This is a genomic window from Vibrio sp. D417a (assembly GCF_030248595.1).
Taxonomy (GTDB): Bacteria; Pseudomonadota; Gammaproteobacteria; order Enterobacterales; family Vibrionaceae; genus Vibrio; species Vibrio alginolyticus.
Genome location: NZ_JAHGAM010000005.1, coordinates 402197 through 451855, shown reverse-complemented (window position 1 = coordinate 451855; position 49659 = coordinate 402197). Strand labels below are relative to the sequence as shown.

Genomic DNA, 49659 nt, shown 5'->3' with positions numbered 1-49659 from the left:
CAGCAACAGCAACAGCAACAGCAACAGCAACAGCAACAGCAACAGCAACAGCAACAGCAACAGCAACAGCAACAGCAACAGCAACAGCAACAGCAACAGCAACAGCAACAGCAACAGCAACAGCAACAGCAACAGCAACAGCAACAGCAACAGCAACAAAAGTCTCAAAACGAAGGGAAAGAAGCGCAAGGACAACAGTCACAAAATCAGCAAGAATCTGAAAATAAAAAAGAAAAACAAAAAACGGAACAACATCAACCGCAACGAGATGACAAGCAAGTGAAGGATCAAGGTGAACCAATACAGGCTAAAGCGCATCCCGAAAAAATGCATCAGGATGATCCTGAGTTCCGTCGACTAGAAGCAGTAGAAAGTGCTCGCGACCCAAGCTTTTTGATCCGTGCGCAAATGCAACTTCAAGCGCAACAAAAACAACCTCCACAACAATCTCAAAAGGAGTGGTAAGCCTGTGATGAACAAAGGCGTAAAACTGGTCTTTATTTTTGTGGCCAGCCTAATATCCAGTTTCTCGGTGATGGCACAGACACTTCAAGCTAGTGTGAATAAAACACAAGTAGCCAAGAATGAAGTGATTAACCTCAGAATCATTTCAGATACTGAGCTCAGCTCAGACTCAATCGACTTCAATGTTCTAGAGAAAGACTTCTTCTTGGGTCAACCTCGTTATGGCCGCTCTAGCAATAACATTAACGGAAGAAAATCAGTGCGTACCGAGTGGAGTATCTCAATTGCACCAATGAAAGAAGGTGTTCTGACTATTCCAAGTTTTTCCGCTGATGGTATGAAAACGGAGCCGATCAAACTACGTGTCAACGCGAGCCAAACAGACCCCAATCTTGATGATCTATTTAGCTTCAATATTACGGTCGACAACAGTACGCTCTACCCTCAGCAATCTGCAACATTACGTATACAGCTTCTAATCAAAGCGGACACTCGACGCCTAGATAACCCGCAAATAGTACCTCCGCAAATTGAAGGCATGAAGCTTGAGGCACTGGGTGGCTTACAGCAAAGACAGAAGATCTTAAATGGGTTAGAAGTAGCGGTCATAGAGCAGTCGTTTCGCTTAACGGCCAATCAACCAGGCACTTATACCTTGATAGGTCCTAAACTGACCGGTTCTTATATTTATGGCGACAGCTTGACGGGCTCAACCAAAATAATGCCTATCAATACCAAAGCGGAACGCATGCCAATAACGGTCAAACCGATTCCGAGCGAATTTAAAGGTGAATGGCTTCCTGCTTCAGCGTTAGAAATGACACAGAGCTGGCAAGACGATCAAGGTAATCTACTGTCGATTAACGCGATCAACACAGTAAAGCAAGGTTCTTCACTCACTCGAACCATTCAAGTTAAGGCTCGCGGTACACAAGCCGAATATCTGCCACGAGTCAATATTAGTTACCCGAGTTCACTGCGCGTGTATCCAGAACAACCTAAGTTCGATAGCGCGAGAGATGGCACCGTTACCATGACGGTGAAACAAGTCATTATTCCTACAGAGGCCGGGAAATATACCTTACCAGGATACGACTTGAACTGGTGGGACAGTCAAAATGATGAAGCGAAGAAAACAACGTTACCAGAGCTAACATTAGACGTAGAGAAAAATGACACTGGGCTAATCACGTTGCCGGAATCGCCTCTTTCAGCGCCTTTAGTGTCAGCCCCTAGTCCTGAATCAAGCGGCGGTGTAAACAGTCTCTGGCGAACGTTAACCTTTGTTTTCTCAGGGCTTTGGATAATGACATTAGGAATCGCAATTTGGGCATGGAAAAAGCGCCCAATAACAGCGAGTGGAACGGTTTCAAATACTGAACAACCACTTTGCATCGACGCGCTAAAAAAAGTCATCGAAGAGGGCGATGCTGCGAAAATTGAACGCTCTGTAAATGAGTATTTAACCACTCATCAAGACAGGTTAAACCCTGGTGACGTACAAGTAATTAAGCAAGAGCTTAATGCCATGAATCAAGCGCGTTTTAGTGCTAACCAACAACCTTGGAGCCCTGATTCGCTGTTAGCGAAAATTCAAAACCTTGGCAAAGCAAACGTAACGAAAACCGACCACCAACTCGAAAAGCTATAAATAACTAGATAACAATGGCAGCTCTCATGAGCTGCCAATTCTCTTATCCGGCCAAATTTTGCTTTAGCGGTTTTATCTAGAGCACCAACCGCCGCTTCTTCCCTATCAAGTTGCTCTTATGAACATCACTTACTCAACAAAACTTGGGGCTCGTATTCGTATCGCCTTACACAATTTCGCCCATGATTCTTCGCTTGATAGAGTGCCTTATCCGACAACTGATATAAATGGTCGAAATTAAAGTCTTTGCCTTTCGCTTTATAACAGGAGTAACCGACTGAAACGGTAAGTAACTCTCCTTCTGGGTTGTGTCGATGCTTTATCCCCTCGCCCTCGATGCACTGACGAATGCACTCTGCTCTCAGTCGAACCTCCTCTTGCTCAGAACCAATCATGAGCAATGCAAACTCCTCACCTCCGATACGGCAAAAAACTTCATCTTCACCTTTGGTATGATGATCCAAGATATAGCCAATTCGCATCAATGCGATATCGCCTTCGAGATGACCATAGTGATTATTGAATAAGCCAAAATGGTCAATATCAATCAGGATCAGGCCAAACGACATGTCGTCTTCACACTCTAGGGCACAATATTTTTGCATCACATGTTCTAACATGCGGCGATTACCAAGACGCGTCAAAGGATCGAGCTTAGAAAGTACCTCAAGCTGTCGATTGGCTTCCTCCAACTCTTTTGTTCGGTTCTGAACCTCCAGCTCTAAGTTTTCGTTTAATTCGCGAATCGCCTCTTGAGCTTGAGTACGTTGCAATACTTCAGCTAAGCTGGACGCGAACATACGAATCACTTCACGTAACTGAGAAGTTAACGGCGCACGTGTCAGCAAATTATCAACAGCGATAAAGGCGATAGGACCACTGCTATTTGAAGTCAATACCGTCATCGCAGCCCAACCAAAGCCAACAATATTACAGTCATGATAAATAGGCACTGATTCTTCAAATGCGACTTCGTTTGGCATTGAGCGAGCCAGATTTATAAGAGAGAAATCTTGGGTTTCGCCAAAGAAGTAAGATTCATCCACCACGTTACCTTGAATATCGGTACCCCACGTTCCTTGCATGTAAGAGCAATTTTCATCAGTTAAAAACACCGCCATTCGATCAATACCAAGATTTTTAATGGCGAAAGTGACGGCCGATTTGCATACTCCACTGACAGTAGTGCAACGTGATAACTCAACCATGCTTGAATGCAGCATGCGTACGTTTTGTTCTTGGCGCTTACGAATGTAAATTTGAGAGAAGAGTGAACCAAACGAGTCCAACATCTGTTTTTGATATGCCGTTATCGGCTTACGATGAATAAAGTTATCTAGCGCGAACCACCCAAACGGTTCATTGCCATCGCGTAAAATCAACATCGCATTCCAGCCCTGCCCGATGACCTTGCCTGCTGTGTATATTGGCGCGTCTTCTACAATAACTAAGTTGCTCTCGAGGCTAGATAACGCGGTGATATACTCCTCGCTAAGTTGGTGTAAATCATATTGTGTGTGAAATTCATCAATCGTAATTCCTGACTCATCCGTACCGTATGTACCACTGAAGCTACGCTTTTTCATATCGAGAAGCATCAGTGTAGAGCGATCAAACCCAAGTCGTTCACGTAACGCTTCGACGGCTTTGTAGTACAAGTCCTTTAAAGAATCAGGATTAGAGATTTCGAGTGCAACTTGCTGAACTAACTTCATATTTTCGATAAAGCGCTCGCGTTGGCTAATCTCATCAACATATTGCGCTTCACGAATATCTCTGTGCCTGATCTCTTTCGAGGCATTTTTTTCAGCACGAATACATTGCCAACGCGCCGCTGCGAGTTGCATTGCGTCGTAACTTTCTTCATAGATATTATGTGCTGTGCGAGCATGAACAGATTGAATCAGTAGGTAGGTACGTTTGATAGGCGTGTTGTCGAGCATCATGATGTAACTATCACCCCCTAAATCTCGGGTGTGATTCCAATTACAAGTGTTGATCGCCAGAGGTATGATGCTTTCAGAGGTGTCAAACTGACTTGCCCACTCCCAGAATGTCTCAGGATAGTTTTGGGTTGGGTAAAGCTCTCCGCGAGAGAAGCTCATCGAATGACGAGGGTTAATTGAAGGATCTTCAAAAATAGCGAGGGCTTGAGGGGAGAACAGACTCTCTAAATGATCAAAGATTGCCTCCGCTAGCAACCGATGGTCCCTCGTTGAAGACACTTTTCTTGTAAAACTTCTTAAACTCACCCTACCAACCTAATCTACTTTTTTATCCTCGATAAAAAACTACTTAGGCCATGATATGCAATCAATACGTTCAAATTTGAGCTGTTAAGTCATTCGCAAAATTATCAGACTTAGTGTTACATTCGAGAACTCTTCAGCACTTTTAAAGCCATGTTTCACATAAGTTACATGCTTTATAAACTGAGGAGGAAAGTTGTACTTATTTACAAGATTTTTGTGTTGGTAGATGTTTTAAGCCTACGACTTAAAAAGAAAAAGGCCCCTCATTAAGAGGGGCAAAGTTACCATCGCTTATAGTTATTTAGTTATGCTTGAAATACGGTGGATTAACCGAAATCACCATTTACGTAGCCTTGAGTACGGTCGTCTTGAGGGTTGCTAAAGATCACTTGCGTATCGTTGTGCTCAACCAGTTCACCCATTAGGAAAAACGCAGTGCGGTCAGAGATACGACGCGCCTGTTGCATTGAGTGAGTCACGATAACGATGGTGTAGTTCTTCTTTAGCTCTTCCATCAGTTCTTCGATTTTGTGTGTCGCAATTGGGTCAAGTGCCGACGTTGGCTCATCCATCAGAATCACATCCGGCTCCATCGCGATTGTACGTGCAATACATAAACGTTGCTGCTGACCACCAGAAAGACCGAATGCGTGTGATTTAAGGCGATCTTTCACCTCATCCCAAAGTGCAGCACCGCGCAGCGAACGCTCTACCACTTCATCAATTGTCTTTTTGTCTTTGATACCTTGAGCACGTAAGCCGTAAGCCACGTTCTCGTAAATGCTCATCGGGAATGGGTTTGGCTTTTGGAATACCATGCCGACTTTGATGCGAAGGTCAGCAACATCAATGTTGCCGTAAATGTCTTCGCCGTCCATCGCCAATTTACCTGTAATTTTCACGCCTTCGATTAGATCATTCATTCGGTTCAAACAGCGTAGAAGCGTTGATTTTCCGCAACCTGACGGGCCGATAAGTGCCGTCACTTGGCGAACTGGAATTGGTAAGTTGATCGATTTCAGTGCTTGGTTGTCACCGTAGAATAGGTCTAGGTTTTCAATATCAAATTTGTTCATTGTCTTAATCTCTTAATTCTTGAATTCGTGTCTTTTAACGTGCGTTCTTAATTTGTGTTGTTAGTAAGTTGCGGTGTTAAAACGTCTAGCAATCAGTTTCGTTACCATGTTGATCAAGAGAACAACTACGATAAGCACTGTTGCCGTACCGTAAGCCTGATTCCATTCTTCAACGGTAAACAGTTCGGTAGTCAGTTTGTATAGGTGAACGGTTAGCGTACGACCTGAATCCAATAAAGAATCCGGAATACGTGCAACCATACCTGCAGTCAGGAATACTGGAGCAGACTCACCAATGACACGACCAATACTTAGAATGACCGAGGTTAAGATACCTGGCATTGCGCTCGGAAGAATCAAACGCCAGATAGTGTAAATCTTAGAAGCACCGAGGCCATAAGAGCCTTCACGGTACGTTTGTGGTACTGCCATCAACGCTTCTTCCGTTGTACGGATGATAACTGGCAGGATTAGGATACTTAGCGTCAATGCACCCGACAGAATCGAGAAGCCAAGGCCAAGAATCGCCACGAAGAAAGTCATACCAAACAGGCCGAAAATGATCGACGGGATACCCGCCAATGACTCGGTACAGAATCGGATGATTTTCACCAAACGACTGCCCACTTTCGCGTATTCGGTCAAGTAGATTGCCGTCATGATACCGAGTGGCGCTGCCACTGCGATAGAAGCGATAACCATGTAAATGGTCGCCACAATCATTGGGAAGATACCGTGCTCTTCACCTGTGCGCGTATAGTTATCAGTAATGAAGTTCCAATCTACGTGTTGTAGACCGTTTGATAGGATGTACCAGATAATCCAGAACAAGAAACCTACCGTTAGTGCTGCCGAGATCCAGACAAATGCGTTAAAGACATTATCTTTGAACTGGCGTGCTTTTTTTAGTTTTGCGCGATCCATAATAGTCACCTTTAACGAGCGATTACTTCGCTTTTTCTCGGTTTAGGTACAGTAGTACAGCGTTCAACGACATGATGAAGACCAGAAGTACTACACCTGTAGCGTAAAGTGCGTTCGCGTGAACACCACTTGCGTAAGACATTTCAATAGCGATGTTTGCAGTTAGTGTACGAGCCGAATCAAGGATGCCTTCTGGCATTGCCGGCGCATTACCCATAACCATGATAATCGCCATGGTCTCACCCAACGCACGACCGATACCCAGTATCACACCTGTCATGATGCCTGAGCGAGCCGCTGGAACGAGCAACTTAAAGATGGTGTAGATTTTCGATGCGCCCAGTGCCAAAGAACCTTCTTTATAAGTACGAGGGACAGCGCGGATAGACGTTTCAGATACCGTAATTACTGTTGGTAGAATCATCACACCAAGAACAATAATACCGGCCAAGATAGTGTTACCTGCAGGTACATCAAATACCTTCTGAATCAATGGAACGATAATAACCAGACCGAAGAAACCGTAGACCACTGAAGGAATACCGGCTAGCAGCTCAACCGCTGGACGGATAATGTCTGCTAATCGCTTTGGTGCGATTTCAGCGATAAAAATGGCGGTCAGAACACCAATTGGAACCCCAACAATGACAGCACCAGCCGTCGATACGATAGATGCCACAATCATGGTGGCGACACCGTAAAGCGCAGGTGGTAACCAGTTTTGTCCTAAGACAATGCCCGATACGCCTGCTTCTTGGAATGCCGGAATACTCTCTCGAACGATGAAGTATGCAATAACGGCTAATGAAACAATGCCGATTACGGCACTCGTTAGGAACAAGCCGTGGAAGATGCGCTCTTTCCAGTCTACACGACGCTTCTCGCGTAGGCCTGACTTGCTGATAGCTCTAGCGTCAGTATTCATAAGCTTTTCACTATTTGTTGCGATGGTCATTTAAAAATCTCACGGTTCTGGGCAATGCCGTTGAACACAATGGATAGAAAAGGCTCAGCCCGAAACGTTGGGCTGAGCAAACTTTAGAGTCCCGATGGGATTAGTTAACTGAGATGTAACCTTTTTGGTCAACTAGCGCTTGCGCTTCGTCAGTTAGCATCCAGTCTAGGAATTTTTGCGTTTCTGTTGATGGCTTGCCTTCTTTGTAAAGAACAAGGAATGGACGCGCTACTTTGTAAGAACCGTTTTTAACGTTAGCTACCGTTGCATCAACGCCGTCGATTGCTAGTGCATTAACAGTGTTGTCTACAGTACCAAGAGAAATGTAGCCGATTGCGTATGGGTTAGATGCAACCATTGTTTTCAGTGCGCCGTTACCGTTTGCAACTTGAGCACGTTGAGAGATAGCTGATACCTTCTTACCAGAAATCTTCATTTTTAGAGACATGATGTCTTCAAATGCGCCACGAGTACCAGAAGCTGTGTCACGAGTAATGGCTACGATTGGCTTGTCTGCACCACCGACTTCTTTCCAGTTTGATACTTCGCCTTTGTAGATTGCAGTCACTTGCTCGGCTGTTAGACCTGGCAGTTTGTTTTGTGGGTTAACAACCACTGCGATACCATCACGAGCAACCACTTCTTCGATTAGTGTTGATTCTTTTTCAGAGTCTTTTAGATTACGAGAAGACATACCAAGGTCTGCTGAACCATTTTTCGCTGCTTTTACACCAGCTGAAGAACCAGGACCTTGAACTTCGATAAATACGTTAGGGTTCTTCTTCATGTACGTTTCAGAGAAAACTTCCATCAGTGGAGTTACGCTGCTAGAACCCACTGCAGAGATAGTTTCTTTAGCAGAAACAGGAGTCACTGCCATTGCGCCTAGAAGTGCGATTGCACCGATTACTGTCTTTTTCATCACAATTTCCTTAAGTGGCTTTATTGCCGTTGTGTTTCACTTGAACGGTGCTCACTTTAGAATTTGAATATGACAGTTGTGTTTCACTTAGTTGAACCCTCTATGACACGTTGTCATTTCTAACTATTAATTCCGCGACTTATCCCTCTCTCAATTTGAACGTAACGTTTTTATAAGTTGCCTCATGTTCAAGATGATAACCCCATCGATTTTGGTACATTTCATAACAATTAGATATGAGTAACTCATTGATTTGGCGAATGTAACAATTAAAATCGAAATGCTTATTTATAAAAAAGATAATAATCAAACCGATAGAGGGTCAATCTCATGCGTCAATTTCTTAGTACGCTTTCTATTAAACTTCAGGTTTTTCTGCCTGTTCTATTCACAGTTATATTACTCATCATTGGACTGAGTGTCGGAATCGGTAAACTCGATCAAGCATTCAATAAGGTTTCGGCTTCCACCCATAAGCTAATCATTCACAAAGAGGAACTTAGCGGCATCGTAGACAACACTTACGCCATGCGCATCAAAGCCATTTATAGTCTATTTAGAGCCGAAGATGTTCAGTCTCTCAACCAAGAGCTTTCTGAGCGACAAAACAAAAACCGCGATTTTCTTAACTCCATCGACAATCTCCCTGGCGTTCAAAATGAAGTCAATGCTATGCGTAAGGCCATGAATCACTATGTTGATTTCACTCGCGTTACCATGACACCTCTGCTCACCACTAAACACTCTTCTGATTACACCACCTCTGATTTCAATCAAAAGTACGAATCTGCAATGGCTGAGTATCGATTAGCTGGCGAAGCGATGATCAACGCCATCGACAAACTATCTAAACAATTGAATCAAATCGTCACCGATGAAGTCGAAACGAATGGCGAACAACATTCAACCACGCTAACTTACAGCGCCGTCTCGCTTGCGGTGATCTTGAGTGCCGCTTCACTTATTAGTTGGGTACTCGCCAGCTACATCGTTGCGCCGATTCGTAACCTTCAAGTAACGATGCAGGAAGTCGCGAAGGGAAACCTACTAGTTAAGGCCGAAGCCATCGGGAAAAACGAAGTGTCTCAGCTGGCTCGAGATGTAAACCAGACCATAGAAAAACTGCGTGAAACTGTAAGCGCATTGGTTCGCATTAGTGAAGATGTGGCATCAGCATCAACCGAGTTAGCAACTGTTATGACTCAAAGCAGCGTCAACTCGGATCAAGAAAAGCAAGAAGTTGAGCAAGTAGCCTCGGCGATCAATCAGCTAGAGTCGACCGCAGCTGAAGTATCGACCAATGCACAAGAAGCCGATAGTGCATCAAATCAAGCACGTACGTTAACCTCACAAAGTATAAGCATGTTTGGGGAAAGCACTCGCGCAAGTGAAAAGATGGCGGAACAACTTAACGAAGCCGCTGCCGTCGTGACTTCGCTAAAAGATCAATCAGAACACATTGGTCGCGTGATCGAAGTGATTGAAGGTATTTCTGAGCAAACGAATCTACTTGCACTGAATGCAGCGATTGAAGCTGCACGAGCGGGCGAAAGTGGCAGAGGCTTTGCGGTAGTGGCCGATGAAGTACGTATGCTGGCAGCTCGAACTCAGGAGTCCACCAAAGAGATCCAAACCATTATAGAAGAGCTACAGCAACAATCTGGTCACGCAAATGAAAGTATGCATTTCAGCTTAGCCATGTTGTCAGACAACCAAGCTCTTACACAAGAAGTTAGCCAATCACTTGCTAATATCAGTAATGCTATCGCCGATCTGAACTCAATCAACACTCAAGTTGCGACCGCATCAGAAGAGCAGAAGCAGGTCACGGCTGATATCAACAACAACTTAACGAACATCTATGAACTAGTGAGCCAGAACGTCACTGGTATCACTCAATCCGCCGCGGCAGCGCAAGAGTTGTCTGGTTTAGCAGAAAACCAAAAACATCAGCTTAAGCAGTTCCAAGTTTAAATACTCTGCTCAACACGATAAGTTCCAAAGGTTAGAAAAGAAAAAGCTCCGCACTGGCGGAGCCTATCATAAAGGCAAAGCTATCAACCCTTATTAACGTAATAATTATTATTCATCTGTCACTAACAAGAGAGAACTTTTGAAACTTGAGTTTAACGGATCTCTATTGAAAACCTCACCATTAGTCGTATCAAAAGTTGCAACATGCTTACCGTCGCCATTAGGTGTGTTGCTCCAGACATAACGCCCTAGAACATCATCTCCATCTGTCAGACTATAGCCGCTAGCAAACCCTGTACTATTTATGGCTGGGCTGTGGCAAGCTCGCTCAGTTAGAGATACCAGCTCTTTGATATTTGCTAGTCGCCAATTTTTTTTGTCTGCAAAATTGTGAAGAGGATGGTTGCCGTCCTTATTACGAATTTGTTTGGCTGTGGAGAGAGCGAGTTGCCATGACATTGTAGATCGCGTCCCCTGGCATTCTTGATTTCCTACATTCCATGTCATACCAACTGGACAGCGCATCCATGTAAGACCTGTTTTTAAGTCAGTTACGGTACCGTTATCAGAATATGTATAACGCGTGTTAGGTGCCGTTTTAGCAAAGTCAGTAGAACACTCTTGTGCAGCCATTGCAGTTTGAGAAGCCAAAGCAAGAGATAGTACAGTTATTAATTTCTTCATCTTATTGGCCCTTTACTGCTACTAGACGGATTGGGAATTGGTATGAGTCATCGGCGTCTGCACTTGTGTTGCTTGAGCGAATATCGACGAGTGAAATAGTGCCTCTATCTACGCCCCGAGAGATAATTGCAGGAAAATAAACCTCAGCATCAACGAGCTGTGATGATGTATTCACAAACGTAAAGTCGCTATGCCAAAACGCACCATACTCTAAATAAGGACTGCCTATCGTTTGCTGTGGGAAGTATTTAACATTGAAACCATACACGTTGTGTGGCGCATATTCCTCGTTCGGAGCGAACCGCGTTTGTTCACCAAAATCTAATAAGTCATATGTTTCACGGTAAGTAGGCAAGCGCCAACCATTGATTCCACATAACGATTGTTTGTTTATGTACTCAACATATTGGCTAGTGGTACAAACTTCATCACCAGCGTCTTTACAACCTGCAAGCTCTACATCTTTGCTAAATGGCTTAAATGTTTCAGACTCAAACGCAAATAGGCGATCTTTAAATTGAACCGAGCTCGCATCCGCACTCTTGTTTTCCCAAACAAGACCAGTACGCTCGTCCATAGTACAAGCCCACTCAGTCGCATCTGCAGCTAAAGCTGCACCTTGTGAATCTAGCTTAACGAACTTAAAGCCAGCGCCTGTCGACGTTTGCTTGTCCTCTTTGTCGAAGCCGTATTCCGCATCTTGACCAGGGTAAGACGCTTGAACCTCAGCAACGTCTGCTGCTCCTTCAGCAAAATAAAGAACGGCGCCCGTATCGTTACTACCAACCGTTTGTTCAGCAACCGCTACAATTTCTTCAGCAAATGCACTTACTTCCGCTTCAGACAGAAGATCAGAGGCCAATGATTTACCCTGGAAGCTAAGACTTTGAGCAAGCAGCGCTACGCCTTTGATCATTTGCTTTGGTTGCATCGCAGCTAATAGCACAACCGTGTTTTGCTCTAGCTTGTCTAGCTCGCTAGCTTCTGCGTTAGACATCACCGTACCAGAAAGAGAAACGCCGGCATCGGCGAGTTGCGCTTTCACAATCTCTTCAGCTTGAGCAACGGTTTTACCGTCAATTACAAGACCCGCGAGCAACGTTGTTACACCATTGACCGTGTTACCCGTTGCTAAATTTTGACCCGGAGCCGCAAGACGCAACGTTTGGTTTGAACCTTGATCAACTTGAGCAAGAATGGTGCTGGTTAGTACGTTTTTGTCGCTTGAAGTCAGGCTAAATTTACCGGCATTATCCGTTTTAGCACTCGGTTCAGTGGAATCACAAACGTAGTTTTGGTTTAAATCGATACATACTGGCGTATCAAGAAGTGTACCTGCAGAAACGATGGTGCCAGCTACATCATAGGTCGGTGCCGACGTGTCACCACCAGAACCTCCGCCACAGCCAGCAAGGGCTAGTGACATAGCAACGAAAGAATATTGAAACTTCATAGATTTTATCTTCTTTTGATTTTAATTAACGAGAGCGAATCACTCTCACCATTGAAAGCAGGAAAAGTCCTAACAAGGTCCAAGGCGAGCCACTGCCACCTGAACCACCGCCACTGCTTTCTTTAGTGGTATCAGCACTACACTGATACTGAGCAAAGTGACTCACACCCCACTCTTTCAACACCCCAGAGTTCCCTGACACGCGGTCAGACACTTCGAGACGCCAAGTACCCCAACTCGGTTGACCGACAAGTGCTTGTAACTCCTCGTCATACTGAGCGGTGAAGTAACCTTTAAATCCTTTGGTATTGCTTGATTGATGGCTAAGTAGCACGACCGATTTGCCTTGTGGAGACACAAGCGTCACTTGCAGATCTTGCAGTGAGTCATGTTCGATGTTCAGGTAAACCGCAAACGAATCATCAATCGTGCGTGACTTGTCCGATAGCGTCTGAGAGAACAGTCTGTCGCCCTGTTCCGGCAAAGCGGAGTTCACTGGTTGAGGCTGGATATCGAGCTCTGGCGTACCATTAACCAGCATCACCTTTTCACTCCACTGGTGAATCTTTAGGCCTTCAGAAAATTGATAATCCAATGAAATAGAGGAATCGAATTGCGTGCCACATGTTAGACCGCTTGGTAACGCCACCTTCATTGAGGTCGAGTCAGAAAGCGTTTCATCAAAGTCGAAAACAGATGCGTTGTTTAGCTGCCATTGCCCTTTGATGTTCGCTTCACGGCCAGTTTGGCTCAGGCTCAAACCAACGTCTTGACCTTGTGCGATGTATCGAGCGTCATAGCGAACACGAAGAGGCGCTTTAAGTAAGTTGTGTCTGTTGAAGCTGTCCGTCAGGAATTGGGCGTAGTCTTTATTTGGGAACAAGGTGTTTGCGGCAAACACGGTCGACTCCGCCAGATCATGCATTTTCACGCCACGACCAATGCCGTACATACCTTCAAGAACAATGGCGTCAAACTCGCGGAACACCCTATCGGTATCATCACCGTATCGTTCAACCGATGCTTTAAGCGCTTGAAACAGCGGCGTTGACCATAGCTCGTCACCTAGTTCACCGCCCACACTGACGTGCGCTGGGTACTCTGAGCTCTCGAAGTAACGTGCTCTTTGGTTCCATAAGCTACGAGTTGTTTTGCGTGTTCCGAACACACCGTCCCAGTTGAACACCGTATCTAACTCGAATTCTTGACCACGACGCGAAGCATCCAAATATTGAATGCGGTAGCTCGCGCTGCCCGCCCAGTAATCAGCAAAACCCTCTGCGATAGCACCAGTGTGACCGTACGCCCAATCCGGTACGATTTGGTAATGAATGCCATGCCCAAGCTCGTGTATCACGACATCAGCATCGACTGCATCCGGAGAAACACCACCGACACCCAGCATGAGTGCTTTCGGACCGTAATAGTAAGTAGAGTTATCTTTTGATAAACCGCGAGCGTCAAAACGAAGCGGTTCGTCAAACAAGTCGTAAGTCAGGCTTGTCAGATATTGGATCGAGCTATCAAGATGATAAAAAGCCATCAACTGTGGGAACGCATTGTCACCAAACTCGGTGCTTTGCATCTCATCAACACTGTCAAATGCTTGAACCCCTTCTGCGCTGAGAAAGTCCAACGTATCGAGTACAGGCGCTTCACCAGGTGTTGGGGCTGCAAATAAGCCCGTCGCATCCACTTGCTTCAATCTTGGGTTAGACAAATAGAACTTACCGCCGGACTGTAAAACCTCAATCGACTTGGTGACGTACTCGATCGGCTGAGGGTAATCGGATAGTGCTGACCACGTCGATTCTGGTGCCGCTTGCTGTTGCATGGTGCGAAGATCTGGGTTGAACAAAGAAACCTCAACATCAACCAGACTTCCAGAGCTCAAAGCAGGTGGCTCTTGTGCTTGCAGTTGGCGAGGTGATTCCAATTCCATTGCAACTGTTGGTTTGCCGTTACGAATGATCGTATCTTCAAGGCTCTTAAACACTCGCACAACGTGATGATTTTTATCGGTTGTTACTACGAGGGTGCGCTGTGCTTGATATTCACCGTTTACCCAAACATCAAAATTGTAATGCTCACCAAGCTGAGACTGGGTTTTGTAACGGAACTTAAACTCGCCCGCTTCCGAGTAGTGGCTGTCTAGATAAGTTTTCGCTTGCGCTTCATTCGTTACCACAGAGTCCGTTGCGGGATAATCCCACTCTGCAGCCTGTGCCGCAGGGGTACAAGCAATAAGCAGCGAAAACGCCAATGGTTTTAGCTTCATGATTTCGTCCTAGAATTCGTATTTTGCATTTAGCGTGAAGTAGCGCCCAGGCTCAGTTGAGTAACGCTTACTTTCCTCAGCGATACCCGCTACGTCTTGGTATCGGATGTATTCTTTGTCGAACAGGTTGATGATGTTTGCGCTAACACGAAGGTCTTTGGAAACGTGGTAAGTTGCGCCAATATCAAACGTATTCCACGCACTTGTCTGCGCGCACTCTGTCGCTAGACCAAGCGTGGTCTGGCATTTAGGAACGCGATCCATGGCCGCGGCCCAGTTCCAAGCCACGTAAGCATTGAAGTCTTGGTTGACGTATTTCAGTTGAGCGTTACCTTCGAATGGCGTAATGCTTCGAACGTATTCACCTTCCGCGTCTTTGCCATCTACGTAGCCAAACTTGGTGCTGATGTTCCATCGCTTAGTGATCGCGTAACCTGCAGAAAGCTCTGCACCATACGTCTCGACACCATCGAGGTTTTGGTATTGTTTAATGTAATTACCATTGCTTGAGTCAAAGCCCGTGGTCACAACGTCGATGAAGTTTTCAAACTTGTTGTAGAACAAAGACGCATAGACATACGCACGACCGTTATCGAACTTGTTACCGATTTCAAATGAGTCGGAAGTTTCAGCTTCTAGATCCATGTTTGGTGCAATGACAAACGGCGTGAGCGGCACAAAGTCGTGGCTTACGAAGCCATACGCTTTATCGTATTCCGGAGCACGGTAACCATGGTTATAAGATACATAAGCAATGTTGTTGGCAAATACCTCACGAGAAACCGACAAACTTGGAGATACCTCTGAGCTATCCATGTCTTTTAATGGGAAGCCGCCCACTTCACCCGCACCGTCTGGCGTGAGACGGTGCGCATCAAAGCGTAGGCCACCTGTGATGGTCCATTTATCCAGTTCCACCATGTCTCGAACATACAAGCCAATGTTATAAGCACGAGCAGGAGCGAAAGGTTGTTTGGTCGAAGGCGTTACCCCGTTCCAATCAATCTTGGAATCGCTATCTGTGCGCTCGTAATAGTCTGTAGAAAGCTCAACACCGTAAGCCAATTGGTGCTCAGCATTTGCTGCATAAATCGTATTGGTGAAATCGCCACGGAAGCCAATTGTTTCGTCAATGAAGGTTTTGTGTTCCAGCTCGCGACGCTTGGTGATCAAACCATTGTGATCCACTTGGCGCATTAAACGGTTGGTGTCTTCCACCACTTCGGTGTGACGCCAGTAAACTTTGGTATCCAACTCTTCGAACCAAGTTGGATTAATCGGAGTCACCTCTGCACCAATATAAGCGCTGTACTCTTCTGTGGTTTCATCCTCAGCAAAGTCTTCAATATGCCAAATTCCATCAGGTTGAATGGACGGCGAACCCTCCAAACGCTCTTGGTTCTGGGTGTAGAGTTCCGCTTTGGCTTTCAACATCACCTCTTCATTGAAAAAGTGGTTGATCGTATAAGCACCGCTGTAACCATCGAGGTCGCGATTATACAAATCTTCATCAAAGTTACGTGTCTCTTGTCCTTGCCAGTATGAAACGTTAAACAAACTCTCTGTATCACCGGAACGGAAAGCTAGATTACTCGTGCCTTTGTACTTGTTGCTGATATCGGTGTAAGTACCGGAAACATCGGTGTAGAAGTCTTTGTCTTTTAAGAAATCACCCGGCTGACTGGATTCTAAAATCACCACACCGCCAATCGCGCCAGAGCCATGCACCGAAGAACTTGCCCCTTTAATGATTTGCAGCGATTCAAAATTGGATAAATCAAAAGTATCTCGCCCAACTGCATCATTAATGTCATTCGCACCGAAGCCATCCGCAGAACGAATGCCATCACGAACGATCATAATGCGGTTACCCGTCATACCACGGATGGTAATGTTTTGCGGACGTCCTGCACCGCCCGTCACGCTTACACCAGGTTCGTTACGCAGCACGTCATATAGCTCGGTCTCGCCTCTTTCTTCGATTTGCTCGTTTGTGATAACCGCGACACTACCTGCCACTTTTGACAATGGCTGATCGATTTTATTGGCGGTTACCACCACCTCTTCCATTGAGAAAACCTTAGATTCGGCGTGCACTTGACTGGCAGCAAGTACCGAAAGTACTGCCGCTGACACTGGGGTAAGCTTCATTTACTGCTCCGCTTTAGATGTTTTAATGAGTGATAGTAGAAATGCGTATTCTTTTGCTTGTTGTTCTTGCGCTTGTCGCGGGTCCATTTGGTGGCCCGAATTAAAATTAGTTTGCAACAAGTACGGCCCGTTGCGCTCACTTAACGCTGAAACTTTAGCGAGATACTTTGCGCCTTCCCAATATGGCACGCGCAGATCGATTAAACCGACTTGAACCAACATGGGTGGGTAAGTGTCTTTATGGATATTGAGAATCGGATCGTACGCCTTCATTAACGCCAATTGTTCAGGTTTGGTTGGGTTACCCCATTCGCCATACTGCTGTGTGGTAAGCGGAAGTGAGGTATCCGACATACTTGCAACCACATCAACAAAAGGCACTTTAAGTACGACACCTGAAAACAATTTAGGATCTTGATTAACCGCTCCGGCCACCAACGTGCCACCAGCACTAGAACCGATGGCGAAAACCTCTCTATTGCCACGTTCGAATGTTTGCAGCGCCTTCGCGGCCGCGACAAAATCACCAATAGAATTGGCTTTTCGCACACCACGGCCTTGCTCGTGCCATTCATCGCCAAAGTACCCACCGCCACGGACATGGGCGATAGCGTAAATCACACCTTGGTCGAGTAAACTGATAACCTGAGGCATAAAGTACGGTTTCATCGTAAAACCATACGCGCCGTAACCGTAAATCATCACAGGAGATTGTGGGTGCAATTTGTCTTTGCGATACGCCAAAGAGACCGGGACAGAAACGCCGTCGTGCTTAATAAAAATACGTTGGGATACATAACGCTGACTATCAAAGTCTTGGTAAGCATCTTGAGAGTACAAGGATTTATTCAGCGTTTTTACATCGAACTCTTCCCACTGAGGAGGCGTAGTCATCGACATGCTTCGGATACGAATCTTGTTTGATTCAAAATCGCCCAACGTGCTTAGCCAAGCGACATTACCATCGTGTTCCAATGGCAGTATCACTTTTTCCTGACCTTGGTAAGAATACACCGTCAAAGTCGACACATTGTTTGGCTTGCTAAGTGCCACAACTCCTGCATCATAAAGGTAGAACTGTTCAAGCGGCTCACGAGGATTGGTGAAGCGTTGCCATGTTGCGCCAAGCGGTGCGAGTTCGACTTGGTAAAGGGCGAACTTTCCTTCAAGGTTGCTTTTCAGATAAATGTAACCTTTCGCCACATCCGCGTAATATTCCACACCCACTTCAGGCTTTCGCAATGAATCTGAGACAGTGCCCGTTTCTAGGTCGACAAGCTTCTGCTCTGTTGTTGACTCGTTGTTGCTTTGCAGCACAGCATAACGGCTATCTGCCGCACGATAGAAAGAAAGTAACCAATCTGACTTGGGTTCATTCCATAGGACTGTTTTTGCCAAAGATTCAGTGGAGATACGTAAGATCTGATGAGGTCGCTGAGTGCGCTTTTCCTTTGCAACGAGGAATGCCACTTTCCCGTTAGGTGACAACAATACGCCACTATCGACGTGCGTCGCCAGTTCCGTAGATTGGCCGGAGAGTAAATCAACAACCACGGCGCGATATTGTTCGCTGCCGTCGATATCTTCCGTGAAAAGTAATGTGTCACCATTCACTTGCCATTGACCAAGTTGGTAGTACTGATGCGCAGATTGTCGTTCATCGAAATCGAACACCACGTTTTCTGGTGCATGTTGACTCGCACGGGATAACAGTAAGTAACGACCATCGCGACGCGTTAGCGTCCACTCTCTTCCACTCATGATCGACCATGGCTTATCACCTTTGTCTGCCACCATGGTACCCCAGTGCGTGAGTAGGTTTTTTGTCAACGTCTGATAACTTTTTTGGTGCTGTTCAGTTTTGTGGTTTTGTTCTGTTAGGTAGGTAAGAACTCGCTCATCTTTACGAGCATCATCTCGAAGCCAGTTGAAATCATCAGCAGCAAAGCCAGAACTAGAGGTAATTATGAGCCCTAAAAAAACATGAGTAAATTTCATATAGAGAGCGAATTCATTTATAGGATTAATACAATGGCGCGTATTCTGCCCTTAAATAAAAATGAGATCAATTATCATTTTCATAATCATGTGAGGTTTTTATCTAGTGTGTGAGGAAAAACGTTTGCTTTGACCGAGGTAATAAAACTTAATAACTTCCTAAATTAGCGTTCTATGCTGTTTATAAACAACCAGACAAATATAAAAGCTGACAAACGAGTGAGTATGGAAAGACGCTATTTCACCTAGCGACAGACATAAAAAATCCGAGTGCGAACACTCGGATTTTTAAGAACTAAAATCAATGGGAAACTACAGCAGCTTTTACTCTTCAGAGCTCGGTGCCGCTGGTTTTTTCTTAGGGATGAAGACATCATCACCCACAGATACGTTTTTGTAGAAGCTCTTGTCACGCTTTGCTGGTTTTTTCGCCGATTTTTTCGCTTGAGGGCGAGCTTTCTTTGCTGTCGCTTTCTTATTGCGGAAATCTGGTTTAGGTGGCTTAAGGCCTTTAAACTTACCTTTCAAATCTTCGAACACTGAAAACTCAAGATCTTGTTGTAGGTATGCTTCTACACGTTTAAAGCTATCCCAGTCTTTTGGACCAACAAGAGAGATTGCATCCCCTTTGTTTCCAGCACGACCAGTACGACCAACTCGGTGTACGTATTCTTCGGTATGCTTTGGCATATCGAAGTTGATGACGTGTGTCACAGTTGCAATATCCAAACCGCGGGAAGCAACATCAGTCGTTACAAGGATCTTAAATACTGCGCGCTCAAACTGACTCATAATGGTGTTACGTTGAGTCTGGTTCAAGTTACCACTCAGTGCTACAGCCTTCAGTTTCTTTTCGTTTAGCTTTTCTGTTAGTCGCTCAGTATCATCACGCGTTGCCGTAAAGATAATAACTTGACGATATTCAGCCTCAGAAAGAACACGATCTAAAATTGCCTCTTTATGATCCAGATGATCACACAAGTAAAATTTTTGCGTAATATCTTTATGTTCTTCGTTAGAAACGCCGATAGCAATACGCTTTGGCGCATTGAGCATTTCAGCCGCGATTTCATTGACGTCTGCATGATCTAATGTCGCAGAGAACATCAACGTTTGACGACGACGATGCTTGGCTGCTTTATGAATGCGACGAAGCTCTGGTGCAAAGCCCAAATCCAACATACGGTCTGCTTCGTCAAGAATCAGCGTTTCCAAACCATCCAGATAAAGCGAACGATGATCTAAGTGATCAGCCAAACGTCCTGGTGTCGCCACGATAAATTTCGGGTAACGACGCAGAGCTTTTACCTGATCGTTAAAGTTCTCACCACCCAAAATCAGTGCTGCTTCATAAGATAGGCCAGCTAGCATAGAACGAAGCTCACCATATACTTGTTTCGCTAGCTCACGAGTAGGAGCAAGGATAACCGCGCGAGGGTCTTTCGCAGAAAACGATTTTGTCTTTAAAGACTTATGAAGCATTGGCAATACAAACGCCAAAGTCTTGCCCGAACCCGTTTTCGAAGATGCCAATAGATCCTTGCCTGCAATCGCAACAGGAATCGCCTGCTGCTGAATGTCAGTCGCTTTTTTAAAATCGTAGTGTTTTAGGTTCTTCAACAATCGGTTGTCTAGGCCTAGATCTTTAAATTGCAAAGTATTCTCCAATAAATCAGTCAGCGTCTGAGCGCTCTGTAGTGTCGTTTCCGCTCTAACGCAGCAAAAAAATAAAGCTCGGTATAATACCGCAAATCATAGGAGTATAGATAGAGATCACACAAACTAATTCCCTGTGGTAACGGTAAAACATCATTTGTGGCTCAGTTCAGAGTAAAGCCTAGCCTTTTTGATATGCATCTGAACGTGAAGTTTAATGAAAGGCCTTTCAGATATGTCTTCTATTCTTCAACAAAACGACGTAAATAGCAGTTATTTGGGCCAATAAACTTTCATTTGTGTCAATATCGTCTAAATTATTGATATCAGGAACGTGGCAAATACACCTGCTATGAAAACTGTTGTGAGAGCGAGGGAGAAGATAGACTATTCACCTTTGTTAAGCTCAGGTAAAAGTTGACGTCAGGTACTCCATGAAATTCTTGGGTTTTTTTGACTTTTGCTACATCATGTACTGATAAAATGTAACCACATTTAACCTCGCTACTGTATAAAATAATAGTTGGTGGCGAGACTTTCACTATAAGCAAGGAGTTCTTATATGAACAAAACGTTGATCGCAGCTGCAGCAACTTCAGTACTTCTACTAGCCGGTTGTGCTTCTTCTGATGACGCAGCAACAGCAAATGCAGCAAAATTAGACGAACTAAGCAACCAAGTTAGCCAACTAAGCCAAGACGTACAAGCTCTTCAATCTGACGTTCAAAAATCAGGCGCAGCAGCAATGGCTGCTCAAGAAGAAGCTGAGCGTGCTAACGAGCGTATCGATAACATCGCTCAGTCTTACACTAAGTAAGATTTGATACCGCGTCTTAACGCCCGTTAAGGCGCGGTTATTTCGACAGGAACCCCATTCTGTGCAGCGATTGCTGCTTTAGCCTTCACGTTTTTCATACCGAATTCATCCAGCCACCACTTTAACTCTTTCGGCACTTTGAGTTCATCTTTCTCGCCATTACTACGAGTCAAAGGCTCATGTGCTTCTAAGAACACACTTCTGTCAGGTTCAAGTGTCATTTTGATAGGCTGATTAATGATGTTAACGTCTTCGCCGTTACGAACCTTGTCAAATAACCACTCAATGTCACTTGGGTCCATACGAATACAACCCGCGCTGACTCGCATACCAATCCCAAAGTCCTTGTTGGTACCATGAATTAGGTATTCGCCATTCCCGTAAGCTAAACGCAATGCAAACATACCAAGTGGATTATCAGGCCCCGCAGGAACAACGGCTGGTAGGTCAATGCCCTTTGCTTTGTACTCGGCACGAATAGAGGCTGGAGGAGTCCATGTAGGGTTCGGTCGTTTTTGGCTGATACGCGTTGTCATTACTGGGGTATCGCGCCCTATTCGGCCAATTCCGACAGGAAATACATGGACAATATCTTCTCCTTTCGGAAAGTAATACAAGCGCAGCTCGGCTAGATTAATAACGATACCTTTATAAGGTACGTCTGGGAGGATTAGCTGTGTCGGAATAGTAAGAACATGCCCCTCTTCTGGTAAGAAGGGATCCACGCCTTTGTTTGCGGCCATTAAACCTAGCATACCCACATCGTAGAGCTTAGCGATATTTGCCATGGTTTCGCCTTCTTGCACGACGTGGTTTTCAAGGCGACCAATTAAACGGCTTCCATCCTCTGGTAATTCGTACATCTTAGCGAATGATAGACCACTCACTAAAGATAACGACACAGATAGCAGGGTACGTTTTGCGAAACTCATTGATCGCTTTTTGCTAAGCATTTCACTCTATTCCTTGGCACTTTTAAAGAGCTGTAAGGTTATCTCTCTTTCTGTCTTGTGATCAACCATCGGCTTGTGATATTCCAGTAAAGAAAAGCCCTCCCAAGTCCAAGGTTTATGGATGTATTTGTTCGGTACACTTTTGATTTCTGGTACCCAGTGGCGCACAAATTCACCATTAGCATCGAACTTTTCGCCTTGGCTTATCGGGTTAAAAATACGAAAGTATGGCTGCCCGTCACAGCCCGTAGAGGCAGACCATTGCCAGCCACCATTGTTCGCTGCAAAATCGCCGTCCACCAGCTTACTCATGAAGTACGCTTCTCCCCATCGCCAATCAATATGTAAGTCCTTGGTAAGAAAGCTCGCGACAATCATACGTAATCGATTGTGCATCCAACCTGTTTGATTGAGCTGACGCATTGCTGCATCAACGATTGGGTATCCTGTTGTTCCTGTCTTCCATCGCTCAAAGGCTTTCTCATCATAGGACCACTGGATTTTATCCTCCCAATCGATAAATCCTTTGCCTTTGACGAGTTTTGGTTCGAAAACCAATAGGTGCTGATAAAACTCACGCCAAATGATCTCACTTAACCAAGTTGCTTTCCCTTCTGTAAGGTCATTTTGTTGATTTTCAGCATACAAACGAGCAATACACTGCCTTGGTGATAGCGCGCCAATCGCAAGGTATGGAGACAGTTGGCTAGTGCCATCAATAGCTGGAAAGTCTCGCTCGCTTTGATACGCGTCACTGCGCTCCCGTGCAAATTCCCTAAGCTGCTTCAAAATATCATTAGTCGAAGCCAGCCAGTCTTCACTGGATTCTCGAGGATAGCTAAATGTGAAGCTTGAATTAAATCGAGCCGACTCTAATTGTTCGAGTACCTTTTTATTGAGTGGCGCTTGCTCGTGAGGTTTTACTACCGTCGGCATATGGAACTGCGTTAACCAAGCACGCTTGAATGGCGTAAACACCTTAAAATATTCGCCTTGCTTATTAAGAACCGTCGTTGGCGCGTGCACACATTTGTCATGAAACAGTTCAAATTCGATATCGTGAGAAGCTAACGCTTCACTTACTTGTGTATCGAGCTCTCGTTCGTTCACCTCATAGTGAATGTTTGCCATGACAGACGTGGCTTCAAGTGTTTCCGCCCACCCACTAATCACATCTGTACAATCGGAAAACGACGGTACCTCTTTGTACAAAAAGGGAATATTAAGGCTTTCAAGCTCCTCGTTAAGACAAGCTAAGCGACGAGCAATGAGGTCTGCCTGCATCGGCGCCATGTGATGCTCCCGCCACTGCTCTGGCGTCGCGATAAAGCAAGCGACGACAGGCTGACCTGAATCCAATGCCGCTTTGAGTGCCGTGTGGTCTAACGTACGTAAGTCACGTCGAAACCATACTAAAATCATGGTAGCTCCTATCTTTTGTCTACTAAGTTAGGTGTAATTTCTCTATCACTTCAGAGCACCCCATCCGATCACCTAACTGTGCGTGAAGCATTTTGATGGACGCTACTTGTTTAGCAGCTAGCGCTTTGTTGGAGAAAAGGTAGATAAACGAACCATTTTCAACGACCTCGTGATCTAGTAGACCAGAAACATCATCAACCTTATCGATCAAAGTCGTGTGATACCCTTGTTCGCAAAGCTTCGCTGCTTGAATCCAACTCTCAGACTCTCTGTTTTGTTCAAAGCTAATGAGCAGACACTTTCCTTTGGAAGCGGCTTTGTTTTCAGAATCGATAACAAGGGCAAGTCGAGTGATCAAACAAGTCTGAAATAACCCTACTTGTAAAGATCGCAGCGATCCTTTCACCATGTCTAGCGCATCAAATACTGGGCTAATAAACTGATCAATAACGAGTTTTAGTGGGTACTCTTTAAGAACAGAGGCAAGTAAACTCTCTGCTTTTCCTCGATTCAGGGTAGACAGCGCAAGCAGCATGTTTTCAACTTCTTCGAGTGTGCGAACCTCGTTTTTGACTTCGACATCGGCGCTTTTTCCTAGCAGCCCCTTCACTTTACCAATCGAAATCCCCTTCGCGAGCCAGCTCTGGACTTCGCGAATCGTATCGAGATCTTGCTGGCGATAAAGTCTGTGTCCTTTTTCAGTTCGCTGAGGTTGGATCAAGTTGTATCTTCGTTGCCAAGCTCTCAGCGTAACTGGTTTTACACCCGTGATTTCTGCGACATCTCGGATCGCGTATAGTTTTTCTTCTGAACTACAAACCATAGCGTAATCTCATCTCCTGCGGATACGGTTCTAAAAACTTCTGTTTTGATAAATACTCGTCTGGGTAAGTATTTAAGTAATGCTTAATCAACGTAAGTGGTGCTAGCAGAGGCAGCATTCCAATACGGTAGTCGTGAATCACTGTCGCTAACTCTTCTTTTTCTTCTTTAGTTAGTGAGCGTTTGAAGTACCCTTGTAAATGCATCAACACATTTGTGTTATTTTTGCGGCTAGCCCGATTCGTTAACGCCTTCATCAGTCCTAAACGATACTCTTGGTAAAAGTCTTCAATTTCATAATTAGCGACATCGGCAACTAAGCGGCCAAGGGATCGGTATGACTCTGGGTGGTGTGCCATTAACGTCAGTTTGTAGCGCGAATGAAAGTCGATGATTTTGCCACGAGTAGGCTCACCATCCATCGAGTCGTAAAAGTCATTTAGACAAAATACTCGAGTAATAAAATTTTCTTTCAATACAGGGTCGTTAAGTCTGCCATCCTCCTCAACAGGCAACCAAGGCATTTTTTGCATCAATGTTTGTGTATACAAGCCAACACCTTCTTTCGCAGCACTGTTCTTGCTGTAAACCTTGACTCGCTCCATGCCACAAGTTGGTGACTTGGCACAAACGATGTAACCACAAAGCTGCTCGCTTTGAAGTTCATCTACTTTATTGGCCGAGTAAGTGAGCATATTGTCGGTATGATCATTTTCTGGATTTTTGGTTTCAACCAATGCAACACGCTCTTCATTAGAAACAAGACGAATGGTTGGACGGGGTACTGGCATACCTACGCCGACTTCAGGGCATACCGAAACAAAGTCAAAATACGGGCTGAGCTCTTTAGTCACAAAGTTGCTCACCTTATGACCAGAGTCAAAACGCACTCGTTCACCCAAAACACACGAACTGATACCTACTTTGATTGAAGATTCCATGATGACGCATCCCTATACAAAAAATTTTGTTGTATAACTTATAGCAAGCCTTTCCAGATTGTACAAGAAAATAAGTTGTACAATTTAATCGTTTTACTTCACTCGAAAGTATTTCGATCAACCAGCTTTCAGAAAAAAGTTTGGCCCAAAAACAAAGAATTTGTGCGCGCAATCGACAAACTGCTCAAAAGCAAATCGATTGCTCTTTTGGTTTCAACAGATTTAGTTATCAATAGGAGTTGCAGTTTCTAAATGCGTGATTTTTGTGACTAAGCTCTCAAGGGGCTACTGTACGTCCCGATATTATTGCCTCAACGAAAACGAACAAGTTCAACAGAATTGGTAATAGCGTTCTATAATAGAGGCGTTTTATCAAAACAAAACTTTGGAGAGCACTTATGGCAACCCCACACATTAACGCACAACCAGGTGATTTCGCTGAAACAGTTCTAATGCCAGGCGACCCGTTGCGCGCTAAATACATCGCTGAAACGTTCCTAGAAGATGTGAAACAAGTTTGTGACGTTCGCAACATGTTCGGCTTTACTGGCACTTACAAAGGCAAAAAAGTTTCTGTAATGGGCCACGGCATGGGTATCCCGTCTTGCTGTATCTACGTACACGAGCTAATCGCTGAATACGGCGTGAAAAACGTTATCCGTGTGGGTAGCTGTGGTGCAGTACGTGACGACGTGAAACTAATGGACGTTGTTATCGGTATGGGTGCTTCTACAGACTCTAAAGTTAACCGTATCCGTTTCAACAACCACGATTTCGCAGCAATCGCTGATTACGGTCTTCTAGAAGAAGCAGTTAACCAAGCGCGCGCTCAGGAAGTGCCTGTAAAAGTAGGTAACGTATTCTCTGCTGACCTGTTCTACACACCAGAAGCAGACATCTTCGAGAAGATGGAAAAACTAGGCATCCTAGGTGTAGACATGGAAGCGGCTGGTATCTACGGCGTAGCAGCTGACCTAGGCGCGAAAGCACTGACTATCCTGACAGTTTCTGACCACATCATCCGTGGTGAAAAACTAAGCTCAGAAGAGCGTCAGAAGTCGTTCAACGACATGATGAAAGTTGCACTAGAAACTGCAATCAACATCTAAGAACAAATAGTAAGTAATAATTTGCAGCCAGAGTTATGCTGGCTGCCCGAATTATCCCGAGGGGGCGATTGTGTCTAACGGCGAACTGCCAAAAGACGCAGATGGGTTACAACTCAACTTTTGTAAAACATTGGCGTGTGACAACTTTGGATTGAGTGATGCAAAGCGTTACGTTCTGCAACATGCGAACCCTAAGCGTCCGGCGATGGTATGCCGTGAATGTGGAGCTTTCCCCCCCTTACTTAATAATCGCGATGTCGTGAACGAACTTCATCGCCTGCGGCACGTCCACAGTGACGGGTTGCCTGCTTGCCGTAATGATGATTGCGACAACTTTGGACTTTCTGTCCACACTCACAAACACCTCTATCACGCTTTCGGTTACAGTGGCGATCGCCAACGTTACCGCTGTAAAGTGTGTCAAAGTACCTTTGTCGACAAGTGGTCTGGTGCCAACAAGAAGCTTCAATTTCAAGAGAACTTGATGGGCTTGTTGTTTACGGGATATTCAGTACGAGAAATCTGCCGCAAGCTTAGTATTAACCCAAAAACCTTTTACGATCATGTTGACCATATAGCTAGCCGCTGCCGCCGTAAGCTGGCAACCATTGATGCGCGCTGGGTAAACCACGCAACGCATTATGAATTGGCCTCAAACTATATTGCATTGCAACCGAACAGCAATAATGGTGTGTATTGGATTGTTTCTGGCGAAGCGCATTCTGGCTATATTCTTTGCCAGCACGTCAATTATTCCACTGATGAAGAGCCAATCGCAACTCTCGATCATAATCCTTACGATGAGGTGTCTCGTTTTGTTTCCCAGGAGTACGTAGCGGAAGCAAGTGAACCGCTTGCGGAACCTTCTCATCACCTCAGAGAGCGAATTGACCAAAAATACCAAACAATTTTGGCTCGCGGTAACGTAGAAGACCCTCTTGGTAATCTATCTGTATTTCATTACCCTTCAAAAGGGGCATTAGTCCGTCCACCATACACCTCATATGCACACTATTTGCACGTACTTGATATGTGCTGCCCAAACAAACGTGTATCTCTATACATGCCTCAAGACCCCCTACTACGTTCAGCTGCACTGAGCGTTTGTTTACCTCGCATTAAAGAGAAAAGTGTCGACTTGATGTACGTAGAAGAGGACGCTAGTTGGGACATGAGTACTCCCTTTGGCAAAGTCGATATCGCCTATATGAGTTGGTGGCGCGATCGTTGGGCAATCTCTAGTCAAAACGAAAACCACAAAGGCATTTGCTACCTCGCTGGCGATCAAAATGAGCCTGAAAAATGGTTTAACGTTGCGACAACTCGTCATGTGAAGTTTTATCAAAACCGCTTTCAGATCCTTTTCGAAAGCTTCATTAACGAGCCACGTCGCAAATTACGACCTGCTGGTATTTTACCTCTTTTAGATATATTCAGAGCTTGGCATAATTTGTGCTATCAGGATAAACAAGGTCTTACCGCTGCACAAAGGTTAGAAGTCTCTGATGCACCTTTGACAATCAAACAGCTCCTATCGTAGCTATTCTATTGGTAATTTAGATGTAGTAATTAGGGGTTGTAACGGTATACATTACGGCCCCTGATCGTTTACCAAAACGTTATCCGCATCGCTTTGGTAAAGAAACATGCATCTAACCACTTAATATTAGGTGTGATTTCCAGTTCGATAGTCATGGATGTGAACGTTGGATAAAAACCAAATTCAGCTAGAAGATGATCTCACTAAGCTTAAAGGCCAAATAAAATCGGCCCCTAAACATACCTTTAATGTTGCGCAGCAATATCGTATCCGCGCGGAACAAATTTTATTTGTGGACGGAGAGATCAAAGCCTTACTCATCATGGCGCAATGCTGTTGGTGCCTAATGGATTACCGACAAGGCTTAAAACTCGTCAAAGACGCTTACAGCAAACAAACACAGCTTGAAACCGACGATCATCTCCCGGAAATTCTCCATCTTTTTGCACTCCAATATTGGGGCCAAGCAAAGTATTATTCCGCGCAACAATATTGGATTAATGCGCTCGAACAATCTGCTCTTGTTGATGATGTTGAAATTCAAATCGAATCTCTAATTGGGCTTGGTAATGTATGGCGCATCACTAATGAACACCAACTTGCCGCTTCAACTCATGAGTTAGCCGTTAAAGTGGCAAACAATGTTCGTATTGCTTGGTTAGAAGGCAAAGCGCGCATCCTATTAGCTTGGGACTATTACTTACTAAATAAGTTTGTCGAGATGCTTACGGTACTGGATGGAGCAACCGAAGTATTAAAAGATCATGATGACAGTACGTGGCAAGCCGAGATCTGGGACTTTAAAGGGTTAGCACTGCTTGGACTAGAACGCCTTGATGCGGCCGAAGAAGCCACCCAAAAAGCCCACCAGCTTGCCATTGAGCATGACCTCGTTTGGATGAAAGCACACTCTTTTATTAGCCGAGCAAGACTTGAGCTTTTGCGCCAAAATACAGACAGCGCTGCCAAGTTGCTACTTGCAGCAGAAGAGTCTGCACTCAGTTTCGACCACGGTGAGCTACTCAGCCAAATTTGCTTCCAACAATCACGAGTCGCTGAAGAACAAGGTGACTTTGAGTCTGCGTTTAACGCGTTCAAGAAATACCGTAAGCACGCACTCAAAATGCTCAAAGAACAAACTCATCGAATCAGCATGGATAAAGCAAGAGGCTCTAAACGCCAACTAGAGCAGCGAGCACGTAAGCTGATCAATCATATTCGCTCTCAGCACGAATACGACCCTGAAAAACAGTTCTCTAATGTCGTTTCTGAGACCTACTGGTGGGAACAGTTAGTTTTGTTTAAAACGGAGCTCAAACGCTCTAACCACGCCATCATTATGATTCAGCATTCAAACCCTGAAGTTCTCGATGTTTGTACCGAGCTCGTTCATGCATTGACAACCTCCAGCGACCTCATCTCGAGAATTTCCAGTAACAGGCTAGCAATGTTAATTGCAGAAAAAGGTCAAGCAGCAGAAGAGGTCTACCGCACTGTCCAAGCGATGTTAGACATCTATCCATGGAAGCGACGCGGAATCAAAGGCCCTAAACCGATACTGTATTTGCAAGATATCCTGACCTTCCCATTCACGTTAGAACAGCTCGAAGAAAGTTATATTGAGGTAATGAAGAATGGAACAACTGCTTAGCAAGGTGACTGACGCAGGTATCGATCCTTCTTCCGTTTCAGGTGAAGAAGCGATTACGCTATGGGAACACATAGGGTTACATATTGCGTCAACAAACCGAGAGAAAGCGCATTGCTATATCATTAGCGCCGAGTATCGAAGAGAGATCAAACAGCTCAACGACAGCATTAGTGAATTGAAACAAGCGCTTGAGTTGCTTGTTTTACCAGAGGATGTAGAAGATATTCTTTCTGTGAAAGCAAGCTTGAGTGAGCGTTTAGTTGAAGTAGGTGACTACAATGCGGCATTAACCGAGTATGTTGCTTCAACCAATATCGCCGTCGAGTACGGCTATATTGATGAGTACGTATTGGCCATTATTGGAATGGGTAATTTGTGCGATGCCTATGGGGATCACCAACGTGCATTACGTTATTATCAAAAAATAGATGCTATCGATCACGCTATTGGCAGTCGATCCCTACGCCTTCGTTACAAGCTGTACATGCTTGCCTGTTATATCAGCTTGAACCGTACCGCAGACGCCAAAGAGCTATTGAGTGAATGTGAAGAACTGAGCATTCTCGTCAGTGATAAAAACCTCGCCGCACAAATTCACCTCTACCGAGCCAAATTACATCGTCTGCAAGAAGACTACCCCAATGCGTTGCTGGCTATTTCGAATGTTCAGTATACAACGGGTAGTGCCACGACATACTGGTTATCCACGATGGTCAAAATTGAGACTGCGTATTGTCTAAACGGTGTAGGGCACACTTCTTTAGCTAATTTAACGTTGGACTCCATCAGTAAAAGGATTCAAAAGCAGCTATCTCCTATCGTTACTCAGCATTTTTATAACGCGATGAGTCAAGTTTACGCCTCTCAAGGGTTGTATCAAGAAGCATTAAATTGTGAAAAAAAAGCGCATAGAATCGAATCTGATCTTGTAAAACATATTCCGATCGGTGAGTTAGGGTCTGCTCAACTACGCCGACTTTCACGCTTTGAGTTACAACTCAAACTCATTTTGTCAGAGCTAGAAAACAAAGAACTAAAAGAAACCACCAAGCAGCATAAAAATACTGTTGCTCAGCTACAGCAGGACGTCTTTACCGATCCACTTACGTCTTTACACAACCGACGCTGGTTAGAAGTTAAACTAAAAGATCTACTTCTGCACGATACTGCATTTGCATTGATGGTCATCGATATCGATCACTTCAAATCCATCAATGACGAACTAAGCCACTTGGTGGGCGACAAAGCGATCAAAAGTGTGTCACAGGAACTGGCGTCCTACTTCAGATTTAAAGGCGCATCGTGCGTACGATTTGGTGGTGAAGAGTTCCTCGTGATCCTTGAGAATACCCAACTGGAACACGCAGAAATGCATGCCGAGAATTATCGTGAACGGATTTATCAATATGGTTGGGACGATATTCTTGGTGAACGGGGGCTGACCGTATCCATAGGGATTACCTTGCATCGAGAAGGCGAGAATACTCAGCGAACTTTTTATCGTGCAGACAAAGCTCTTTATCGCGCCAAAGCCAATGGCAGAAACCAAGTCTGTACCGAACTTTAAACCATGCCCCCGGTTGATATCTGGGGCTTTAGTATACTTGTTACTTATCCTTCCTATATCACTTCACTGCTTGTTTAAATAAGTACTCAGCAACACCTTAACTGTCAATGAACATCAGTGGATACTTACATCGCATAAACATAATTCCTACATAAAAACCGCTTGATTCATCTGTAGTTAAGACAAATACTTAAATTGTTAATTTACGTAGATTTTCCATTTCGCAATACACAGGTAGGTAAGATGTTTCTAGACTATTTTGCACTTGGGTTACTCATCTTCGTTGCTTTAGTGATCTTTTACGGAATCATTGTCATCCATGATATTCCATATGAAATCGCCAAAGAGAGAGAGCACCCGCACCAAGACGCAATTCACTACGCTGGCTGGGTCAGCCTTTTCACTTTGCATGCGCTGTGGCCATTTTTATGGATCTGGGCAACATTATGGCGCAAGGAACGCGGCTGGGGTTTTAAACAACTAGAACAAGAAACACACGACATTCATCACCGCCTTGAAGAACTCATCGATGAAGTCAACGAACTCAAAAACGAAGTATCGATGTTGAAACAACAAAAGATTCAGCAAAAGCCTTTGCCTGAACAAAGTAAAGAGGACGAATAATGGACTTATTGCTGATTCTGACTTACGCAGCTCTTTGTATTGCCATTTTTAAAATTTTCAATATTCCTCTAAACAAATGGACCGTTCCAACCGCCGTACTTGGCGGCGTAGTGTTAGTGGGCACACTCGTGCTGCTTATGAACTACAACCACCCATTTACTCAATTGGGTAACCAAGTGTTCCCGACTACGCCTATCGTCTCTGGCGTGCGTGGCCGCGTGGTGGAAGTGCCAGTCCAGGCCAACCAACCGCTCAAAACGGGCGATATTCTTTTCAAAATCGATCCTGTGCCTTTTGAAGCAGAAGTTGCTCGCCTGGAAGCGAAAGTCAAAGAAGCAAGCCAAGGTGCGTTGGGCTTAGAGTCTGATCTAAGAGAGGCAGAAGCTGCTGTATTGAAAGCGCAAGCGGACAGAGATAAAGCACAAAGGGAATTTAGCCGATATCAAAGGGGCTTTGATCGTGGCGCGTTTACTGAACAAGATTTGGATACTCGACGCCAAGCGTATAAAGCGGCAGAAGCCATGTTAGACGTTGCGATTTTGCAACAAGAACAAGCGCAAATCGCTCTGGACTCTGAAATCGGAGGCGAAAATACCCAAGTCGCGCAACTTCTTGCCGAGCTACGTAAAGCAGAGTTTAACCTAGAGCAAACCGTCGTTCGTGCGCCAACCGATGGTTACGTTACGCAATTGGCTTTACGTCCTGGTGTTATGGCTGTGCCGTTGCCACTTGCCCCGGCAATGACCTTCGTACATACCGAAGACATTACGTACACCGCGGCATTCAGACAAAACTCATTACAACGCTTGAAGCCAGGCTTTGAAGCAGAATTTATGTTCCGCGCTATCCCGGGCAAAGTGTTCCGTGGCGAAGTCATTGACGTGATTCCAGCCATTGGTGAAAGCCAAATTCAAGCGCGAGGCGCTCTGCTCGGGACTGATGCCTTGCGCACGAGCGGACGTGTGTTTGCGAAGCTGAAAATTACCGACGACTTGAGTGGATACCACCTGCCAATGGGTACTGCGGTTGAAGTTGCAGTTTATTCAGACAGCTTTACTCACGTATCAGTGATGCGCAAAGTGCTTATTCGTATGAAGAGCTGGCAGAACTATTTATACCTCGACCATTAATGAACATATAGCGCCTTCATTTATTGGTAAAAATAACATCAAACCGTGTAATCAGGGGCTGACGATCAGCCCCTGATTCATTCTAGCCATCCAGATAGATAGCATTCCCACTTTTATTAATATTCTGTATAATGCGCGCCTTATTTTTAATGCTTGCTAAAACCAAAGCCAGTCAAAGGGATGCGTGAATCAAATCACACATTTCCTGAAGAAAAATAGAGCAAACAATAAGCAGCTTGGTTGTTTTGAATATATGTTACACAATCAAATAACTAACGCTTTCCGACAAAACAATTAAACGTTCTTTAAAATCGACTATTGAACTGAGGTTATCTATGAATCTTTCCGCTAAAACTGTTGTGGTTATTGCAATCGGTGCTGCTCTTTACGGTATCGGCGGCTTACCTATGTTTGGCATCCCTGTGTTTGCAAACACAACGCTAAAACCAGCCATGGCAGTATTAGCATTGTTCTCAGTACTATTTGGACCACTTGTTGGCTTCTTGGTTGGTTTTATTGGTCACTGGGTTACTGACCTATTTGCAGGTTGGGGCGTATGGCTCACTTGGGTACTTGGTTCAGGTATTGTTGGTTTGATTATCGGTCTATTCCCTTCTCTAACGCGCTACCGTTTGGAGAAAGGTGATTTCAATATGAAAGACTTCGCGTTATTCGTATTACTTGCGCTATTAGGCAACGTATTTGGTTACGGTTGCTCTGCATTCCTCGACACGATTTTATACGCAGAACCGTTCACTAAAGTGTTTACCCAGCTTTCTATTATCGCGATCGGTAACACCATTCTTATTGCTATTGTTGGCTTCTTCATTCTTAAGTCTGTCGCTAAACGTAACAAGCAAAGCCGTAACTTAACAGAGGCTTAATGTCGAATGACAATCGAATTTTCTAACTTCTCTTTTAGATATGAGTCGCTGGACAAACCGACGCTAAAAAATATCAATCTAAGGATAGAGAAAGGAGAGAAAATCGTCATTATCGGTCCAAGTGGTAGTGGTAAATCTACCCTTGGGCAATGTCTTAACGGACTGATCCCACACGCAATCAAAGGGGAAACCAGTGGAACATTGACCATCAATGGTCAAGACACCGCCCCTTTCGACATGCACCAATACACTGAGCAAGTTGGCACCGTACTGCAAGATACGGACAGCCAATTTGTCGGTTTGAGCATTGGCGAAGACATTGCATTTGCGCTGGAGAACCAGCTAACTTCAAATATCGACATGTACCCATTGGTCAAAGCCACGGCCAAAATGGTCGACTTGGAACAGATGCTAGAACGCTCACCCCACGATTTATCTGGCGGGCAGAAACAGCGTGTTTCTTTGGCGGGCATTCTCGTCGATGACGTCGATATCCTTTTGTTTGATGAACCACTAGCTGCGCTTGACCCTAAAACGGGTAAAAAAACCATCGAGATCATCGATGATCTACACCGCGAAACGGGCAAAACCATCGTAATCATTGAGCATCGTCTTGAAGACGTTCTGCATTGCTCAGTTGACCGTATTATCTTGATGGAAAGCGGCAAAATCATTGCCGATACAACGCCAGATGAAATTTTAGCGTCGCCTCTGCTAGAAGATTACGGCATCCGTGAACCGCTTTATATTTCAGCACTGAAAGAAGCAGGCTGCGCGATTGAGGGCGATGCAAAACCTTCTAGCTTAACTACCTTACCGTTGGAGCAATATAAACCGGCAGTACAAGCATGGTTTGATGGTTCAACAGCACAACCACCTAAAACGCCAGCCGAGACTTTGCTTGAAGTCCGTGGCCTCACCTATTCTTACGACGGTGAGAAAAACGCGTTAGAAGACGTGAGTTTTGACATCAAGCGTGGCGAGTTTGTCTCTGTACTTGGCAAAAATGGCTCGGGTAAATCGACCATCACCAAACTGATTATGGGCGTTATTGAAGCGGATAGCGGCTCAATGAGTATGAATGGTCAAGATCTTAACGAACTGACCATCTTCGAGCGCAGCCAGAAAGTGGGTGTGGTGATGCAAAACCCGAATCACATGATTTCCCATCACATGATTTTCGACGAAGTGGCCTTCGGCCTCCGTAATCGTGGCGTTGAAGAGAAACAAATCGACGCTAAAGTACTTGAAGTCCTAGAGCTGTGCGGTTTGAGCAAATACCGTCACTGGCCAATCGAAGCATTGAGCTACGGCCAGAAAAAGCGCGTAACCATTGCGTCAATTTTGGTCTTGGAACCAGAGCTTCTGATCCTTGATGAACCGACGGCAGGTCAGGACTATCGAAACTACACGTCTATGCTGAGTTTCATCGAAAAGCTCAATCGCGAGTTGGGCGTAACCGTAATGATCATCTCTCATGACATGCATTTAGTGTTGGAATACACCTCGCGCTCTATCGTGATTGCAGACAGTACATTAGTCGCGGATGCACCAATGACGCAGGTATTCAGCAGTCCAGAGCTACTAGACCAAGCAAACCTCACTACCACAAGTTTGTTTGAGTTGGCTACGAAAGTTGGTATCGAGGACACCAATGGCTTTATACAGCACTTTATCAATGTAGAAAAAGCGCACCGCCAACAAAAAAGCGACGACGTAAACCAACTAGAGAAAGCGGTGGCATGAAAGACAATAAGATGAAGTTTGGTATCAACTACATCGATACCCAATCGCCACTTCATAAGTTGAATGGCATTACTAAGTTCTTGCTTTTCATTGCTTGGGTAACGGTGGTATTGACCACATTTGACTTGCGAATCATCGCGCTGTTGATCGTGCTTGGTTTAGGCTTACTGAAAATGACCAAAGTGCCCTTTCATGTCTACAAACCGCTGTTATTCGGTACAGGCACGGTATTACTGATCAATGCCCTGTTTATGTTCGCGTTAGCACCGCAACAAGGTACTGAATTCATGGGCTCATCAACGGTTTTACTCTCGTTACCCGGTAATTACTCGCTCACTCAAGAGACGTTGTTTTACCTAGTAACAGTGACGTTGAAATACTTCAGCATGTTTCCAATCGCGTTGGTGTTTGTATTTACCACTCACCCGACGGAGTTTTCAGCCAGCTTGAACCGCTTGGGTGTACCTTACAAAATCGCCTATGCCGTAAGCTTAACGCTGCGCTACTTGCCGGAAGTGAAAAAGGACTTTGTTAACATCATGCACGCGCAACAAGCACGCGGAGTAGAACTGAGCAAGAAGGCTCCGTTGTTCACTCGTATGAAGAACGTCGCGAAGATTCTTGGACCTCTGATTTTCTCTAGTTTGGACAGAGCCGATCAAATCTCAAACGCGATGACGCTACGTGGTTTTGGCCGCCACTCCTCTCGCACTTGGTACAGCTTAAAACCACTGACCAAAGCCGATATGATCTGCATGGCGGTAATTGCGGTGATAGTGATTGCTGCGATCAGCAAGCGTGTGATGGACACACAACTGTTCTGGTATCCGTTTTAAACTCTGAAACTTCAAACTGAACATAACGTGGTTAGTGTTGTGACCACGTTATCTTCCGTCTTTCCCCTCGATAACTCGCCTGTTGGCTTCTTGCTTGCAAGTATTCAAAAGAAGCGGTAATTTCAGCGGCTCGCTGATGTGCCAGAAAGTTGCTTATTCAAACGACCAACATGAACTAAACTCATCAGTTTTATCAGGGGCTTAATGATCAACTGCGCACTGCCTACAATGAAAAGCCAAGTACCACTTTCAATCAACGAATCATTCAAAAAGAAAAAGCTACCAATTAAAAACCAAATAGCAATGAGTAGGTCGTTTGCAGCACCTAACGCCTCATAGCGGCGCTGAATAACGATGTGACGGCTTCCTAGATCTAAATCCAACTCTCTGCCATGTATCTGCACTGTATAGCTCCCCTCTTATTGTTTCGCGTCAGTTATGCCCAAGTTATTTCGAAATACTTAGTTCTAAACCCTAACGGACGTGGCATGCATTGACAACCATTGGGGGGGGGGGATTATCTATTTGCAATCAAAAGAAAAGGGCGCATAAGCACCCTTTTCAGCGAGTCTAATTACAGGTATTCACTTCAATGGCTAGATAGTGAGTGCCAACTTAACTCCACTTCAACAAGCGAGTTTCGTTGCCTTCTTCCGGCTTCGCTGGAATATTGAGTGACAACAGCAAGCTCACTGCTGCCATACCAGCGCCGATGTAAAATACGCTCGCAGGTGAAACAAGCCAAATGACACCAAACGTAACAGGTATTACAACTGCAGCAATATGGTTAATCGTAAACGCAACGCCTGCGGTCGACGCCATATCGGCAGGATCGGCAATTTTCTGGAAGTAGGTTTTAATCGCAAGCGCTAACGCGAAAAATAAATGATCGACAACATACAATGCTGCCGCCCACTCTGCCGTTTGCACCAAACCGTACCCGACGAACACGAAGATCAAACCGACGTATTCAAACATCAACGCTTTGCGCTCACCTACAACGCCGATAAAACGGCCTATTCGCTTCGCAAACAAGAAGTTAAAGACATAGTTAATCAGGAACAGCAACGTAATATCTGCGGCGGAGTAACCAAACTTTTCTACCATCAAGAAACCAGCGAACACCGTAAAAATTTGACGGCGTGCTCCACTCATAAACGTAAGCGCATAGTATAACCAGTAACGTTTACGCAGGATGAGCTTCTTGTTCTGAGGAACTTTTGTCTTAAATTGTGGGAAGGCAAATGCCATCACCAAAATGAGCACAAAACCTAAACCACCAGCCATTAAATAGACCGTTTTAAAATCAAGTTTGAGCTGTTCGAGCGAAACCCAAATGGCGCCGTAGGTAAACAGAGAAGCCAAAGCTCCAACAGAAATAAACTTACCCAGCATTTCTGGCGCTTCTTCTTTAGATAGCCATTGTAAAGACAAAGACTGCTTGAGTGTTTCAAAGTAATGGAAGCCGGTGGACATTAACAAGGTTGTAAAAAGTAGACCGTACAAAGTGGGAAAATAACCTGTTAATGCCGTACCAAGCGTAAGCATCGCCAAAGAGACGAGCATAAAGCGTTGCTCTCGGATAAACAGCAATACAAACACGGCGGTAAAGGCCAAAAAACCCGGAATTTCACGCACACTTTGCAATAAGCCTATGTCGGCACCATCAAAGTTTGCTTTCTCGATAACAAAGTTGTTCAACAACGCCATCCAGGTAGAAAAAGCAATGGGCACGATAATGGAAATTAACAGGAGGAAATTTTGCGGCGTTCTCCAGCCGTGCGATGAGGTAGTCATGATGTTTCCTTTAAATATGAAGGCATCATCATAGCTTTAAATGTAACAAATTCGCAATATCATTATTATTTTCAGCCCAGAGCAAGCAGATATGGCTGAGGGATATTGTTATGAAGATAAACATCGCACTTAACTCCTTGGCTAAGCGCGATGTTCAAGTATCAAGAGAAATAAAGCATGAGTAAATGTGCTCAGTGGCTTAATCAATGACTTTTACTGATAGGCGATTTTTAAATTCAAACACATGTTCTGGACATACATCCAAACAACGACCACAGCTAATGCAGTTTTGATCCATAACTCGACGATCTCCCTCTTTCAAAGGCTGCCGAAGCACTTCTGGTTCTGGGCAAACGTAAAAGCAATCCATGCATTTGGTGCAATCTTCGCGGCGAACCGCAGTAACGCGCAACAGGCTTTTTCGGCCTATCACGCCATAGGTAGCCCCCAGTGGACATAAGTGCCCACACCACCCATGCTCAACCAAGAGTAAATCCAACACGAACACCAGGGCGATCAACACCCAACCTGCGCCCATACCAAACACCAACCCGCGATGCAGTGCCGCCACCGGATCTAACCATGTCCAAAGAATTGCGCCAGACAGCGCACTGCCCAACATCAAAACAGGGATCAGCCAATAACGAATCATGGGAGACCAACGATAGCTCGCTTTAATGTTGAGCTTTCGACGCAACCACGCCGCCAAGTCTGTCACGATGTTCAACGGGCACACCCAAGCACAAAATGCGCGCGGCGCCAAAATCGCGTAAAACACCACGACAATCACTACGCCTAACAACGCATTAAACTCCGGAACATGCCCTGTCGCCAAAGCTTGAAGCACAATTAACGGGTCACTTAACGGCACAGTATCGAGCAACATACTTGATGACAGATTACCAGTTAGAATTCCCAGCGTCGGCCCAGCCATAAATAGCGCAATGATGGTGAACTGACATAGCCGACGTAAAATCAAAAACCGATGCGCGCGCCACCAACCAAGCTTTTCAAGCGCTTCTTTGCCAGCATTTTGAGCTAAATTCTTTGCCATTACTTACCTCCTTTTAGCGATTCAAGCGCACCTTCCGGCACAGGCGTCTCACTAGGGAGGATATTTTCGAGTGGTTTGTCGATCTCTTTCCAACCAAAATTGTAGTGGCTGCCCACTTTGCCTTTCGCCAAATCCGTCGGGACAACTTTAATAGCAGCGACATCCAACACGCACGCTTGTTCACACTTACCACATCCGGTACACACTTCGGAATTCACTGTAGGGATAAGTTTGGCGTGATAGCCGGTTCGGTCGTTGTGAACCATCTCTAACGTGATGGCTTCATCAATCAGCGGACAAACGCGATAACAAACGTCGCATCGTAACCCTTGCCAGTTAAGGCAAGTTTCATGGTCAATAAGAACCGCTGTACCCATTCGAGCATCATCAATATCGGTTAGTTTCGGATCCAGCGCCCCACTCGGACAAGCGACAACACAAGGAATGTCTTCGCACATTTCGCAGGGAATATCGCGTGCAGTAAAGTAAGGTGAGCCAGTCGCGACGGGTGAAAGTAATGTCGCAAGTTTCAAGGTATCGTAAGGACATGCCTGAACACACAAGCCACATCGAATACAAGCTGATTCGAAATCGCCTTCCGGCAGTGCACCAGGCGGACGAATAGGCACACCTTTGGTTTCTCGAGCTTGGCTTTGTAGCGATTGTAAGCCCAATACACACGCAGCTGCGCCAACACCAGCCGCAGTTCGAGCTGTATCACGCAAAAATCGGCGCCGACTTTGCGATATTTTAGACTGAGAGGATTTCATGCTATTTCCTCAACAAAACTCCCTTATCAAGTTAAGCATAAATAGCCCTAAACGTGTCGTTTCCCTATACCTCATAGGAGGTAACCCCATCCTCTATTGATTCAAGTCAACTGGCGCACAGTGCCGTCGTCACAGTTTGACTAAATGCGTTTATTTACTGCGACATGAAATTCACCACGATACTCTGCAGTACGCGCTATTCTCAGTACAATAATTCAACAGCTTTGCAATCTACTCGTTCAATTCGATGACAAATCACTACTAAAAATTCAAAAAAAGACATCATAACAAGCTAATTTAAAAGGTATTTATCCATTAAACATAAAAAAACACTATCCAAATAAGAAAACTGTGGTTAGATTAAAAATTAAAACTAAAAAGCGAAGGAGAGATGCATGGAAATTATCGTACGTCCAACGACCGTCGAAGACGCAGCGGCACTCGTAGAAATCTATTCACAACCAAAAGCACAACGTGAAACCCTGCAACTCCCAAAGCCTTCGCTCGCGATGTGGGTGAAAAGATTGTCAAACATACCTGATGGTGTTTATAGCTATGTCGCTGAAATAGATGGTAAAGTCGTCGGAAATATTGGCTTTCACCACTCTCTACGTCCAAGAACGATGCACACGGCATCGTTTGGCATCGGAGTACATGATAGTTTCCATGGACTCGGTATTGGTAGCAAATTGATAGAAACAGTCACTGAACTAGCAGATAACTGGTTAAATGTGAGAAGAATTCAGATAGAGGTCAATGCCGATAACGACGCCGCCATTGGGCTTTATAAAAAGCATGGATTTCAAATTGAAGGTGAAGCGATTGACGGTTCCTTCCGTGATGGTGAATTCATCAATACCTATTACATGGCGCGCATCAGACCAGGCCAAAGATAAAACAAAGCCTCCTACTAATTGGAGGCTTTTCTTTTTAAACTTCGACTCACTTTCGTAAGTAAGCCAACGCTCTGCGAGTCAATGCTTCTGTGTAGGGATTGATCTTCCAGTGGTCGGGACTCCAACCTTTCACAAAGCGCTGAAAGTCTGCCCAAGCCACAGCAAACAAAGGACGCCATTCACGCTCGACTTCATTAGGGTCAAGATTCGGTTGATAGACCATTAGCGCGTGTTGCAACTGAGCAAAATACGTATCCAAAACCCAAACTTCCATCTCTGCACAACGTTCTGGCTTAACGGCGCTACTCATAAACAGTGCCACATCTTTCATGGCACACCCACATCCAACGTATTGAAAGTCAACCGCAGCAACGCTTGATTCTTCTTCATCAAAACAGAAGTTCGCCAATTTGGCATCACCATGTACTAGTGTTTTAAACTTAGCTTGCGAAAGCGTTTGATCAATCAATTGAGCCGCATTTTGTAGCTCAGTGTCTTGCAATGCTTCAAGCTCGTCGGGTCTGGTTGCTAAGTGCCAGTATGTTCCGGTATGCCACAACTTATCCGAACGAACATCGATGTATCGCGCATGAAAGTTCGCCAACCAAGTGAGGCAGGCTTGTAGATGCTCTAGCTGTGCATCTGTGATGACTTTTGGAAAGCCCACCTCGGCGAGATCTTCCATCACAATGAGCCATTCATTCTCCGATTGGAACGTTTTTAGACCTTGTGGTACTCGGCAGCGAGTATCCACCCCTCCGGAAAAATGCTCATACCAATTCACTTCCACCTGATAAGAATGCAACTTTCTTTGATGAGAACGGTCCGTATTCCAGCCTCTAGGATGCTCTGAAGGCTTAGGGAGTTTTACATGCTTAATGATCACCGAACGAGTAGAATAAGTAACTCGGACTAACTCTCCATAGCCTCCCCATAGCGATTGTATGACTTCTACAGAGCGGTAATTACCTAGATTGAGTTCCTGGCCAATATTTTGGTAGCGTTGGTGGTTGTTACTCATCATGTGAGCAGATGTGACCACGTTTGGTTCTTCTCCATGTAGTGAATAACATATGGGCAAACTGGTTTGATTTGATAACCGAGTGACTCAATTTCTGGCAACACCGCTTCCATCATCACTTTTCCGTACCCCTTACCTCGCAGTGCTTCAGGAACAACCGTTGATGTAATGTGCATGACATTACCCTTAAGCTGATAAATTAACTTGGCTTTATAGCCCTGCTCTAAATCAACCCAGAATGTACTATTCGTGGCTTCATGAGTTACTTTATGCATATCTTGCTCTCTAATTTTTGTTACAGATTGATTGAATCAAACTATATCACTGAATAAAATCGATACCATGCGAGAGTGCTGCTTCGCCTCACGCGATTACGTTCTTACATCAGGTACGACAATTATAATGAGAAATATGAGCCCAATTGCCAGAGACGGCAAGCTACCTCTGCAAAGCAAGAAGGCACCAGAACGTCAGGCAAGTACATTAAATAGCACCGATGCAATGGCAATGGTCGAACATGGCAGTGAAGTGAGCTTAAACGTCACCACCCCCGTTGGTACAAAGTTTATTACAACCAGCACATTTGTTGGCTGTCACTCAAATAATACTGCATTGATAGAGGTTCCGAACATCTCCGATGAAGACTTGAAGTTCTATTTTCAAGAAGGCTTTTGGATCAATGTAAAAGCCTACTCTCATCGAGGTGAAGGGGCCGTTATCCCATTTCGGGCCCAATTACAGCATCGACTAGGCGATCCGTACCCAATTTTGGTGCTAGACCTACCCAACACTATGCAGGTCTTTCAGCTTCGCAAAGAAGTGCGTTACGAAGTAAATTTGAGAGCGCGTGTTTGTTTAGAAGCCTATCGAACTGAATGCGAAATAAGAGATTTATCTCGTAGTGGCTGTCGTTTTGTAACATCACCAATGAGCCGGCCACTTCAGGTTGGTGACCACGTTTCATTGGATCTAACGATGCCCGGAGAGAGTCGTATGCTAGCGCCATTGCGAGGTCGTATTTGTAATTTACAAAAATCAACGCACTATGCTCGCTACGGAATGGAGTTTGATGAGGTTGGTAAAAACAACGCTAAAAACCTCCTCAGTCACCTCAAATTTGATGGTACTAAGCTCACACTAAAAAGATAGATTTGATAACCCCTATCGCTTATCAAGAAGCTTTGAAGTGCTAGAAAACAAGAAACCCCTTACTTTTCAGTAAGGGGTTTTTATTTACTAAGAATAAGGCAGTATCTTAGATAAGAGTCATGACTTAGAAGTCGTAACGTAGACCTAGCGCTAGCTCATCTTTTTCATCAGCGCCTTCGTTATCCATTAGATCGAAGTTGTATGATGCGTAGCCACGGAAGTTAGGCTTGAAGTAGTAAGTTACATCAACAGCTAGGTTTTCTACAGTATCTGCGTCTTCTAGTTCACCTTTGTTGAACGTAGAAGTGAATACAGTTTGACCCATAGTGTAAGCAGCGGCTAGTTCGTAGCCTTTGTAATCAAAAGTCTTACCTGCAACATCCATATCCGCGCCAGTGTAGTTACCAGCGAAGTAGAAGTCACCTACAGAGTATGCAGCTACCAGCATGAACTCATCGCTGTCGTTTTGATCTGCGTAACCAGCACCTAGTTCAAAACCAGTGTTAGCAAACGCGTAAACACCAGATAGAGAGAAGCCATCTTCCTCGTTGTCTGTAAAGCCTTGTGCATCTGTTGTGCGATCAGCAAAACGGTAGCTAGCGCGTACAGCTAGTTGCTCGAATTGGCCTTTGTAAGACAGCATGTTATCTGTACGGTCAGAAACAGGCAGTTTAAGTGCTGCTGTGTTACCGTGGTAAGCCATAATGTCAGTAAAGTCAGTAAGAACCACTAGTGCACCGTCGTTTTTACCGTAAGTTACTTCACCGTATTTGCCACCCAGACCCGCATAAGCGTAACGAGTTTCAAGATCACTATTGTTATCTACGGCACCTTCTTCTTTTGTTTTGAACTCACCTTCCCAAAAACCAACGCCGTATAAGTTTTCATTGATTTCCTGTTTGCCTAGGAAGTTAAGACGGATGCGAGTACGGTCTTCTGCCTTACCATCCATCATAGAAAGACGCGCTTCAGCGCGGCCGCCCATCTCAAGAGAAGTGCCATCTTGGTTGTATAGTTCTGAAGCGACAACTTGAGATCCTGATGCCATTAGCGCCACTGCTACAGCTAAAGTTTTTAATTTCATTTTTATTTTCCATATCATTGTTTTATATGTATTTTCTCACCAGAAAAACAGGACTTTTCTGTACCAACGAGAAAACTGGCGGCATAGTAGCAGCTGTTATTTTTCACGCAACGTGTTGAATAAACAGCGCTTATAGAAGAAAACACCACTTAAAATGACGATATGAATACCTCTCAACCATCAAGTTATCGGTTGAGTTAAAAAAAATGTTCGCGTCAAAAAAAAAATTGACGAAAAAAATGTAAAAACAATATCACAAAACGTGACATTGCCCGCAAAAAAATCTTGTTAACTGACTGTTTTAGATAGACTTATTGATAATAAATCCGATTATTACAAACAAAAAAATCCCTGAGCATTCACTCAGGGATTTAGAGATTTGATAAGTAGATGATGAATTAAAGCTTAAAGAAACTTAATTGCTCTTTCTGCTTCTCTGCAAGTAATGAAAGCTCAGTACTCGCACTTGCACTCTGGCTGATGCCCGCTACGTTTTGGTTTACAAGCTCCGACATGTTAACCACGTTGCGATTGATATCTTGAGTAACTTGAGACTGTTCTTCGGCTGCGGTTGCTACTTGCGTGTTTGAATCATTGATGTTGGCGACTGACTCGGTAATTCCAACCAACGCTTCATTCGCTTGTTGCGTCAGCTCGTTGTTGCGGCTAAGCATATCAAGGCTGACTTGCATACTGTCATTCGCAAGCCCAGACTGCGCTTGAAGCTCTTCAATGATCGTTTGGATCTCTTGTGTCGAGTCTTGAGTACGCGCTGCTAGCATCCGTACTTCATCAGCTACTACCGCAAAACCACGACCAGACTCACCAGCTCGCGCCGCTTCAATCGCAGCATTCAATGCTAGCAAGTTGGTCTGCTCAGATACGCCGCGAATCACTTCAATAACATCGTTGATCTGTACAGATTGCTCTTTTAGACGCAAAACAACTTGCGCTGCATCGTTCAATGCTTGAGACATTTGCGCACTTGCTTCCGCACTTTCTTGGAAGATAGCCAAACCTGATTGAGCAAGTCCATCAGCTTCACGCGCAGTTGCGTCAGCAGAGGTCGCGTTATCACTCACATTATTCGCAGTGCTTGCAAGCTCGTTAACCGCAGATGCAACTTGCTCGATCTCCGCCAACTCTTGTTGAGCGTTCGCTTCCGCTTGCGTCATTACCGCAGCCAATTCGGTCGATGCAGATGCAACTTCCTCACTAATACGGGTTAACTGGTCCACAGTGTTGTATAACTGCTCTGCGGTTTGGTTTACATCTTTGCTCAGCTTAGAGATCTCATTGTCCCCATCGACATCTGCACGTACTGATAGATTACCCATTGCTAACTGACGCATCACTTCTTGCAGCTTTTGGATTGGTGTAACAATCATGCCAGATAGGAACCAAGCGCCTATCAATGAGAAAGCAAATACCGCTAAAACTGTCAACATAGCGTTATTTTGCACACGTTCATTTTGCTGATGACTTCTGATAGTAGATTGTTCAGCTTGCTCGTTTACATGCTTTGATAGCGTGTTAATTTGTTGGACCATTTCTCGGCCAACATTGCGATACTCTTTGACAAATGCACGGTACTCTCTATCCGATTTTAAACCTTGATCGTATTGGTTGAAGAAAGCAACTGAGCGCTCTGAATATCGCACATAGGATTCAATTGCTTGGCGAACTTTAACGGCATCGTCACGGAATAGGTTTCGGGCTTCAATTGCGCTTAAATCGGCATCAACTTGCTTTAAGCCTTCTTTCAATTCGGTTAGAAAATTCTCACGACGAGAAGCATCGTAAATAGCGTAAACCGCGCTTATGCGCAGAGGGTAAATTTGGTCGTCAATACTCGCCAATGTGTCTTTGTGAAAAACCAAAGATTCTTGGTTGGAAGCAATAACATCTTGCTCTGCTTGAAGATTGTTTTTAGTAATCCAAAGAGCAATAAACAAAACAATCGCGGTAAATAATACCGGAACCAAAATTTGCGTTCGTACTGACAAATTTTTCAGTGATAACTGCATGACAGGGCCTCAGTTGTATGCGTGATGTCTATATCCAAACAAACTCGAGCTGTGCTTATAACAACGTTACTTTTCGGCAGTTTGAATATCTATGCTTCCTTGCGACGGGATAAATCCCAGACGAATAAACAAGTGGCGAATATTAGAGGTCGATCACACTTTTGTCTAGTACAAAAACTCTCCATTTTCAATCTGTTATTGACAATATCCCGACAGTGGCGTCGGGATATTGTCGTTATGATAAATTATGATCACTTATGATGAGATACATTCACATTTAGGACGGTTTCAGCCTATTTTCTCAACGAATTGAGCTTAGCTTGAGCAAGGCCAAAAATGGTATCGATTGGATAAGAACCTTCATCAGTTGGCTCACCAGCAACTTTCCCCGTAAACAATTCGATAGCTTCAGTAACATGGTCAATCGCCCAAATATTAAACTCGCCTTTTTCGACTGCTTTCACGATGTCGGAACGAAGCATTAGATTGTGAACATTAGAGCGCGGAATAATGACCCCCTGCCCGTCATGACGACCTTTAATTACACACACATCATAAAAGCCTTCGATCTTTTCGTTTACGCCACCAATAGGCTGAGCTTGACCAAATTGATTCATCGACCCTGTTATCGCAATGTCTTGTCGGTTTGGTTGCTTTGAAAAAGCAGACACAACCGCACATAACTCAGCCATGCTGGCACTATCACCATCAACACCACCATAAGATTGCTCAAAGGTAATGGTTGTCGTTAATGGCACTCGTGCCGTTTTACCAAATACGGAAGATAAGTAGGCAGACAAAATCATTACGCCCTTAGAGTGAATACTGCCACCCAAATCCACGCTGCGCTCGATATCGATAACATCCCCATCACCGTAACACGTCGTCGCTGTGATGCGATTCGGTGCACCAAACATGTAGTCACTAGTGCTCAATACCGAAAGTGCGTTCACTTGGCCTACGGCTTCTCCTTCGGTGCGAATCAGCGTTGTGCCGTTAATAAAGGTTTCCATTACGTTATCGCGTAATCGGCTTACTCGCATTTCTTGGTTATTGAGCGCCTCTTCAACATGCCCAATACGGATCATGTTAGAGTTAGCTTGACGAGCCACGTAGTTCGACTCTCGAAGCAAGTTGGCGATATTAGCCGAATGTAGAGATAGCTTGGATTGGTCGCCAGACAAACGTGAGCTGTATTCGATGATCCGAGCAATGGCTTTGCGATCGCAATGCAGCATATTGTTGTCATGCACCACGCTAGAGATAAAGCGCGCGTAATGCAGCTCAGACTCCGGCGTACGTTTCATTTCGTCTTCGAAATCTGCCGTCACACGGAACAACTCGCTGAACTCTGGATCGTAATGTTGGAGCAATTGGTAAGTTCGATAATCACCAAATAAGATAATTTTGATATCAAGCGGAATCGGTTCAGGATCGAGTGATACCGCCCCCGTCAATGTGACTTCTTTTTCTAGAGACGTAAAACTCAATTGACGAGCACGCAATGCGCGCTTCAAACCATCCCAAACGTAAGGCTGTTCAAGTACTTTCTGAGCATCCATTAATAGAACGCCGCCATTCGCCTTATGCAAGCTCCCTGCGCGAATCAGCGAGAAGTCGGTAAACACCGTTCCCTTGAAAGTGGCAGTCTCAATCGACCCGAAGAGTGAATGATAGTTGGGATTTTCTTCAACAACGATAGGAAATTCGCTGCTTTTACGGCTTACCAAGACGTTCACTTTATAACGACGTGGCAATTTTTTATCCAAGGATGCCGTCGCAATTTCGCCTTGCTCGCCACTTTGGTCAAGGAAGATATCTGCGTTTTCAACAATATCTTTTTGCAGCTCAGTTAAGTAGGTTTTGATTTCGGAATATTGCGCGTAATCCACTTTGAGTTTTTTGATGAAGTGAGTAATCACATCAAGCGTCACTTCATCATTGAGCTTTTTGATTTTATCGCTGTATGTCTCTTCCCACTCCGTAAGCTCACGAACCATCGAGCGCAATCGCACTTCGAGTTCATCAATAGCATCGCTGAATTGCTCTTGTTCTTTTTTGCTTAGTACATCAAAAGACTCTTCCGTATGAAGCTCATCACCGTTCATGGCGACAAACTGATAATCCCCCTGCGTAGTCAGTGTTAGGCTGATGCCCTTTTCTTTTGCCTCTCGACTAATACGATCCAGCTCGTTTTGTTGCTTAGCTGCCAATTGATTTTTTAATCGCTCAGCGCGGCTAAAGTACATTTCATTGTCGAATGCTAGGGGTAAAGCATTCAATAATTTGCCCATTAAAGCTTCAATATCAACACGTAGTTTATTTCCGATACCACAAGGCAGCTTTAATACCTTTGGTGTACGGGTATCCTCAAAGTTCGCAACGTAACACCAATCAAACAGGGCTGCTGCATCGTGTTGGTGACGATTCAGATAGCGCAAGATCATGGTGCGTTTACCTAGCCCATTCTGACCAATGGCGTAGATGTTATACCCTTTCTCTTTGATGGACATCGCAAACTCGACCGCTTTTTGCGCGCGCTCTTGGCCCACGATTTCATCAATTGGAGGTAACTCCTTGGTCGACTTACATGGCATATTCTCTAGATCTGCTACAGAATATAGCTGCTTAGCTTCCAATCTTAGTATTGCCATATCCACTTCCTTTTTTCTTATTTTCGTCATTTGAGTGTAGAGATTATTTGCTTAATTTTAAGTGATTTACCTTCCACCCTAGATTGATTGGACATTTTATGAACACATAAGTGATATTAACACGCACTTGCAATTGATAATCAATTTCATTTAACATCTAAACAAATCAAATGTTGTGGAGATGGATATGAATATTGAGCAATGCTGGATGCGCTACTTAAAAGCGGAGCAACTGATGGAACAAGGCCATTGGCCAGAAGCTCATCGTTTATATGACGACGTGCTCAACAATCTACCCAACCACATTCATTTAGCGCTAGAAAATGCACAAACTAAACCTTGCCAGTTTGTATGTCTCATTACGGGGCTTAGAGATGCCAGCGTGACGCAATCAGAGATTCTCAACAAACTCGGCTTACAACATGATGCGTTCTCAATACTCAATCAAACTTACGCGCTATTTCAATTTTTGCAGCTAGAGAGCCATGAACTGATTGAGCGCGTAGGTCACCTACTTGGTCAACAGAGCGAAGACTTGTTAGCTCACATGGCGGCATTTTGCTCTGCCCAACGTAATGCTCAATGGATGATAGAACTCGAGCACGTAACGCGGGCGCATGAGCAGTTCTTACATTTGCAAGCAATGAGTTCGGCAAAATCTTCGCCTTCTCACCTGTATAATTAATCTAAAGCTCAAGCATTGAGGCCAGCTAGGTTTATGCTGTC

39 protein-coding genes and 1 pseudogene are annotated in these 49659 nt (G+C 44.7%); 16 read left to right on the top strand and 24 right to left on the bottom strand.

What is annotated here, in order from left to right:
* Both KI742_RS07455 and KI742_RS07450 read left to right on the top strand, forming a co-directional pair.
* A pseudogene (locus KI742_RS07455) lies at nucleotides 1–465 on the top strand (hypothetical protein); the annotation flags it as partial.
* Nucleotides 466–469: 4 nt separating this feature from the next.
* Nucleotides 470–2116 (top strand): BatD family protein, encoded by a 1647-nt coding sequence (locus KI742_RS07450; protein ID WP_248486168.1) that lies wholly within the window; start codon nucleotides 470–472, stop codon nucleotides 2114–2116.
* 125 nt (nucleotides 2117–2241) lie between these two features.
* On the opposite strand, the gene KI742_RS07445 is transcribed toward KI742_RS07450, so the two are convergent.
* The 5 genes from KI742_RS07445 to KI742_RS07425 form a co-directional block, all read right to left on the bottom strand.
* Nucleotides 2242–4368, bottom strand: coding sequence for a GGDEF domain-containing protein (locus KI742_RS07445; RefSeq protein WP_054574929.1), 2127 nt, complete (start codon nucleotides 4366–4368; stop codon nucleotides 2242–2244).
* Nucleotides 4369–4694: 326 nt separating this feature from the next.
* Nucleotides 4695–5444 carry a phosphate ABC transporter ATP-binding protein PstB gene (gene pstB / locus KI742_RS07440; protein WP_005375156.1) on the bottom strand — a complete coding sequence of 250 codons (750 nt, stop codon included), beginning with the start codon at nucleotides 5442–5444 and terminating at the stop codon, nucleotides 4695–4697.
* A gap of 60 nt (nucleotides 5445–5504) precedes the next feature.
* Nucleotides 5505–6368 (bottom strand): phosphate ABC transporter permease PstA, encoded by an 864-nt coding sequence (gene pstA / locus KI742_RS07435; RefSeq protein WP_005383923.1) that lies wholly within the window; start codon nucleotides 6366–6368, stop codon nucleotides 5505–5507.
* 22 nt (nucleotides 6369–6390) lie between these two features.
* Nucleotides 6391–7323, bottom strand: a complete 933-nt coding sequence (gene pstC, locus KI742_RS07430; protein ID WP_005375154.1) for a phosphate ABC transporter permease subunit PstC — start codon at nucleotides 7321–7323, stop codon at nucleotides 6391–6393.
* 100 nt (nucleotides 7324–7423) lie between these two features.
* Nucleotides 7424–8245 carry a phosphate ABC transporter substrate-binding protein gene (locus KI742_RS07425; protein ID WP_005375153.1) on the bottom strand — a complete coding sequence of 274 codons (822 nt, stop codon included), beginning with the start codon at nucleotides 8243–8245 and terminating at the stop codon, nucleotides 7424–7426.
* 330 nt (nucleotides 8246–8575) lie between these two features.
* Here KI742_RS07425 and KI742_RS07420 point away from each other — a divergent pair, with 330 nt between their 5' ends.
* Entirely contained in the window at nucleotides 8576–10219 is a 1644-nt protein-coding gene (locus KI742_RS07420; RefSeq protein ID WP_154203997.1) for a methyl-accepting chemotaxis protein, read from the top strand.
* Nucleotides 10220–10327: 108 nt separating this feature from the next.
* Here the strand turns inward: KI742_RS07420 and KI742_RS07415 are convergent, their stop codons facing one another.
* The 6 genes from KI742_RS07415 to KI742_RS07390 all read right to left on the bottom strand — a co-directional run bounded on the left by KI742_RS07415 (nucleotide 10328) and on the right by KI742_RS07390 (nucleotide 20451).
* Nucleotides 10328–10903 (bottom strand): DUF1566 domain-containing protein, encoded by a 576-nt coding sequence (locus KI742_RS07415; RefSeq protein WP_053307911.1) that lies wholly within the window; start codon nucleotides 10901–10903, stop codon nucleotides 10328–10330.
* Between the two features lies 1 nt (nucleotide 10904).
* A complete protein-coding gene (locus KI742_RS07410; RefSeq protein ID WP_213969291.1) occupies nucleotides 10905–12356 on the bottom strand; it encodes a DUF1566 domain-containing protein in 1452 nt (483 codons plus the stop codon).
* Between the two features lie 25 nt (nucleotides 12357–12381).
* Entirely contained in the window at nucleotides 12382–14634 is a 2253-nt protein-coding gene (locus tag KI742_RS07405; RefSeq protein WP_285385240.1) for a proprotein convertase P-domain-containing protein, read from the bottom strand.
* A 9-nt stretch (nucleotides 14635–14643) separates the two neighbouring features.
* Nucleotides 14644–16785 (bottom strand): TonB-dependent hemoglobin/transferrin/lactoferrin family receptor, encoded by a 2142-nt coding sequence (locus tag KI742_RS07400; RefSeq protein ID WP_285385242.1) that lies wholly within the window; start codon nucleotides 16783–16785, stop codon nucleotides 14644–14646.
* Complete coding sequence (locus KI742_RS07395; protein WP_285385245.1) at nucleotides 16786–18783, bottom strand: prolyl oligopeptidase family serine peptidase; 1998 nt, start codon at nucleotides 18781–18783, stop codon at nucleotides 16786–16788.
* 324 nt (nucleotides 18784–19107) lie between these two features.
* Nucleotides 19108–20451: a DEAD/DEAH box helicase gene (locus KI742_RS07390; RefSeq protein ID WP_005383932.1), complete on the bottom strand. Its 1344-nt coding sequence runs from the start codon at nucleotides 20449–20451 to the stop codon at nucleotides 19108–19110.
* A gap of 550 nt (nucleotides 20452–21001) precedes the next feature.
* Between KI742_RS07390 and KI742_RS07385 the strand changes: the two genes are divergently transcribed.
* A complete protein-coding gene (locus KI742_RS07385; protein ID WP_005375145.1) occupies nucleotides 21002–21256 on the top strand; it encodes an Lpp/OprI family alanine-zipper lipoprotein in 255 nt (84 codons plus the stop codon).
* A 26-nt stretch (nucleotides 21257–21282) separates the two neighbouring features.
* On the opposite strand, the gene KI742_RS07380 is transcribed toward KI742_RS07385, so the two are convergent.
* From KI742_RS07380 to KI742_RS07365, 4 genes are read right to left on the bottom strand one after another with little or no spacing between them, the layout of a single operon-like run.
* Entirely contained in the window at nucleotides 21283–22209 is a 927-nt protein-coding gene (locus KI742_RS07380) for a L,D-transpeptidase family protein (protein ID WP_005383933.1), read from the bottom strand.
* A gap of 6 nt (nucleotides 22210–22215) precedes the next feature.
* The gene (phrB, locus tag KI742_RS07375) at nucleotides 22216–23631 is read right to left on the bottom strand and encodes a deoxyribodipyrimidine photo-lyase (RefSeq protein WP_005383934.1); all 1416 of its coding nucleotides are present in this window, start codon (nucleotides 23629–23631) and stop codon (nucleotides 22216–22218) included.
* Between the two features lie 22 nt (nucleotides 23632–23653).
* A complete protein-coding gene (locus tag KI742_RS07370) occupies nucleotides 23654–24454 on the bottom strand; it encodes a MerR family transcriptional regulator (protein WP_033906723.1) in 801 nt (266 codons plus the stop codon).
* Entirely contained in the window at nucleotides 24444–25394 is a 951-nt protein-coding gene (locus tag KI742_RS07365; protein WP_005383935.1) for a DUF523 and DUF1722 domain-containing protein, read from the bottom strand. Before KI742_RS07365 ends, KI742_RS07370 begins: the two co-directional genes overlap by 11 nt.
* 398 nt (nucleotides 25395–25792) lie before the next feature.
* Between KI742_RS07365 and deoD the strand changes: the two genes are divergently transcribed.
* From deoD to KI742_RS07320, 9 genes are all read left to right on the top strand, one after another.
* The gene (gene deoD / locus KI742_RS07360) at nucleotides 25793–26503 is read left to right on the top strand and encodes a purine-nucleoside phosphorylase (protein ID WP_005375140.1); all 711 of its coding nucleotides are present in this window, start codon (nucleotides 25793–25795) and stop codon (nucleotides 26501–26503) included.
* Between the two features lie 70 nt (nucleotides 26504–26573).
* A complete protein-coding gene (locus KI742_RS07355; protein ID WP_285385246.1) occupies nucleotides 26574–28043 on the top strand; it encodes a lactate dehydrogenase in 1470 nt (489 codons plus the stop codon).
* Nucleotides 28044–28209: 166 nt separating this feature from the next.
* On the top strand, nucleotides 28210–29694 hold the full coding sequence (locus KI742_RS07350) for a hypothetical protein (RefSeq protein ID WP_054729922.1): 1485 nt from the start codon (nucleotides 28210–28212) through the stop codon (nucleotides 29692–29694).
* Nucleotides 29678–31261: a GGDEF domain-containing protein gene (locus KI742_RS07345; RefSeq protein ID WP_256903364.1), complete on the top strand. Its 1584-nt coding sequence runs from the start codon at nucleotides 29678–29680 to the stop codon at nucleotides 31259–31261. The genes KI742_RS07350 and KI742_RS07345 overlap by 17 nt, the downstream gene beginning before the upstream one ends.
* Nucleotides 31262–31504: 243 nt before the next feature.
* Nucleotides 31505–31885 carry a DUF3302 domain-containing protein gene (locus KI742_RS07340; RefSeq protein ID WP_005375135.1) on the top strand — a complete coding sequence of 127 codons (381 nt, stop codon included), beginning with the start codon at nucleotides 31505–31507 and terminating at the stop codon, nucleotides 31883–31885.
* Entirely contained in the window at nucleotides 31885–33015 is a 1131-nt protein-coding gene (locus KI742_RS07335) for an HlyD family secretion protein (RefSeq protein WP_005375134.1), read from the top strand. The genes KI742_RS07340 and KI742_RS07335 overlap by 1 nt, the downstream gene beginning before the upstream one ends.
* Nucleotides 33016–33350: 335 nt before the next feature.
* Nucleotides 33351–33899, top strand: a complete 549-nt coding sequence (locus KI742_RS07330) for an ECF-type riboflavin transporter substrate-binding protein (protein WP_140348619.1) — start codon at nucleotides 33351–33353, stop codon at nucleotides 33897–33899.
* Between the two features lie 6 nt (nucleotides 33900–33905).
* Nucleotides 33906–35645, top strand: a complete 1740-nt coding sequence (locus tag KI742_RS07325; protein WP_285385248.1) for an ABC transporter ATP-binding protein — start codon at nucleotides 33906–33908, stop codon at nucleotides 35643–35645.
* Nucleotides 35642–36481 (top strand): energy-coupling factor transporter transmembrane protein EcfT, encoded by an 840-nt coding sequence (locus tag KI742_RS07320; protein WP_213970651.1) that lies wholly within the window; start codon nucleotides 35642–35644, stop codon nucleotides 36479–36481. The genes KI742_RS07325 and KI742_RS07320 overlap by 4 nt, the downstream gene beginning before the upstream one ends.
* A gap of 122 nt (nucleotides 36482–36603) precedes the next feature.
* On the opposite strand, the gene KI742_RS07315 is transcribed toward KI742_RS07320, so the two are convergent.
* The 4 genes from KI742_RS07315 to napG all read right to left on the bottom strand — a co-directional run bounded on the left by KI742_RS07315 (nucleotide 36604) and on the right by napG (nucleotide 40102).
* Nucleotides 36604–36885, bottom strand: a complete 282-nt coding sequence (locus KI742_RS07315; protein ID WP_025768568.1) for a YrhK family protein — start codon at nucleotides 36883–36885, stop codon at nucleotides 36604–36606.
* 211 nt (nucleotides 36886–37096) lie between these two features.
* Nucleotides 37097–38278, bottom strand: coding sequence for an MFS transporter (locus tag KI742_RS07310; RefSeq protein WP_005375129.1), 1182 nt, complete (start codon nucleotides 38276–38278; stop codon nucleotides 37097–37099).
* Nucleotides 38279–38477: 199 nt separating this feature from the next.
* The gene (gene napH, locus KI742_RS07305; protein ID WP_213966374.1) at nucleotides 38478–39332 is read right to left on the bottom strand and encodes a quinol dehydrogenase ferredoxin subunit NapH; all 855 of its coding nucleotides are present in this window, start codon (nucleotides 39330–39332) and stop codon (nucleotides 38478–38480) included.
* Entirely contained in the window at nucleotides 39332–40102 is a 771-nt protein-coding gene (gene napG / locus KI742_RS07300) for a ferredoxin-type protein NapG (RefSeq protein WP_005383947.1), read from the bottom strand. Before napG ends, napH begins: the two co-directional genes overlap by 1 nt.
* A 395-nt stretch (nucleotides 40103–40497) precedes the next feature.
* Here napG and KI742_RS07295 point away from each other — a divergent pair, with 395 nt between their 5' ends.
* Nucleotides 40498–40998: a GNAT family N-acetyltransferase gene (locus KI742_RS07295; RefSeq protein WP_205391367.1), complete on the top strand. Its 501-nt coding sequence runs from the start codon at nucleotides 40498–40500 to the stop codon at nucleotides 40996–40998.
* A 46-nt stretch (nucleotides 40999–41044) separates the two neighbouring features.
* On the opposite strand, the gene KI742_RS07290 is transcribed toward KI742_RS07295, so the two are convergent.
* Nucleotides 41045–42022 (bottom strand): phosphotransferase, encoded by a 978-nt coding sequence (locus tag KI742_RS07290; RefSeq protein WP_285385413.1) that lies wholly within the window; start codon nucleotides 42020–42022, stop codon nucleotides 41045–41047.
* Nucleotides 42019–42294, bottom strand: a complete 276-nt coding sequence (locus tag KI742_RS07285) for a GNAT family N-acetyltransferase (RefSeq protein WP_115386799.1) — start codon at nucleotides 42292–42294, stop codon at nucleotides 42019–42021. The genes KI742_RS07290 and KI742_RS07285 overlap by 4 nt, the downstream gene beginning before the upstream one ends.
* A 127-nt stretch (nucleotides 42295–42421) precedes the next feature.
* Between KI742_RS07285 and KI742_RS07280 the strand changes: the two genes are divergently transcribed.
* Nucleotides 42422–43168 carry a flagellar brake protein gene (locus tag KI742_RS07280; RefSeq protein ID WP_042521645.1) on the top strand — a complete coding sequence of 249 codons (747 nt, stop codon included), beginning with the start codon at nucleotides 42422–42424 and terminating at the stop codon, nucleotides 43166–43168.
* Nucleotides 43169–43292: 124 nt separating this feature from the next.
* Here the strand turns inward: KI742_RS07280 and KI742_RS07275 are convergent, their stop codons facing one another.
* The 3 genes from KI742_RS07275 to KI742_RS07265 all read right to left on the bottom strand — a co-directional run bounded on the left by KI742_RS07275 (nucleotide 43293) and on the right by KI742_RS07265 (nucleotide 48933).
* Nucleotides 43293–44252, bottom strand: a complete 960-nt coding sequence (locus KI742_RS07275; RefSeq protein ID WP_171344177.1) for a porin — start codon at nucleotides 44250–44252, stop codon at nucleotides 43293–43295.
* Nucleotides 44253–44650: 398 nt separating this feature from the next.
* Nucleotides 44651–46279: a methyl-accepting chemotaxis protein gene (locus tag KI742_RS07270; RefSeq protein WP_206949142.1), complete on the bottom strand. Its 1629-nt coding sequence runs from the start codon at nucleotides 46277–46279 to the stop codon at nucleotides 44651–44653.
* A 293-nt stretch (nucleotides 46280–46572) separates the two neighbouring features.
* Nucleotides 46573–48933: a Lon protease family protein gene (locus KI742_RS07265; protein WP_005375118.1), complete on the bottom strand. Its 2361-nt coding sequence runs from the start codon at nucleotides 48931–48933 to the stop codon at nucleotides 46573–46575.
* 187 nt (nucleotides 48934–49120) lie between these two features.
* Between KI742_RS07265 and KI742_RS07260 the strand changes: the two genes are divergently transcribed.
* Nucleotides 49121–49618: a hypothetical protein gene (locus KI742_RS07260; protein WP_005375116.1), complete on the top strand. Its 498-nt coding sequence runs from the start codon at nucleotides 49121–49123 to the stop codon at nucleotides 49616–49618.
* Nucleotides 49619–49659 lie beyond the last annotated feature (41 nt).

Excerpts from the sequence above, each read along its gene's own strand:
- KI742_RS07365 (WP_005383935.1), bottom strand. The coding sequence starts at position 25,394 with ATGGAATCTTCAATCAAAGTAGGTATCAGTTCGTGTGTTTTGGGTGAA.
- KI742_RS07385 (WP_005375145.1), top strand. The coding sequence starts at position 21,002 with ATGAACAAAACGTTGATCGCAGCTGCAGCAACTTCAGTACTTCTACTA.
- KI742_RS07410 (WP_213969291.1), bottom strand. The coding sequence starts at position 12,356 with ATGAAGTTTCAATATTCTTTCGTTGCTATGTCACTAGCCCTTGCTGGC.
- KI742_RS07330 (WP_140348619.1), top strand. The coding sequence starts at position 33,351 with ATGAATCTTTCCGCTAAAACTGTTGTGGTTATTGCAATCGGTGCTGCT.
- KI742_RS07310 (WP_005375129.1), bottom strand. The coding sequence starts at position 38,278 with ATGACTACCTCATCGCACGGCTGGAGAACGCCGCAAAATTTCCTCCTG.
- KI742_RS07295 (WP_205391367.1), top strand. The coding sequence starts at position 40,498 with ATGGAAATTATCGTACGTCCAACGACCGTCGAAGACGCAGCGGCACTC.
- napH (WP_213966374.1), bottom strand. The coding sequence starts at position 39,332 with ATGGCAAAGAATTTAGCTCAAAATGCTGGCAAAGAAGCGCTTGAAAAG.
- KI742_RS07285 (WP_115386799.1), bottom strand. The coding sequence starts at position 42,294 with ATGCATAAAGTAACTCATGAAGCCACGAATAGTACATTCTGGGTTGAT.
- napG (WP_005383947.1), bottom strand. The coding sequence starts at position 40,102 with ATGAAATCCTCTCAGTCTAAAATATCGCAAAGTCGGCGCCGATTTTTG.
- pstB (WP_005375156.1), bottom strand. The coding sequence starts at position 5,444 with ATGAACAAATTTGATATTGAAAACCTAGACCTATTCTACGGTGACAAC.
- KI742_RS07400 (WP_285385242.1), bottom strand. The coding sequence starts at position 16,785 with ATGAAGCTTACCCCAGTGTCAGCGGCAGTACTTTCGGTACTTGCTGCC.
- KI742_RS07420 (WP_154203997.1), top strand. The coding sequence starts at position 8,576 with ATGCGTCAATTTCTTAGTACGCTTTCTATTAAACTTCAGGTTTTTCTG.
- KI742_RS07260 (WP_005375116.1), top strand. The coding sequence starts at position 49,121 with ATGAATATTGAGCAATGCTGGATGCGCTACTTAAAAGCGGAGCAACTG.
- KI742_RS07325 (WP_285385248.1), top strand. The coding sequence starts at position 33,906 with ATGACAATCGAATTTTCTAACTTCTCTTTTAGATATGAGTCGCTGGAC.
- KI742_RS07265 (WP_005375118.1), bottom strand. The coding sequence starts at position 48,933 with ATGGCAATACTAAGATTGGAAGCTAAGCAGCTATATTCTGTAGCAGAT.
- KI742_RS07345 (WP_256903364.1), top strand. The coding sequence starts at position 29,678 with ATGGAACAACTGCTTAGCAAGGTGACTGACGCAGGTATCGATCCTTCT.
- KI742_RS07415 (WP_053307911.1), bottom strand. The coding sequence starts at position 10,903 with ATGAAGAAATTAATAACTGTACTATCTCTTGCTTTGGCTTCTCAAACT.
- pstC (WP_005375154.1), bottom strand. The coding sequence starts at position 7,323 with ATGACCATCGCAACAAATAGTGAAAAGCTTATGAATACTGACGCTAGA.
- pstA (WP_005383923.1), bottom strand. The coding sequence starts at position 6,368 with ATGGATCGCGCAAAACTAAAAAAAGCACGCCAGTTCAAAGATAATGTC.
- deoD (WP_005375140.1), top strand. The coding sequence starts at position 25,793 with ATGGCAACCCCACACATTAACGCACAACCAGGTGATTTCGCTGAAACA.
- KI742_RS07270 (WP_206949142.1), bottom strand. The coding sequence starts at position 46,279 with ATGCAGTTATCACTGAAAAATTTGTCAGTACGAACGCAAATTTTGGTT.
- KI742_RS07335 (WP_005375134.1), top strand. The coding sequence starts at position 31,885 with ATGGACTTATTGCTGATTCTGACTTACGCAGCTCTTTGTATTGCCATT.
- KI742_RS07290 (WP_285385413.1), bottom strand. The coding sequence starts at position 42,022 with ATGATGAGTAACAACCACCAACGCTACCAAAATATTGGCCAGGAACTC.
- KI742_RS07380 (WP_005383933.1), bottom strand. The coding sequence starts at position 22,209 with ATGCTTAGCAAAAAGCGATCAATGAGTTTCGCAAAACGTACCCTGCTA.
- KI742_RS07275 (WP_171344177.1), bottom strand. The coding sequence starts at position 44,252 with ATGAAATTAAAAACTTTAGCTGTAGCAGTGGCGCTAATGGCATCAGGA.
- KI742_RS07425 (WP_005375153.1), bottom strand. The coding sequence starts at position 8,245 with ATGAAAAAGACAGTAATCGGTGCAATCGCACTTCTAGGCGCAATGGCA.
- KI742_RS07370 (WP_033906723.1), bottom strand. The coding sequence starts at position 24,454 with ATGGTTTGTAGTTCAGAAGAAAAACTATACGCGATCCGAGATGTCGCA.
- phrB (WP_005383934.1), bottom strand. The coding sequence starts at position 23,631 with ATGATTTTAGTATGGTTTCGACGTGACTTACGTACGTTAGACCACACG.
- KI742_RS07405 (WP_285385240.1), bottom strand. The coding sequence starts at position 14,634 with ATGAAGCTAAAACCATTGGCGTTTTCGCTGCTTATTGCTTGTACCCCT.
- KI742_RS07340 (WP_005375135.1), top strand. The coding sequence starts at position 31,505 with ATGTTTCTAGACTATTTTGCACTTGGGTTACTCATCTTCGTTGCTTTA.
- KI742_RS07280 (WP_042521645.1), top strand. The coding sequence starts at position 42,422 with ATGAGAAATATGAGCCCAATTGCCAGAGACGGCAAGCTACCTCTGCAA.
- KI742_RS07395 (WP_285385245.1), bottom strand. The coding sequence starts at position 18,783 with ATGAAATTTACTCATGTTTTTTTAGGGCTCATAATTACCTCTAGTTCT.
- KI742_RS07320 (WP_213970651.1), top strand. The coding sequence starts at position 35,642 with ATGAAAGACAATAAGATGAAGTTTGGTATCAACTACATCGATACCCAA.